At 67.8% G+C, this 57,523-nt stretch carries 50 protein-coding genes and 1 pseudogene; 16 read left to right on the forward strand and 35 right to left on the reverse strand.

What is annotated here, in order from left to right; genetic code table 11:
- The first annotated feature begins 115 nt into the window (after window positions 1-115).
- Window positions 116-586, forward strand: a complete 471-nt coding sequence (locus EV643_RS39790) for a hypothetical protein (protein ID WP_133805413.1) — start codon at window positions 116-118, stop codon at window positions 584-586.
- A gap of 379 nt (window positions 587-965) precedes the next feature.
- Here the strand turns inward: EV643_RS39790 and EV643_RS39795 are convergent, their stop codons facing one another.
- The 4 genes from EV643_RS39795 to EV643_RS39810 all read right to left on the reverse strand — a co-directional run bounded on the left by EV643_RS39795 (window position 966) and on the right by EV643_RS39810 (window position 5,946).
- Entirely contained in the window at window positions 966-3,473 is a 2,508-nt protein-coding gene (locus tag EV643_RS39795) for a GmrSD restriction endonuclease domain-containing protein (protein WP_133805414.1), read from the reverse strand.
- A 204-nt stretch (window positions 3,474-3,677) separates the two neighbouring features.
- Complete coding sequence (locus tag EV643_RS39800) at window positions 3,678-3,902, reverse strand: hypothetical protein (protein WP_133805415.1); 225 nt, start codon at window positions 3,900-3,902, stop codon at window positions 3,678-3,680.
- Between the two features lie 321 nt (window positions 3,903-4,223).
- Complete coding sequence (locus EV643_RS39805) at window positions 4,224-4,610, reverse strand: hypothetical protein (RefSeq protein WP_133805416.1); 387 nt, start codon at window positions 4,608-4,610, stop codon at window positions 4,224-4,226.
- 49 nt (window positions 4,611-4,659) lie between these two features.
- Complete coding sequence (locus EV643_RS39810) at window positions 4,660-5,946, reverse strand: hypothetical protein (RefSeq protein ID WP_133805417.1); 1,287 nt, start codon at window positions 5,944-5,946, stop codon at window positions 4,660-4,662.
- A 113-nt stretch (window positions 5,947-6,059) separates the two neighbouring features.
- On the opposite strand from EV643_RS39810, the gene EV643_RS39815 reads away from it, so the two are divergent.
- Window positions 6,060-6,269, forward strand: coding sequence for a hypothetical protein (locus EV643_RS39815; protein ID WP_133805418.1), 210 nt, complete (start codon window positions 6,060-6,062; stop codon window positions 6,267-6,269).
- 115 nt (window positions 6,270-6,384) lie between these two features.
- Here the strand turns inward: EV643_RS39815 and EV643_RS39820 are convergent, their stop codons facing one another.
- The gene (locus EV643_RS39820) at window positions 6,385-7,059 is read right to left on the reverse strand and encodes a TetR/AcrR family transcriptional regulator (RefSeq protein WP_133805419.1); all 675 of its coding nucleotides are present in this window, start codon (window positions 7,057-7,059) and stop codon (window positions 6,385-6,387) included.
- Window positions 7,060-7,160: 101 nt separating this feature from the next.
- On the opposite strand from EV643_RS39820, the gene EV643_RS39825 reads away from it, so the two are divergent.
- Entirely contained in the window at window positions 7,161-7,892 is a 732-nt protein-coding gene (locus EV643_RS39825; RefSeq protein ID WP_133805420.1) for an NAD(P)-dependent oxidoreductase, read from the forward strand.
- Here EV643_RS39825 and EV643_RS39830 read toward each other — a convergent pair.
- Both EV643_RS39830 and EV643_RS39835 read right to left on the reverse strand, forming a co-directional pair.
- Window positions 7,861-8,223, reverse strand: coding sequence for a hypothetical protein (locus tag EV643_RS39830; RefSeq protein WP_133805421.1), 363 nt, complete (start codon window positions 8,221-8,223; stop codon window positions 7,861-7,863). The genes EV643_RS39825 and EV643_RS39830 overlap by 32 nt on opposite strands.
- Window position 8,224: 1 nt before the next feature.
- Window positions 8,225-8,875 (reverse strand): TetR/AcrR family transcriptional regulator, encoded by a 651-nt coding sequence (locus EV643_RS39835; RefSeq protein ID WP_133805422.1) that lies wholly within the window; start codon window positions 8,873-8,875, stop codon window positions 8,225-8,227.
- An 82-nt stretch (window positions 8,876-8,957) separates the two neighbouring features.
- Here EV643_RS39835 and EV643_RS39840 point away from each other — a divergent pair, with 82 nt between their 5' ends.
- Complete coding sequence (locus tag EV643_RS39840) at window positions 8,958-9,617, forward strand: hemerythrin domain-containing protein (protein WP_133805423.1); 660 nt, start codon at window positions 8,958-8,960, stop codon at window positions 9,615-9,617.
- Between the two features lie 135 nt (window positions 9,618-9,752).
- Here the strand turns inward: EV643_RS39840 and EV643_RS39845 are convergent, their stop codons facing one another.
- The 4 genes from EV643_RS39845 to EV643_RS39860 form a co-directional block, all read right to left on the reverse strand.
- Window positions 9,753-10,547 carry a hypothetical protein gene (locus EV643_RS39845; protein ID WP_133805424.1) on the reverse strand — a complete coding sequence of 265 codons (795 nt, stop codon included), beginning with the start codon at window positions 10,545-10,547 and terminating at the stop codon, window positions 9,753-9,755.
- A 19-nt stretch (window positions 10,548-10,566) separates the two neighbouring features.
- Window positions 10,567-11,340 carry a hypothetical protein gene (locus EV643_RS39850; protein ID WP_133805425.1) on the reverse strand — a complete coding sequence of 258 codons (774 nt, stop codon included), beginning with the start codon at window positions 11,338-11,340 and terminating at the stop codon, window positions 10,567-10,569.
- 18 nt (window positions 11,341-11,358) lie between these two features.
- Window positions 11,359-12,147: a DUF6345 domain-containing protein gene (locus EV643_RS39855; protein WP_133805426.1), complete on the reverse strand. Its 789-nt coding sequence runs from the start codon at window positions 12,145-12,147 to the stop codon at window positions 11,359-11,361.
- Between the two features lie 200 nt (window positions 12,148-12,347).
- Window positions 12,348-12,827 (reverse strand): VOC family protein, encoded by a 480-nt coding sequence (locus EV643_RS39860; protein WP_238166130.1) that lies wholly within the window; start codon window positions 12,825-12,827, stop codon window positions 12,348-12,350.
- Between the two features lie 182 nt (window positions 12,828-13,009).
- Here EV643_RS39860 and EV643_RS39865 point away from each other — a divergent pair, with 182 nt between their 5' ends.
- Window positions 13,010-13,969, forward strand: coding sequence for an MBL fold metallo-hydrolase (locus EV643_RS39865; protein ID WP_133805428.1), 960 nt, complete (start codon window positions 13,010-13,012; stop codon window positions 13,967-13,969).
- Between the two features lie 3 nt (window positions 13,970-13,972).
- Window positions 13,973-15,571, forward strand: coding sequence for an FAD-dependent monooxygenase (locus tag EV643_RS39870; protein WP_133805429.1), 1,599 nt, complete (start codon window positions 13,973-13,975; stop codon window positions 15,569-15,571).
- Between the two features lie 345 nt (window positions 15,572-15,916).
- Here EV643_RS39870 and EV643_RS39875 read toward each other — a convergent pair whose 3' ends face one another.
- Complete coding sequence (locus EV643_RS39875; protein ID WP_133805430.1) at window positions 15,917-16,207, reverse strand: hypothetical protein; 291 nt, start codon at window positions 16,205-16,207, stop codon at window positions 15,917-15,919.
- A 173-nt stretch (window positions 16,208-16,380) separates the two neighbouring features.
- Between EV643_RS39875 and EV643_RS39880 the strand changes: the two genes are divergently transcribed.
- Entirely contained in the window at window positions 16,381-20,640 is a 4,260-nt protein-coding gene (locus tag EV643_RS39880) for an nSTAND1 domain-containing NTPase (RefSeq protein WP_166665752.1), read from the forward strand.
- 92 nt (window positions 20,641-20,732) lie between these two features.
- Here the strand turns inward: EV643_RS39880 and EV643_RS39885 are convergent, their stop codons facing one another.
- The 3 genes from EV643_RS39885 to EV643_RS39895 are packed head-to-tail and all read right to left on the reverse strand — an operon-like array spanning window position 20,733 to window position 23,652.
- Window positions 20,733-21,920 (reverse strand): ZIP family metal transporter, encoded by a 1,188-nt coding sequence (locus EV643_RS39885; protein ID WP_202869974.1) that lies wholly within the window; start codon window positions 21,918-21,920, stop codon window positions 20,733-20,735.
- Entirely contained in the window at window positions 21,917-22,960 is a 1,044-nt protein-coding gene (locus tag EV643_RS39890; RefSeq protein ID WP_133805432.1) for a multicopper oxidase domain-containing protein, read from the reverse strand. The genes EV643_RS39885 and EV643_RS39890 overlap by 4 nt, the downstream gene beginning before the upstream one ends.
- A complete protein-coding gene (locus EV643_RS39895; RefSeq protein WP_238166131.1) occupies window positions 22,960-23,652 on the reverse strand; it encodes a metal-dependent transcriptional regulator in 693 nt (230 codons plus the stop codon). Before EV643_RS39895 ends, EV643_RS39890 begins: the two co-directional genes overlap by 1 nt.
- Before the next feature lie 99 nt (window positions 23,653-23,751).
- On the opposite strand from EV643_RS39895, the gene EV643_RS47225 reads away from it, so the two are divergent.
- Window positions 23,752-23,916, forward strand: a complete 165-nt coding sequence (locus EV643_RS47225) for a DUF8730 family Cys-rich protein (RefSeq protein WP_502255088.1) — start codon at window positions 23,752-23,754, stop codon at window positions 23,914-23,916.
- A gap of 54 nt (window positions 23,917-23,970) precedes the next feature.
- Window positions 23,971-24,219: a metal-sensitive transcriptional regulator gene (locus tag EV643_RS39900; RefSeq protein WP_202869975.1), complete on the forward strand. Its 249-nt coding sequence runs from the start codon at window positions 23,971-23,973 to the stop codon at window positions 24,217-24,219.
- A 130-nt stretch (window positions 24,220-24,349) separates the two neighbouring features.
- Here the strand turns inward: EV643_RS39900 and EV643_RS39905 are convergent, their stop codons facing one another.
- Both EV643_RS39905 and EV643_RS39910 read right to left on the reverse strand, forming a co-directional pair.
- Window positions 24,350-26,617 carry a zinc metalloprotease gene (locus tag EV643_RS39905; RefSeq protein ID WP_133805434.1) on the reverse strand — a complete coding sequence of 756 codons (2,268 nt, stop codon included), beginning with the start codon at window positions 26,615-26,617 and terminating at the stop codon, window positions 24,350-24,352.
- Between the two features lie 70 nt (window positions 26,618-26,687).
- The gene (locus tag EV643_RS39910; protein ID WP_133805435.1) at window positions 26,688-26,984 is read right to left on the reverse strand and encodes a hypothetical protein; all 297 of its coding nucleotides are present in this window, start codon (window positions 26,982-26,984) and stop codon (window positions 26,688-26,690) included.
- Window positions 26,985-27,180: 196 nt separating this feature from the next.
- Here EV643_RS39910 and EV643_RS39915 point away from each other — a divergent pair, with 196 nt between their 5' ends.
- Window positions 27,181-28,146 (forward strand): hypothetical protein, encoded by a 966-nt coding sequence (locus tag EV643_RS39915; RefSeq protein ID WP_133805436.1) that lies wholly within the window; start codon window positions 27,181-27,183, stop codon window positions 28,144-28,146.
- Window positions 28,147-28,204: 58 nt separating this feature from the next.
- Here the strand turns inward: EV643_RS39915 and EV643_RS39920 are convergent, their stop codons facing one another.
- The 7 genes and pseudogenes from EV643_RS39920 to EV643_RS39945 form a co-directional block, all read right to left on the reverse strand.
- Window positions 28,205-28,861, reverse strand: coding sequence for a DUF998 domain-containing protein (locus EV643_RS39920; RefSeq protein WP_133805437.1), 657 nt, complete (start codon window positions 28,859-28,861; stop codon window positions 28,205-28,207).
- Between the two features lie 115 nt (window positions 28,862-28,976).
- A complete protein-coding gene (locus EV643_RS39925) occupies window positions 28,977-29,507 on the reverse strand; it encodes a gamma carbonic anhydrase family protein (RefSeq protein ID WP_133805438.1) in 531 nt (176 codons plus the stop codon).
- 51 nt (window positions 29,508-29,558) lie between these two features.
- Complete coding sequence (gene ptsP, locus EV643_RS39930; RefSeq protein ID WP_370452429.1) at window positions 29,559-31,631, reverse strand: phosphoenolpyruvate--protein phosphotransferase; 2,073 nt, start codon at window positions 31,629-31,631, stop codon at window positions 29,559-29,561.
- A gap of 9 nt (window positions 31,632-31,640) precedes the next feature.
- Window positions 31,641-32,027 (reverse strand): annotated as a pseudogene (gene dhaM, locus EV643_RS47105) (dihydroxyacetone kinase phosphoryl donor subunit DhaM); the annotation flags it as partial.
- Window positions 32,024-32,698 (reverse strand): dihydroxyacetone kinase subunit DhaL, encoded by a 675-nt coding sequence (gene dhaL, locus EV643_RS39935; protein ID WP_370452427.1) that lies wholly within the window; start codon window positions 32,696-32,698, stop codon window positions 32,024-32,026. The gene dhaL and the pseudogene dhaM, both read right to left, overlap by 4 nt.
- Complete coding sequence (dhaK, locus tag EV643_RS39940; RefSeq protein ID WP_133805440.1) at window positions 32,695-33,693, reverse strand: dihydroxyacetone kinase subunit DhaK; 999 nt, start codon at window positions 33,691-33,693, stop codon at window positions 32,695-32,697. The genes dhaL and dhaK overlap by 4 nt, the downstream gene beginning before the upstream one ends.
- A 46-nt stretch (window positions 33,694-33,739) precedes the next feature.
- A complete protein-coding gene (locus tag EV643_RS39945) occupies window positions 33,740-34,516 on the reverse strand; it encodes an MIP/aquaporin family protein (protein ID WP_133805441.1) in 777 nt (258 codons plus the stop codon).
- A 189-nt stretch (window positions 34,517-34,705) separates the two neighbouring features.
- Here EV643_RS39945 and EV643_RS39950 point away from each other — a divergent pair, with 189 nt between their 5' ends.
- Window positions 34,706-35,476, forward strand: a complete 771-nt coding sequence (locus EV643_RS39950; RefSeq protein ID WP_238166137.1) for an IclR family transcriptional regulator — start codon at window positions 34,706-34,708, stop codon at window positions 35,474-35,476.
- 20 nt (window positions 35,477-35,496) lie between these two features.
- On the opposite strand, the gene EV643_RS39955 is transcribed toward EV643_RS39950, so the two are convergent.
- The 4 genes from EV643_RS39955 to EV643_RS39970 are packed head-to-tail and all read right to left on the reverse strand — an operon-like array spanning window position 35,497 to window position 41,937.
- Window positions 35,497-36,726: an MFS transporter gene (locus EV643_RS39955; protein ID WP_238166132.1), complete on the reverse strand. Its 1,230-nt coding sequence runs from the start codon at window positions 36,724-36,726 to the stop codon at window positions 35,497-35,499.
- An 11-nt stretch (window positions 36,727-36,737) separates the two neighbouring features.
- On the reverse strand, window positions 36,738-38,102 hold the full coding sequence (locus EV643_RS39960) for a GH1 family beta-glucosidase (RefSeq protein WP_133805444.1): 1,365 nt from the start codon (window positions 38,100-38,102) through the stop codon (window positions 36,738-36,740).
- Window positions 38,092-38,715 (reverse strand): YbjQ family protein, encoded by a 624-nt coding sequence (locus EV643_RS39965; protein ID WP_133805445.1) that lies wholly within the window; start codon window positions 38,713-38,715, stop codon window positions 38,092-38,094. Before EV643_RS39965 ends, EV643_RS39960 begins: the two co-directional genes overlap by 11 nt.
- 27 nt (window positions 38,716-38,742) lie before the next feature.
- Window positions 38,743-41,937 (reverse strand): penicillin acylase family protein, encoded by a 3,195-nt coding sequence (locus EV643_RS39970; protein WP_133805446.1) that lies wholly within the window; start codon window positions 41,935-41,937, stop codon window positions 38,743-38,745.
- Window positions 41,938-42,092: 155 nt separating this feature from the next.
- Here EV643_RS39970 and EV643_RS39975 point away from each other — a divergent pair, with 155 nt between their 5' ends.
- Window positions 42,093-42,683 (forward strand): TetR/AcrR family transcriptional regulator, encoded by a 591-nt coding sequence (locus EV643_RS39975; protein WP_133805447.1) that lies wholly within the window; start codon window positions 42,093-42,095, stop codon window positions 42,681-42,683.
- A gap of 109 nt (window positions 42,684-42,792) precedes the next feature.
- Window positions 42,793-43,884 (forward strand): aminotransferase class V-fold PLP-dependent enzyme, encoded by a 1,092-nt coding sequence (locus EV643_RS39980; protein WP_133805448.1) that lies wholly within the window; start codon window positions 42,793-42,795, stop codon window positions 43,882-43,884.
- 23 nt (window positions 43,885-43,907) lie between these two features.
- On the opposite strand, the gene EV643_RS39985 is transcribed toward EV643_RS39980, so the two are convergent.
- The 6 genes from EV643_RS39985 to EV643_RS40010 form a co-directional block, all read right to left on the reverse strand.
- Entirely contained in the window at window positions 43,908-45,155 is a 1,248-nt protein-coding gene (locus EV643_RS39985) for an ROK family transcriptional regulator (protein ID WP_133805449.1), read from the reverse strand.
- A 9-nt stretch (window positions 45,156-45,164) separates the two neighbouring features.
- Entirely contained in the window at window positions 45,165-47,705 is a 2,541-nt protein-coding gene (locus EV643_RS39990; protein ID WP_202869976.1) for a beta-galactosidase, read from the reverse strand.
- Window positions 47,702-48,637 (reverse strand): carbohydrate ABC transporter permease, encoded by a 936-nt coding sequence (locus tag EV643_RS45210; RefSeq protein WP_133805451.1) that lies wholly within the window; start codon window positions 48,635-48,637, stop codon window positions 47,702-47,704. The genes EV643_RS39990 and EV643_RS45210 overlap by 4 nt, the downstream gene beginning before the upstream one ends.
- Entirely contained in the window at window positions 48,638-49,531 is an 894-nt protein-coding gene (locus tag EV643_RS40000) for a carbohydrate ABC transporter permease (RefSeq protein WP_133805452.1), read from the reverse strand.
- Between the two features lie 3 nt (window positions 49,532-49,534).
- Window positions 49,535-50,836 (reverse strand): ABC transporter substrate-binding protein, encoded by a 1,302-nt coding sequence (locus EV643_RS40005; RefSeq protein ID WP_238166133.1) that lies wholly within the window; start codon window positions 50,834-50,836, stop codon window positions 49,535-49,537.
- Between the two features lie 281 nt (window positions 50,837-51,117).
- Window positions 51,118-53,343 carry a DEAD/DEAH box helicase gene (locus tag EV643_RS40010; protein ID WP_133805454.1) on the reverse strand — a complete coding sequence of 742 codons (2,226 nt, stop codon included), beginning with the start codon at window positions 53,341-53,343 and terminating at the stop codon, window positions 51,118-51,120.
- 372 nt (window positions 53,344-53,715) lie between these two features.
- On the opposite strand from EV643_RS40010, the gene soxR reads away from it, so the two are divergent.
- On the forward strand, window positions 53,716-54,192 hold the full coding sequence (gene soxR, locus EV643_RS40015) for a redox-sensitive transcriptional activator SoxR (RefSeq protein ID WP_133805455.1): 477 nt from the start codon (window positions 53,716-53,718) through the stop codon (window positions 54,190-54,192).
- 152 nt (window positions 54,193-54,344) lie between these two features.
- The gene (gene snpA / locus EV643_RS40020) at window positions 54,345-54,998 is read left to right on the forward strand and encodes a snapalysin (protein ID WP_133805456.1); all 654 of its coding nucleotides are present in this window, start codon (window positions 54,345-54,347) and stop codon (window positions 54,996-54,998) included.
- Window positions 54,999-55,122: 124 nt separating this feature from the next.
- Here snpA and EV643_RS40025 read toward each other — a convergent pair whose 3' ends face one another.
- Window positions 55,123-56,151: a LacI family DNA-binding transcriptional regulator gene (locus EV643_RS40025; protein WP_133805457.1), complete on the reverse strand. Its 1,029-nt coding sequence runs from the start codon at window positions 56,149-56,151 to the stop codon at window positions 55,123-55,125.
- 224 nt (window positions 56,152-56,375) lie between these two features.
- Between EV643_RS40025 and EV643_RS40030 the strand changes: the two genes are divergently transcribed.
- On the forward strand, window positions 56,376-57,455 hold the full coding sequence (locus EV643_RS40030) for an ABC transporter ATP-binding protein (RefSeq protein ID WP_133805458.1): 1,080 nt from the start codon (window positions 56,376-56,378) through the stop codon (window positions 57,453-57,455).
- Window positions 57,456-57,523: the final 68 nt, after the last annotated feature.

Genomic DNA, 57,523 nt, shown 5'->3' on the forward strand with positions numbered 1-57,523 from the left:
GAGACCACCACAGACACCGACATCCCGGCGCTCAGCGCCTAACCAACCAGAGGATCACGCGACACAACCGCTACACCACACGGATGGACTTGACCATCACCGCAGGCTGACCCGCATGAGTGTGTGGAGTGACCAGAACCTTGACGACAAGGTGGTCGAGGCACTAGCTACCGTTCCAGTGGGATCCGAGACTGAGCATCATTTCGGGCGTCCGTGGATCACGACCTACCAGCTTGCGATCAAGATCGACGCACAGCATCCGGAGATCGCAACCGCTCTGGGTGTTGACGTCGGTGGGCTTGGCACCGGCCGCCAGGTCAGCCTTGCCCAGTACCTCGCAAAACAGCTGTCCGCGCGAATCAAGCAGGGCGGCGAGCACTACCCGATTGAGGGCGCGTTTCTGTCAGGTACGTCGCTGACCGAGCTCTCGTTCGTATCGCAAGACGGGCATGAGATCAAGAGCAGCATGACTAACAGCGGGTTTGACCTGTCGCTGTTTCCGCCTTCGCTGACGATGGCGCCAAACCAGGGCTATCTGCTATCTCCATGCCCGGGCTCAGCATTGCTACACCACAGCCCCGCATAGCAGCCCGGAGGAAGGTGCGCTGTTCCAGGCGCTGCTCCCAGGATCCGGAGCAACCAGGGATGACCATCGAATTGCGAGGACATTCCTACTGAGGTGGTGCCAGCTCGGTCTCACCTCGCAGGAGGTTCGGCGATGGATGAGAGGCGGCCTCCTCCCCGACGATTACGGCCTGCCGCATACCTCTCCGCAGACGGAATCGAGCCAGAGCAGTTGCAGGAATGCTTTCGCCATCTGCGCCTCCGCGAGGACACGACGATCCTCGACATCGCGCATACCCTCATGCTCAATCGCTATCGCTCGCTCGGCGACGCCTTGGATGATGCCGGCGTTGAAGCTGATGTATCGCCAGGATTGCGCGGGAGGTCGCTCGTACGTCCGATTAGCCGATAGCGGCGTTGAATACCGAGGCGGTGACCACGTCCATCCAGTAGTTCGCTCCCTGACCGACTGCCCCTTCGTCGTAATGCACCGGCAATGGACGACGGACGTCGGCCGAGTATCGAGCCGGCCAGGTCAGTACACCGGCGACGCCGAGGATCCCGCCGCGGATCTGATGCGCCTCCGCCAGTTCCAGGGCGACTACCCGCTCCGGCGCGGCGTCCATGAGAGTCCGCATGACTGCTCTGGCGGCGTCGCTCAGATGTGCCCAGATGTACTTGGCAGCCTCGACGTCGTCATCCGTGTAGCTCCACCCGCCAGAGCCCAACTCGTCGATCGGCTCCGCACCTTCAGAGGTGTCGCGTTGAAGGACAACTCGCTGCTCATTTAGACCGACCGTTACCGCACGCCAGCCGGCATCTCGGATGGCGCGACCGAGCGCCGTACCGGAATAGCCCTTCCAATGCGTTTGGTAGTCCCGAGCAGACGGCGGTAATGGCAGACCAAGGATCTGCTCGACCTCGTCGAATGTCAGCCTGACCTCGTCAGCTGAGTTGTCATCGAGCCAACGCCAGAGCGCCTGGTACTTGCCGGCGTGACCGGGGCGAGCCTCTTCTGCATACGCCGTCGACCTCTCCTTCGAGGACGGCGGCCGGGCGGGCTGGGCGACTGTTGCCGGGCACGGCCAGATGCTTGTCAGCACAGTGCTCAACGCCCTCGTGCGGTCGATGATGGCGTGCTCCGTCCACGCTGACGGATTCGCTGTCACCAGGCTCGCGTTCAGCTTGAGCTGGCTGTGCCCGAGGAGATAGTCACGCTTGCCCTGTTTGCCGAGCCCGCATTGCTCGGCCTGTTCCGCGGTCCAAGGTCGGTTTGACATCGAGGGATTCAGCTTGTCGTTGACGAGGGTCAGGTTGCCCAGGGTCTGGACCGTCCGGTCGCGTCGCAAGGCGCCGATCTCATCACCGACCAGGTCCCCGCCCCAATAGTCCTTCCAGGATTGAGGCATCACGTGTTCCACAGTCAGGTTCCGGGGACATGCCTGGCCCTCGCCCAGGGGACCACGTGTAGCGTCCTCGAGCGCCTCCAGGATCATTCGGAGGCGCGGGCGGGTTAGCAACTTGTACACCGGTTCCTCGGCCAGGCTCTGCTGCACCAACGCGTCATCCGGCCAGAACCGGGATTGGGCGGTCTGCCGCGCAAGAACGGCTTCCACTGTGTTGCCGGCGATTGCAGGACCGGCGTAGTTGAGTTCTTGAAGAAGCTCCAGCACGAGTTTGTTCGTGTCCTTGGAGGTGAGCCTGCACAGCGCGCGCCGTACCAGCCAGCTCTCCAGAGCGTTGAGCGCCTTATGCCGCTGCGTTTCTGGGAGATCCTCCTCCGTCCAGCGCAGCAGCCACATGAGTAATGGGCCCACTACTGCTGTATCCATCGCCTTGATGACGCGGTATTGGAATCGACCCTCGACGCTTGCGGGCGGTAGGAGATCCATCTTCCGGTAGACGTCAGCGTCCGATGCAAGCTCGGCGAGGAGCGAGCCAAGGTCCGGTTGTTGTGTGACGATCAGGCCGTCACGGAACTCGGTGAAGATCCGGTCCGTGGGCACCTCGCGCATCAGCTTCATGGTCAGCCAGTGGTTGAGGAAGACGTCGATGCGCGGACGGAAGAGCCGCCCCTGGGCGACCTGCTGCCGCCAGTAATCGCCATCCAGCTCACGCCAATACTGCGTGTAGAGCGTCTCCATGGGAAGTCCGTTTGACTGAGCGATCTGGAACACCAGATTCTTCACCAGATCGGCAGCCAGGAGCGGGGTGCCGCGATGGTTGAGGGTTTCGAAGATGACCTGTGCATTGTCTCCCGGTTCCAGGTCGATGACCACCAATCGCAAATGGGTCCGTAAAGCCGTCACCAGAGCGCTGAGCCGGGCCTTGACCTTGTCCTCGTCGCTGGCGACTTCCGCCCAGTCGCTGATGGCGTCGATGAAGAACGCGTGCGCCTGCGCAATCCGGGAGCCGCTCAGTTCGGCTGGCACGACGGTGTCGTTGTCCATTGCGGCCCGGAACGCAGCTTGGTCGCGGTCAGTAGGCCAGACCTTGAACATTTGATCGGGATGTTGGGCGATCTCAGGGTTGTTCTGCACCAGAACCCGTAGACCGTGGGAATCGGCGGCGTTCCCGTAGTGTTCGACGACCCACTGGGCGGCATCAAGCAGCAACTGCAGAGTTGTCAGGCGTTGCTGGCCGTCAATAATATGCCGAACTGCGATGAACCCGGTCGGGTTGGGTTGCTGGTCCACGACGATCGCTCCAAGGAAGTGCGGCGGCACCGGGGGCACTCCGTACCCGCCGGGCGGCGCCTCGAGGATCCGCTCAGCCAGCGCGCTGACGTCGTCCCAGAGTGGCTGCCACTGGTCCTTTTGGTTCCATACGTACGGCCGTTGGAACAACGGGACGACATAGCGGACGTGGGTCCCGAAAATGTCCGCAGGCGCGTACGGCTTCGCATCCATAAGTCCACCTTGAGTCGGTTCTCCATGCAGACCACAACCACCCGCCCGATACTCGCACGACGCCGCACCATCCGCGTCCCGTGGACCTTCGGAATTGGAGCCGCTTGACCGAGCGCCCACGCCGAATCTGCCGCAAGCCAGTCATGGCTGCAAGGATCAGCCGTGACGCGACGTTGGCGCCAGGATCCGTTGGTGACAACTTCCCTACGTCTTCGCGCCGGACCTACGCACACGCAGCACCCGAACCCGATCTAGAGCACCGTCAAGCTGTGCTCCCAGGCGATCCGCTCCGCGATCACCGCGGACGATGGCGTTGCTCTCCGCCTTCGCGGTGGAGTAATCCGCTTCGTCGATCAACTCGCTGGTGTTGTGCCAGCGGGCGTGGCTCGCAGAGTCGTCCGCTGCCTTGCCGTTCCATTCGTCGGTCATCTCCGGCGCTGCGCAGGGTGAGCCGGAGGCGAGCGGGCCGAGTCGGCGCTTGATGCCGGTCGTACCGGATCTCGAGACTGCAGATCACTGGCCGTTTTACTGACCGCTTTGAACGGCAAACACTAGCCAACGACGCGAGCCAACGCGAAATGAAAATCTGCGTTTCCGCAGGTCACGGGCATCTTCGACAAGCGTTGCGATGTGTCGAAATAGCAGGATTGATGAAGCGGTGGTTAGGGGTTCGAGTCCCCTCGCCGGCTCTCTAACCAGTGCATATGCCCAGCCGGGCATGATCCTCGAGCCCTAAGGGGTGGGTCGATGTCAGCCGGCGTGGAGTGGGGTTGAGGACCGCGTGCCGGAGTAAGGGGGGTGTGGCGGGGAGGTACGGTCGGGGTGCGTTGGGAGCCAGGTGGCGAGCAGGTGGCGGCGGGAGGGGAGCAGGTGGACGCGCCGTACGTCGATCCGGCGCACTGCGTCGCGGCGTAGGCCGAGCATCGGCAGGGCCAGACGTGCCTGCTGGATCGCCATTCCGGTCGGCAGGCCGCGGGTTCGCAGCACCACCTCGCAATCACCGTTCACGAAGTAGAGGACGGACCGAAGCCGCAGTGGCCGCGGCAGGTGGCGCCCAGCGCAGCGCATCGCGTACAGGTCGGACCCCGAAGGGGGCCAACCGGTCCTCACCCGTACGGTCACGTCTGACCGGGCCATAGGTCGATGATGCGTCACGTCACCTTGCGAAGTCCATCGGGGCTGGCGGCTAGGCGAGCTCTGGTGCAGCCGACGGGTCGAGGGAGCGGCCGGCGGTGACGGCTTCGTTGTAGGCGTCGTCGCCGAGGGCGGTACGTGCTGCCTGCTGAGCGGTGTCGCGGAGGCTCACGTCCGGGAGGTAGTACGCGTAGACGTCGGCGCCGACCGTCTCGCGCAGGCCGGTCGCGGCGCCGAGCAGGGTCGCGACGCGGACGTGGTTGTCTTCCTTGGACTCGATGACCGCCAGAGTCTCGACGAAGTAGGCGAGATTGGCCAGATCGCGGGTCTCTCGGGAGAGGACGATGCCTTCCTCGACGCGCTGGCGGGCGAGCTGGTAGTCGGCGAGCGCGAGCGCGGCCTGGGAGAGGTTGTAGAGCGCAACGTATGTCGCCAACCTGTCGCCTCGGCTGCGGGCCAGGCGGAGACCGCGTTCGATCTCAGGTATGGCGGCGGCCGGTTCGCCGCGGAGTAGATGCACAGTGCCGAGCCAAACGTGCACGAGGGAGGCCATCCAAGGCGAGCCGCGGTCCTGGAGGGCGAAGTCGAGGGCGGCACGGAAGCGGCCCTCGGCGGTGTCGAGGTCGCCGTCGGCGAGAGCGGCGAGTCCGGTGCCGGCGCGGGCTTTGCTGCGGACCTCGGGATCGTCCTGGCCCTCGGCGACGAGGTCCGCCTCCGCCCAGTACGCCGCCGCGGCGGCGTGGTCGCCGGCGGCGTACGTCATGGTGGCGCCGGCCAGGTTGACCCGGCTGCGCTCCCAGGGCGGAAGCTCGGTCGCGAGGCACTGTTCGGCGAGGCGGCGGCCGATCGTGAACTGGCCGCGCATCCACCAGTAGAGCCACATGAACCAGGTGATGCGTGCGGCGGTGGGGGCGTCGCCCGCGTCGAGGGAGCGTTCGACGGCAACGAGGATGTTCGCCTCCTCTTCCTCGATCCGCTCGAGCCATTCGACCTGGTCCGCGCGCTCGTAGCCGGCGGCTGCCTGTTCGGCGAGGCCGAGGTAGACGCGAGCGTGGGCGCGCCCGATGCGGGCAGCACGTTCGCCGACGAGGAGGCTTCGGGCGTACTGCGCAACGGGTTCGAGCAGGTCGAGACGGTCGCCGCGGACGCGTACGAGCGAGTGCTCGGCGAGCTCGTGGAGAATTCCGAGGACGTTGCCGGTGGCGATCTCGTCGCCGGCCTCCGCCACCGTCTCGACGGCCTCGAGAGTGGCGCCGCCGCGGAACGCTCCGAGCAGCGTGAAAAGGCGCTGCTGATCGGGATCGAGCAGGCTGTAGCTCCAGTCGAGGGTGGCCCGCATGGTCCGCTGCCGCTCCGGCAGGGTCGCGGGCTCCCGACGTCCTACCTGCGGACTCCAGCCGATCGAGCAGCGCAATGGGCGACAGCAGCCGCAGTTGGGTCGTGGCGAGTTCGATGGCCAGGGGCAGGCCCGCGAGGCGGTGGCAGAGCTCGGCGTACGCCGGGACGTCGTCCACGGATGGTCGTGCTCCGACCGACTCTGCTCGATCCAGCGCGAGCGCCCCGGCGGGGTGTGCGCGGACCTCGTCGACGGTCGTGGACGCGCGCCGGCAGGGCGAGGGGTTCGACGACGTACTCGCGCTCGCCCCTGACCCGCAGTGGTGAGCGACTCGAGATGAGCACTGTGAGCGCTGGACACAGGGCGGTGAGATGCCCGGCCTGGGCTCACGTGTCCAGACCGTGCTCGAAGGCGGAGCGTGCGGTACGAACGTCGAGCGGCCTAGAGCTCGTCGGGGTGTAGGGCGTCGAGGATCAGGGTGAGGCCGAATTCGAACTCGGCGGCGTAGTCGTAGCCCGGTTGCAGGGCGTGCTTGGTGATGAGTTCTGTGAGGTGTGGGTAGGCGTCGGTCGGTAGGTCGGCCAGGATGTCGCCTGCGACCTCGTCGAGTTCGGCAGGGCTCGCGAACGGCAGGCTCAGTTCCTGCAGGACGAATCCGTAGAGATAGCTGTCGATCAGCGAGAAGGCGTGTGCAGCCATCCCGACGGAGAAGCCGCCCGCTCGTAGAGCGCCGAGGACGGCGTCGTGGTGGCGCAAGGTCGCCGGGCCGGGCCGGCTGTTGGAGTCCATCAGGCCGACGGCCCAGGGATGGCGGCGAAGCGCCGTACGCGCGGAGGCGGCACGGTCGCGCATGGCTTCCCTCCAGTCCGTGGTGGACGACGGCAGGTCGATCTCGCCGAACACCGCGTCGACCAGGCCGCCGAGGATGTCCTCCCTGCCGGTCACGTGGTTGTACAGCGACATCGCCTCGACACCCAGCCCAGCGGCGATCGCCCGCATGGTGACCCCGGCTGCACCCTTCTCATCGGCCAGCGCCGTCGCGGCGGTGACTATCCGCTCGCGGCTGAGCGGCGCCCGCTCCGATCTCGTACGCCGGCCGGTGCTGCGCTTGCTCATGGGGCCGCCTCCTCCGCTACCACTTGACTGACTTACGGTGTAAGTCTAGCCTGACTTACACCGTAAGTCTGACGGCAACACCAAGGGCAGGGGTTGGGGACATGAGCACGGACAGGATGCGGAAGATCTGCATCGTCGGCGCCTCCGGAAAGCTCGGGCAGTACATGGTTCAGCAGGCGCTGGACCGGGGCTACGAGGTCGTCGGAGTGTGTCGCGAACGCAGTGTCCCGAAGCTCGCCGCGTTCGCGGACCGGATCACGATCGTTCCCGGACCCACGAACGACCGAGAGGTGATCCGGAAGGCGGTCGCCGGATGCGACGGCGTACTGACCGTGCTGGTCCCGTGGGGCGTGCAGCAGTACTCGTCGGGCACGGCGCAGGCGGTGCTCGACTACGCCGAACCCGACGCGCGCCTGGTCTTCTCGTGCGGCTGGCACATCACCCGGGACGGCAAGGACAAGTACTCCTGGCGGTTCAGGGCGGCCATCCGGATCATGACCCCGTTGGCCCGCCTCGTTCGCGCCGTCGAGATCGACGACCAGGTGGAAGCGTGCCGGCGGATCTTCGCCAGCGACCGGCGGTGGACCGTCGTCCGTGGGAGCGACCTCGAGGAGGGCGAGAGCCAGGGCCTGCCCGTATGGAGCCGCCACGTCGGCGACCCAGTCCTCGCGAGCAACCTGACCCGGCGCGCGGACTTCGCCCTGTTCATGGTGGAAGCACTCACCGACGACACCCTCATCCACGAGGCACCAGCAATCGTCGGCCGCCTCTCCCCCAGCGCACTGGCCCACGCCGACGGCTCTACAGCAGAAGCACCAGGACGGTCCGCGTAAGCCCGAGCAGCGGGCCCAGTGGAAGGGCGAACCCGATCCAGAAGGCGAGTTCGAGCGGTAGCAGTACCAGGGCGACGACCTTTGCGCCCGGGGCGTCGGTCCAGATCATCACTCCTGCCGCCAGTTCGGCGAGGCACACGGCCAGGAAGCCGATCAGGAGTGGTGTGCTGGTCGGTACGCCGATCCGCTCGAAGGGTCCACCGCCATACGTCGGGAACCCCATGAAGTTCCACACCTCCCCGGTCCGGGCGAAGTGTCGGACGCCGAGGAAGCAGGGCAGCCCGAACCCGAGGCCAAGGAACGCCGAAATCGAGCCGGCAGCGATCCGCATCTCAGCGTTCCCTCCTCCGACCGGGCCGTTCGAGTAACTGCTTCGCCAACGTGTCGGCCAGCCACGCTGCGTACTTCTCGTCGCTCCAACCGTAGCGCCGCAGGGTCAGGTAGGTCCCCGATGAGGAGAGCATCAGCAGCAGGTCGGTGGCGTCCTCGACGGTGAGCCCGGCACGGAGGCTCCAGCGGTCGGCGATCAGTGCCACGATCTGGCTCAGCCCCTCACGGCGCAGCCGCTCGCTGTTCGCGACCACGGCAGCCGCGTCGGGCTCGTGCGGCGCCGATTCGGCGACCTCCTTGATCACTGCGGCGCGGGTCAGGATCGCCGTGTTGCCGTCGACGAACGCGGCCAGAGCCGCCCTGCCGGAGCGGGCGGCGACTAGGTCGGCGAAGAACGGCTGCTCCATCGGGGGGAGCCGCTCGGGTCCGAGGACGGCGTGGTCGAAGCACGCCTGCAGCAGCTCTGCCTTGGTGTGGAAGGTGAAGTAGACAGTCTGGACCGCGACGCCGGACCGCGTCGCGATGTCACCCATTCGCGCCCCCATGAACCCCGCCTCCGAGAAGACCTCGACGGCGGCGCGGATTATCCGCTCACGGGTAGCCGCCGCCTGCTCGCGACGCGTCCGCTTCGGGGGATTGACAGCCTCTGCCACGAGACACAAACTACCAGTAGTTATTCACTAGCGAAGCTCACTAGTGTCGCTCACTAATGAGTGAATCACCGGGGGGTCTTCAATGACCGCACAGAACAGTCCCGCCACGGCGTCGGATCCCTGGGAGATGGCCCTGATCCATCGCCTCATCCGGCGGGGATTCGAGCAGGCGAGTGCGCACGTCCTGGCCGTCGGTGCGGCGACTCGCGCCGGCGCCGTGGCGGCGTACATCGGCTTCCACCTCGACGGGTTGCACGCCCATCACTCGAGCGAGGACGAGCTGATCTGGCCCGCCCTGCGCGAACGAGCCCAACTGTCCACTGCCCTGATCAGCCGCATGGAGGAGCAGCATGCGGGCGTACACGACGCAATCGAAACGACCCGGCGCGAGCTTTCAGTGTGGACAGCCAACCCGACCACTGAAGCATCTAGGTCGCTCGCTGCGGACCTTGCCACCATAGTCGACAGGCTGGCAGAGCACCTCGCGGAGGAAGAGCGCGAGGTAGTACCGCTGATCGCGGCCCACATCAGCCAGGCGGAGTGGGACCATCTCGGGGAAGTTGCCTTCAGCAAGTTCACCCCACAGCAGCGGTTCACCGCCATGGGCGAGCTGCTCGAGGCCGCCCGTCCCGACGAGGCCGCCCGGATGCTGGCCGGCCTGCCGGCTCCGGTGCGAGTGATCTGGCGACTGGTCGGCCGCCGGCAGTACCAGAGATTTATGAACTCGGTCCGCGGCGCCTAGCGGCCCACGCCGGCAGGCGCCTATCAGACGCCTGCCGGCCTCCCCCCGGTTGTCGGCGATACATGCCCGCCTCGATCTACGGTCGGGTGCCGCCCGGGACCGAGTCAACGACGGTAGGGGGTGAACTCAGAGCCCCTACGAGTGGTCGCGTTGGTGGTTGGCGGCCGCGGCGTCGAACGCTTGCGCAACAGATTCCCCGGTGCCGTCGGCATCGACCACACCCAGGATGAAGGCCACCACTGTCTCTGCGAACAGGCTGGCATCTTGGCGGAACTGCTCCATTTCGTCGTACTGCAAGCGAGAACGGAGCAGGAATCCGTCGAGCATCGCCTGCAATGCCAGGCCGAGACGTTCGACGGTCCAGCCTTGTCGGAGGCTGAGTCCGAACGCTTGCATGAGGCCCGCATATCCCTCGTACCACGGTTGCCTGGTCAGGCCGATGTCAGTGAGGACGGCGGCCTTCAGTTCGGGGTACTGGTCGAGCAACGCGCCGATGTGGTGCAGCAGATAGGAACGTGGCCGGGCCTGCAGCAGGTCGAGCAACCCGTCGCACAGTCCGGTGATGGCTTCCGACGGACTGGCCGCGGCGGCGACGCCGGCGAGATGCTCGACCTGCAACGCCGGGTTCGCGGCGGGCGAGTCGCGGTACAGCATGGTGTGGATGATCGCGGCTTTGACGAAGCTGTTCTTGTCCGCCCACCGGTTGCGGAAGGCCTTCTGGCTGGCCCCCTCGCCATGCCGGGCACGCGCCATCTCGACCACGTCCTCGACCCGTAGCCACTCCAGCGCCGCCGGGAAGTGCACTCTGCGCAGCCGGCGAGGGCGTTCGTTCAGCGAGGTCGAGAACATGGCGTCGATCAGTTCCGCGGCGGCGTCGAGAAAGTACCCGGCGCTCTCGTCGTCGGTCGTCGGCGCCGGCCGTGGCGTCACTGCGCTGCCACTCGAAGTATTACCGGGTGGCGGGCAGTCGAAGGAGTTGCTTTGGTGCGTCTCCCTCGGTGTCGGTGTCGGTGTGTTCGACCTCCACGAACCAGCTCGGTTCCAGGAGGTCTGCGCCGCCGGCGTACGGGGCTGCCCAGAAGGCGAGGTCCGCGGACCTGACCTCCAGGCCGTCGGTTCGGCCGTTCCGGTGTTTGGCCGCCGACAGGAGTTCGGACAGAATCTCGTCCTTCTCGATCAGCTCGCGTTCGCCGTACCGCTCGAGGCTCGCCCAGCTCATGACCATCATCCTCAGCGGTACGTCGCTGTCGGCAAAGGTCAGTGAGGCTCCGGCGCGCGGGCCGCTCACTGGTAGCTCGTCGAGGAAGACGCGCGCTCGTACGTCGGTCTTCACCGGGTGCCGGCGTCGTTCCTTGCCGTCGAAAGTCACGGCTTCGGTGGTTTGCGCGTCGATCCGCCAGTCCAGTTGGAACTCGGATCGGAGGCCGGCGGCACCCAGGCCGTGGCGTTCGAGGAGTTCGGTGGTCATCGAAGCGGCGGCGTCGGCCTTCAGCGGCTCGCCCTCGCTGGTCGCGATGCCGCGGGTCAGGTCGACCGCGGTGGTGACTCCGCCCATCCGGTTGGTCGGCTGGCCGTGTACGACGGCCCCTGATCTGCCGTTGATGGCGATCGCGTTCTCCGCCTCGACCTGTTCGCCGTCCAGGTGGAACTGTTCGGCCAACGAGCGAAGCCGGTCGAAGTCGAGTTTGGCCGGTCGTACCAGAGCAATAGCTATGCGTGTCATGACAGTTTCCCTTCTTGGTCAGCAGGCGTGGGGGATCCAGGTCCAGGAGAACAACCCCTGGCCGCGAACCGGGTCGGGGCTGACGAAGCCGTGGCCGTGCAGGAAGTCGGCTCCGGTGTTGGTACCAGGGCTGTTGGCGTAGAGCACGGCCGCCTCGACACCGGTGGGCTGGCAGTGCTCGGCCATGAAGAACCACGCGTCGATAACGCGCATCGGGCCGCCCTGAACAAGCCACTCAGGAATGCCATAGACGACGCTGAGCCACCGGCCGTCCATGGCGGAGGCGAAGACCCTTCCCGGATCTGGGAGGTCGAGGCTGACGTTAGTGAAGCTCAGGATCGCGTGCGCGCCCTCGAACGCGTCTGCCCAGCGATCGAATACGTCGCGGTTCGTCCCGTTCAAGGTGGCGTCCATCTGCAGTGTGTTGCAGACCTCCAGCGCGAGCCACTCGAGATCGCCGTGTCCCATTCGCAGGTCGCCGTCGTTGCCGTTGCCGTTCGACGTGAAGTCCCCCCGGACCTGCGAGTCGTCCGGCACGTCGCTGCGGAAGTAGAACCCGGTCGTGCTGCCATGGCCGGTGAAGTAGACGATGTCGGCTCGCTCGAGCCATTGGTCGGCGTGACCACCCCGGGCGTTGGCCTTGAAGTCGTCCTCCCAGGCATTCGAGTTGCCCCAGTTGAACAGCCCGGTTGCCCCGTCATGATTGCGCAGCTCGTCGTAGAACCCGCCGGCATCCTCATGTTCGTGATGGAGCTGGTTGAGGTTGTTGTAGTCGTTGATCCATTCCACTCCGATGCCGTACGACATCGCCCCTCCCCCTGTGCCGAATGTCCGCGCACGACAAGGAGACCGACCACATGGTCGGATACCCCCATCCTCGTCGAGTCGCACCTTTGGTTGAACGGAGCGCCGTGACGAAGCCCTTGATACAACACATTTCCCAACCCTGGCTCGGCCGCTCATCGTGCCGTATGGCTGGCGAACCGTGTGGTGCGGGACGGAGCACGTCAGTGTTCGGTGAGCTTCGGGGTGTCGTAGAAGGTGACCTGGCCGTTCTCGTCGTACGCGACACCGCTGAACTTCGCCCGGCCGATGGGGTTGTCGCAGAGGAACCGCAGCACGGTGCCGTCCGGGTCGGGCAAGTCCACGCCGATTCCGTAGTGTCCGCCGTCCCATACCTCGGTGTGCTCGAGTCCGAGCTCGTCCCAGCGGGCAACTATCCGATGGAAGGAGTCCCGATCAGCGATCTCGAAGGCGACCACATCGAAGCCGGACAGATTTGGCCGGTTCGCGCAAAACTCCCGGTCTCGCAACGCGATCACGAAGCCGCCGTCGTGATCGGCCAGCACAGCGCCGCGCAGCTCACCCTGCTCGGCGAACTCGGCCGCCAGCTCGAGGTCGAGGGCGCGCCGATACCAGCGGACACTGCCGGCCAGATCGGCAACCGGGATCTTGACCTGACGAATCCTCGCCAACCCGATACCCATTGCTTGCTCCATTGATCGCCTGCGTTCCCATGGTGACGCCAGCGTACGCTGCGGCTCGCCTCACCGGCCTGATCTTCGTCAGCGTGGCAGTCCGGCTCCCAACCGCCGGTGCTTCACCAATGAGTTGAGGCGGTGGGACAGTGGCGGTAGCGCAGGTCGTACGTCGTCTCTGGAGGTCTGGGATGAGTAAGCCGTTTGCGTCGTCGGCGGATTTGGGGGACAAGGCCGAGACGTTGGAGGTGCTGGTGGATGGGGTGTATGCGCTCACCGCGGAAGGGGATCCGAACGTTGGTGCGATCGAGGGTGAGGACTTTGTCGTCGCGTTCGAGGCCCTCGCGACACCGGTGGCCGCGCGGGACTGGTTGGACCGGTTGCGGGAGTACACCGACAAGCCGGTGAAGTACCTGGTGCTCAGCCACTACCACGCCGTACGGGTGCTTGGCGCGAGCGCGTTCGATGCCGAGGTCGTGGTCGCGCATGAGCAGACGCGCCGCCTGATCGCCGAGCGGGGCAAGGAGGACTGGGAGTCGGAGTATGGGCGGATGCCGCGGCTGTTCAGGGAGCCGGCCTCGATCCCGGGGCTGACCTGGCCCGACGTGACGTTCTCCGACCGACTGACGATCGACCTGGGCGGTGATCGCGGCGAACTCGTCCTGCAGTACTGCGGACGCGGGCACACCGCCGGCGACATCGTGGCCTGGTTGCCGCGGCACCGGATCCTCTTCGCGGGTGATCTGGTGGAGGCGCAGGCGGCCCTCTACACCGGCGACGCCTTCCACTTCGACTGGTCGACGGGGACGCTCGACCGGGTGAAGGAGTTCGGTGCGGACACCTTGATCGGTGGGCGCGGCGCGATCCCGCGCGGACGGGACGCGGTCGACGCGGCGATCGAGCAGACCCGCGACTTCCTGATCGTGATGCGCGACCGGGTCGGCGCCGTACATGCCGGTGGTGGCACGCTGCGTGAGGCGTTCGAGGCGACGCACGAGGCACTCGCGCCGAAGTTCGGGCACTGGCCGATCTTCGAGCACTGCCTGCCGTTCGACGTGTCCCGGTTGTGGGACGAGTTCGACGGTATCGACTGGCCGCGGGTGTGGACCGCCGAGCGGGACCGCGACGTCTGGAACCAGCTGCAGGACTGACCGATGCGCACCCCGTCCCGATACCGCGGCTCACCGGTCGTTGTCATCGGCAACGGACCGGTCGGCCAGACAGCTGCGTTGCTGCTGGCGCGCTGGGGCATCCCCGTCGTGCTGCTCGACCAGCGGCCGGCTCGAGATGCGGTGGGGTCGAAGGCCATCTGCCAGCAGCGCGACGTTCTCGACGTGTGGGCCGCGGCCGGTGCTCCGGAGATCGCGGCCGAAGGGCTGACCTGGACCACCGCCCGGACGTTCTACCGCGATCGGGAGCTGTTCGCCTGGTCCTTCGTGGATCCTGGCAGCTCGCCGTTGCCCGCGTTCGTCAACATCTCGCAGTCCAGGACCGAGCAACTGCTCGACGAACGCATCGCCGCGCAACCCTTGATCGACGTCCGCTGGGACCACGAGGTCACCAGCATCGATCAGGACGGCGACGGGGTGACTCTGACCTGCGCGAACCAGGTGCGGGTGCAAGCGTCGTACGCCGTCGCCGCGACCGGCGCGCGGTGTGTACTGCGGGACCTGCTGGGCGTGAGCTTCGACGGCAGCTCCTTCGACGACCTGTTCCTGATCTGCGACATCCGTGCCGACCTGCCCGGCTGGGAGAGCGAACGGCGGTTCTACTTCGACCCTTCGTGGAACCCGGGCCGGCAGGTTCTGATCCACCCCTGCCCCGGTTCGACGTACCGGATCGACTGGCAGGTCCCGGCCGGGTACGACCTCGCCGAAGAGGAACGCAGCGGTGCTCTGGATGCCCGGATCCGCAAGATCATCGGCGACCGCCCGTACGAGATCGTGTGGAAGACCGTCTACCGCTTCCACGCTCGGCTGGTGGATCGGATGCGGGCCGGCCGGGTGCTGCTGGCCGGTGACTGCGCCCATCTGGTCGCACCGTTCGGCGCGCGCGGGCTGAACTCCGGCGTACTGGACGCGGAGAACGCGGCCTGGAAGCTGGCCTTCGTACTGCGCGGCTGGGCACCGGAGTCCCTGCTCGACACTTATCACGACGAACGACACGCCGCCGCGCTGGAGAACCTCGACGTCACCAGCGCCACGATGCGGTTCCTCGTGCCGCCCGACGACGCGGCGAGACGGGCGCGACACGAACTCCTCCAGGCCGCGGCCACGAACGCCGACGCCCGATCGAAGGTGAACTCCGGTCGATTGGCAGAACCCTTCTGGTACGTCGATTCGCCGCTAACCACCGCCGATCCGTCCCGGCCGTTTATGGGTCGCCCGGAACGCGGGAAGTCCCCAGCCACGTGCCCCGGCGTACTGATTCCCGACGTACCGATCCACGACCCGGACCGCCCGGAAGTGACGCGCCTACGCGAGATCGTGCGCGACGGGGTGCTCGCACTGACGACAGACGGCGTGAGTACGACGGAGGTGACGCTGGCCTTGAAGAATGCCATCGACGCCCCGAGCCGGGTGCTGAGCATCGAGGCGATCGACTCCAGCGGAACCCTGACGACCGCACTAGGAGCGCGCCCCGGCGAGGTCTGGCTGATCCGCCCCGACGGTCACGTGGCCGCCACAATCCCCGACCCGACCGCTGCCACGATTACAGCCGCCGCCCGCCGATCACTAGGAAGTCAGAGGTAACCTGCCGTCGTCGTGCCGATCGGGGGGGGTGGCTGGCGAGCAGTGTGCAGAGGTCCTCGGACACAAGGAGGTCGGCCTTGAGCTGATCGGGTATTTCGGCCTCCGACAGCACCGAGTGCAACGCGGCCTTGCGAGCTGACCAGGTGGCTGCCTGAACCGCTCGCGCGTGCGCGACAGGTGAGGTGCACGAGCTGGGTTAGCTGGCGCCGCGGGTGTGGATCGTTGAACGCCTCGCGTGCCATGCCCGCACGTGCTGCACGCAGTCACGCAATGCTGCGTCCGCCGCAGTGCCGTCGGGGCGGCCAGCTTCGGCGGACGCATGCTCAGTTGGTACCACGTACGGCATCAGGTCGAATGCAGTGCCGAGTGGTCGCGGCGGCGTTGCACCCCGAGGGTGATGCCCAGTCCTGCGCCGGCGAAGGCGATCCCGCCCAGCGCCCCCAGTGCCACCGACGACGTGTCCAGTCCATTCCTCTCCTCGACAATGGGGACCTCGCCCGCCGGGATGTATTGCGAGGGTCCACCGTCCGGTTTGACGTCTGCCGACGCCGGTGCGGCGATCGACAGCAGCCCGACGCAGGCCGCGGCACTCGCGGCAAATCCGGTCAGGATCTTCGTGCTTGATGCGTGAAACATGACTTCTCCTGTGCCCTCGCGTCCGGCGGGACTCGCCTCTGTCGGTGGATCCAGGTGCGCCTGACGGTTGGTGATCCGGTTGTCGCACTGTGCGGTATCGCGCCGGGAAGGCCCGGTATCACGCCGGTATCGCGGCCATTGACGGCCGGCACGTGGAGGTCGAGAGTCGAGAGGTGGGTATCGCCGTTCTCGGCCCGCTCACGATCGAGGGGGAACACAAGGTTCTCGGACGACGTGATCGCGTCGTGCTCGCAGCTCTCGCCGTACACCCCGGAGAGGTGGTCAGCGCGGAGGCACTGGCCGACGTGCTGTGGGGAGAGCAGGTACCGCCGTCCTGGGCGAAGATCGTCCAAGGATGCGTGGTCCGGCTCCGCAAGCTGCTCGGCAGCCGTGCGATCGAGACCTCGCCGCTGGGTTACCGGCTGACCCTTCCGGTCGACGACGTCGATGCGCAGCGCTTCGAGCGGGCGGTCGGCCGTGCTCGCGGACTGCTCGCGGCCGGGGACGCCGAGCGGGCGGCTCTGGTGCTGGCCGATGCGCTGACGCTGTGGCGGGGCCGGCCGTTGACCGAGCTGGACGGGTGGGACCCGGCCCGGATCGAGGCGGCCCGGCTCGTCGAGCTGCGGCACTCGGCGGAGGAGCTGTATGTCGAGTCTGCGCTGCGGGCCGGCCAGCACGACAAGGTCCTCGATAAGGCGCAGGCGTTCGTGGGCGAGGCCCCGCTGCGCGAACGCCGCTGGATCCTGCTCGCCACGGCGCAGTACCAGGCCGGCCGTCAGGGCGAGGCGCTCAAGACCATCCGGCAGCTCCGCGCGGTGCTGAATCGTGAGCTCGGTTTGGATCCCAGCCCGGAACTGGATGCGCTGGAGCAGGCGATACTACGTCAGGACCCGTCGCTGGTGGTCGAGAGCGCACTGCCGGAGCCGAGCGCGGCATGCCCGTACCCGGGCCTGAAGTCGTACGACGTCGACGACGCGGAGGTGTTCTTCGGCCGGGATGCCGACGTCGCCGCGTGCTTGCGACGACTGTCCGACAGCTCGGTCCTGGCAGTCGTGGGGCCATCGGGCTGCGGCAAGTCCTCGCTGGTCCGGGCAGGCGTCGCCGCCGCCCTGCGCCGCGACGGGGTTCGGGTGGTGGTGATGACTCCGGGGGTGCACCCGGTCGCCGCGCTGGCCGCGGTGATGCCGGGCACGGGCCCGCCGCCGGCGCTGCTGGTCGACCAGTGCGAGGAGGCGTTCTCGCTGTGTCAGGATGCCGCTGAGCGGGCCACCTTCCTCACCACCCTGGCCGCTCACCTGACTGTGGCACCGCTGATCTTGTCGTTCCGGGCCGATCGGCTCGCCGACATTTCGTCCCACCCGGCGTTCGCGCGCGTGGTGGAGCGCGGCCTGTACCTGCTCGCCGCAATGGCAGAGACGGATCTGCGGGCCGCGATCGAGGAACCGGCCCGGCTGGCGTCACTGGTAGTGGAGCCAGGTCTGGTTGACTTGCTGGTCGGTGAGGTGGCCGATCAGCCCGGCGCGCTGCCGCTGATGTCGCACGCGCTGGCCGAGACCTGGCAGCGCCGCGAAGGGCGCACTCTGACAGTGGCCGGCTACCGCGCCACCGGCGGCATCCGCGGCGCGGTTGCCCAGTCGGCCGAGCAGGTCTACGCACAGGTCTCCCTGGAGCAGCGCACGGTGCTGCGGGGCTTGCTGCTGCGTCTAGTCACGCCGGGCCCGGAGGGAGAACCGGTCCGCAGCCGGTTGCCGCGTCGCCTGGTGGTCACCGGCCCCGAGAACGACGCGATGGTCGACCTGTTGATCGGTGCGAGGCTGGTGACCAGCGACGACGGCGTCGTGGAGCTCGCGCACGAGGCGCTGGCCCGGGCCTGGCCCCGGTTGCGTGGCTGGCTCGACGACGACCTGGAAGGGCAACGGATCCTCCATCACCTGGCGACCGTGGCCGACTCGTGGGACACGCTCGGGCGTCCCGACAGCGAGCTCTACCGCGGCGCACGGCTCGCCAACGCCCTGGACTGGCAGGAAGGCAGCAAACCAACGCTCACCGAGACCGAGCAGGCGTTCCTGGCCGCGAGCAAGCGCCTGTCCGAGGCTGAACTGCGCGCTGCCGAGGACACCGCCCGGTACCAGATCCGCGTGAACCGGCGTCTCCGCACCGCGTTGGGCACCGCCGCCCTGCTGCTGGTCGGGGCGCTGGTCGCCGGCTTGGTCGCAGTCGGCCAGGCCGACCGCGCCGACCAGGAGGCAGCAGCCGCCGAGCGGGCGGCGCTGGTCGCGGATGCCGGCCGGGCCGGCGCCAAGGCGGTTGTGAAGGACGACGTCGACGAGTCGTTGCTGCTGGCCGTGGCCGGTATCCGGCTGCACGAGACTCCCGAGTCGCGGGCCAACCTGCTCGCCGTGCTCGCCAAGCAGCCCCGGCTGATCCGCTCGGTCGAGACGGAGCGGCTGGACACCTACGCCGTCGACGTGAGCCCGGACGGCGCTCGGGTCGCGCTGTACGACCCGAATGGCACGACCTTGCTGTACGACCCGACGACCGGCGAGCTGAAGGGCGCGCACCGCCCCAAGACCATGCCGGAGGGGTCGGTGCGCCGCGAAGGGTGGGCAGCGGCCGCATTCGGCCCGGACAGCAGGCACGTGGCCGCCGGGATGCCCTCGCCGACCACCCATCCGGTGCGGCTGCTCGATCCGAGGACGCTCGAACCGGCACCCGAATCGCAGCAGCTGCCGCATTTCACAGTGCCGGCGCGGGCAACACACCTCGACTACAGCCACGACGGGAACTCACTCGTGGCCGTCATCAAGTTCTACGCGAACGGGACGCTGAACGACTACACAACCGGGTCCGTGCTTGTCTGGAACGTCCGACAGGGCACACAACCGTCGGTGCGGAGAACGCTGCCTCTGTCTGCCGACGCGGTCAGGGCCCGGGTGCAAATCAGCCCAACCGGCGATCGGGTCTACACGACCAGACCGCTGACGGGGTACGACGTCGGGACCGGGAAGGAGCTCTTCTCACGGACCGACCTGTCTTCCAACGGCATCGACGTCACGCGAGACGGCAAACTACTTGCACTTGCCGGCGAGATGCCGCCAGGTTCGGGCTCAGGCATCGGGGATGTGGTGCTGATCGACGCCGCGACAGGAGCAGTCAAGGGGCGCCTGCCCGGCGACGACGAGATTCTGACGGTGCGCTTCTCCCGCGACGGCACCCGGCTGGTGTCGACGACCGCGGCCCCGAAGACGATCGTGTGGGACGTGGCAGAGGGCCGGGTGGTCGAGGAACTCGAGATCCGCGACCAGGACCTCTGGGACGTCGGCTTCAGCCCGGACGACGAGACCCTGTACACGGCGGGGAACGGAGCGCTGCGCAGCTGGGATCTCAGCGGCAAGCGCAGGTACCTCACGCAGGTCAAGAAGCCGCCCGGCCTCGACCACGGCTGCGTGATACCGGCCCCTGGCGGCCGGACCATCTACCGCCAAGGCCGTTCCGGGATCGGGTTCATCGACGTCGAAACGGACCAGGCGACCAAGCCGACCGTTTTGAGTGGCGATTGGTTCGCCATCGACAGTGCGAGCTGCGGGACCTGGCACCCCGGCGGCGAACGGTTCGCGGCGGTGAAATCCGGCGTCCTCAGAGTGTGGAACACACGCGCCGGTCAGGTCATCGCGCAGCGCCGGCTGCCAGGGGGCCCCGTCCAGGATCTCGACTACAGCGGCCGCGACGGCAGCCGGATCGCGATCGGTCAGGCGTCCGGCATGGCCACATTGCTCGACTCGGACACCCTCAAGCCGGTGGGCAAACCGGTCCAGGTGGGCGTGCCGATCGCTTGGCTGTCCGCGAGTCCGGACAATCGCAGTGCCGTGGTACTCACCGGCGGCCGAAACTTCGGGCTCGACTTCGTCGTCCCGTCCACGGGATGGGCGCTGCTCGACCTCGAGGCGGGCACGGCAATCCGCACGGGCCCGCTGGCGATGCGCGACCCCGAAATAGCAACCTTCTCCCCGGACGGCCGTCATGTCGCCATTGGGAGTCACCACGGCGAGGTGATGGTGCTCGACACCGCGACCGGCACAGCGGTTCGTCCGCCGGCGAAGTTGCAGGAAGATCCGATCAACAGCCTCGCGTACTCGGCGGACGGCTCCCGCCTGGTGTCGTCCGGCGCCGACGGCACCGTGACCTTGATCGACGGCGACACCGCGGCTCTGTTCGGCTCCGTCGTCATCCCGCAACAGACCCTCGCCACAGCCGACTTCCGGCCCGACGGTCGCACAGTCGTGATCGCGTCGTATGACGACGGGATCTACCACTGGGACACCCGCCTCGAGCACGCCATCGAGCACGCCTGCCAGGCCGCCGGCCGCGACCTGACCAGCGAGGAGTGGCGGGAGAACTTCGGCGACCGGCCCTTCCACAAGACCTGTCCCTGAGCGGGACGCCGCCTCCTCGTGGTCAGTATCACGTCGATCAGCCTACTCATCGCGCACGCCCACCGGGCTTGGCCGCGCGCCCCGCGCCGTCGTCAGGCGGAGACGAGTAGGCCGGTGGCGTACATGATCAGGACGCCGGTTGAGATGCCTGCTGCGATGGGTGGGTCGAGGAGTTTGCCGGCCTGGTTGCGGAGGCTGGGGGCGATCTGGAGGACGACCTGCAGGATGGCGCCGACGCCTACGCCGAACAGGAGGGATGCCAGTGCGGTGTTGTTGACGGCCGCGCCGATCACCGCACCGAGGATCGCTGGGCCACCGGCGAGTAGGCCGAGGCCGAGCAGACGGAGTACGGAGGGCGGCTGTCGGGTCAGCGGCGCGACGACGGCCAGGCCCTCGGTGGTGTTGTGCAGGGCGAAACCGACGACCAAGGCAGCGCCGAGGGCCAGTTCGCCGACCGCGTAGGCCGAGCCGATCGCCAGGCCTTCGCCGAGGTTGTGCAGACCGATGCCGAGGGCGATCATCAGGGCCAGTCGACGACCGTCCGGGGTGACCCCGGTCTGCTCGGGCGTCCGGTTCTTGAGGAAGCGATCGACCGCGGTGAGGACCAGGAACGCCAGTCCGGCGCCGAGGAACACCAGCAGCGGGCCACCGAACGCGCCCCCGGATTCGTCGGCCAGTTCGAGTCCCTCGATCGCGGCATCGACGGCGAGGAAGGCTAGTAGTCCGACGGTCAACGCCAGCAGGACGCGGACCACCGACCGACCGGCACGGCGTAGTACGGGCAGGAAAACCATGCCGAGGGCAACGGGGAGGACGCCGACGTATGTCCCGAGCAGCACCATCAGCGCGAGCAGACCTCCACCGGTCGCGGGCGTCTCCACCGCGACGGGGACCTCGTGCTCGATCACGGCGCCGGTGGACGTCAGGATCGATACGCCGTACGGCTGCCCCTCCTGCCAGGGGTAGTCCAGGCGCAAGGTGTCCGTGGCCAGCCGGCCGAGCGGTTCAGTCGAACCGGTGAAGCCGACGTACACGTCGTTGACCGAGACCTGGGCGATCTGCACTGGATCTGGGCCGGTGTTCCGGACGGTGAGCTCGATGATGCCGGGCGACAGTACGGTGCGCTCGATCGCCAGTTCCTCCACCGGCGGACCAGTTCGCTCCGGCAGGCTGCGGCTGCCGAGCACAGCGAGGATGGTCAGGGCGACAGCGGCTGCTGCGACGGTGGCGATCACGAGCACCCAGGCCGGCAGCTGTCCGCGGAGTCTTGGCGTGGTCACTCGACCACCTCGAAGAAGCCCATCCAGCCGAGGTCGGCGAACTCGCTCTTGTGCGCGTGGAACATGTACTTGCCGAGATACGGGAACCGCAATTCGCAGATGCCCCGCTGCCCTTGGGCCTGTACGACGGTGTCGGTGAACTCGGTCGGTTCCAGCCGGGTGCCGGTCGGGTAGTAGTCGAAGAAGTTCCCGTGCAGGTGGAAGCTGTTGATCGGGTCGTACTCCAGGATGTTGACCAGGTAGATCCGGACCAGCTCGCCGCGCTTCACCCGGACCGGTTCGTGCATGTAGTGGAAGGGGATCCCGTTGACGGCGTACAGCTGGTTGCCCTCGGCATCAAAGGTGGTGTTGTAGCCGTTCATCACCATCACCATCTCGTCGGCCTTCGGGCGCGGCTGTGGTGGGTCGATGATGAAGGTGCCGTACATCCCGCGGGCGATGTGCTCGGCCAGCGGCCCGACATGGCAGTGATACAGGTGCAGCCCGAACGGTTCCGCGTCGAACTCGTAGACGAAGTCCTCGCCGGGCGAGATCACGCCACGGCCGACACCCGGTACGCCGTCCATCTCGGCCGGGTGGATGCCGTGGAAATGCATCGTGTGGGGGTGAGCCGACGCGTTGACGAACCGCACCCGCAACCGGTCGCCGGCCTGGCAACGCAGGGTCGGCCCCGGGATCCGGCCGTTGAACGTCCAGGCCGGGAAGCGGATGCCGGGCGCGACCTCGATCTCCTGGTCGGACGCGAAGATCTCCCACTCCCGCAGCACCCGGCCGTTCGGCAGCTTCGAGACCTTGCCGTAGTCGAAATCCCGAAGCACCTCGGTCGGGTTGAACCCGTTGGCCGCGTGATCAACAGTGCCACCGCGGAAGGTCGGACCGTTGATGCCGCCACCATGCATTACCGCGGCATCGTGACCCGCATGCGGCGACGGGACCGGGTCAGCGGCCGGCGGCCGGGCGGCCACAGGCTGCGCGGGGATCGCGCCGAGAGCGACACCCGCACCACCGAGCAGAAATCCCCGCCGGGACGCCCCGGACATCACGCGATCTCCCCGTGTACGACGTCGGCCAGGATCGGGCCGAGCGCGTGACGCCGCGCGCCGACCTTCACCCACACCGGTCCACCGAAGGGCTCGCGACTGACCACTTCGAGTACGGCGCCGGGCCGGATCCCGCGCTCGCCCAGATACCTCAAAGCATCGCTGTCGTCATCGGCGACCCGCTGCACCCGGAACCGGTTGCCCGCGGCAACACCGCCGAGCGGGACGGACCAGGCCTCGACATGACGGCCGCTCCGCGGGGGAATCGGGTCACCGTGCGGATCATGCGTCGGATGCCCGAGGACACTGTCGATCCGGTCTTCCAGCCGGTCGCTGATCGCGTGCTCCAACTTGTCGGCCTCTGTGTGCACCTCGTCCCAGGTCAGCCCCAGAACCTGCACCAGGAAGGTCTCCACCAACCGGTGCCGCCGCGTCACACCCATCGCATGCCGCTCACCGTGGGTCGTCAGGCTGATCTCATGCGCCGCTGAGCGCGCGACCAGGTTGCTCGCCTCCAGCCGCTTCAACATCGCGGACACAGTCGGCGGCGCGACACTGACCTGCTCGGCCACCGCCGACGTCGTGACCGGCAACCCGCGCCCGGCGAGCTTGAAGATAACCCGCAGGTAGTCCTCGACGGCCTCGGTATGCGCGATCTCGCAACAGTTGAGCGGACGCATTTGAGCACTCACATCCGAACATTAGCCTCATCTAACCCCATCTGGCCAGCGCTCGTCATACCCCCGGGGGTATTCTTCTGCGGAAGTACGCCGACGGAAGGGTTTCCTGGGATGTGTCGAGCAGTGAAGTGTCGCCAATGCGGTAAGACAACGTGGGCTGGTTGTGGTCAGCATGTCGCCCAGGTCAAGCAGTCGGTGCCGGCTCAGCAGTGGTGCTCGGGTCACGCCAAGAGCGAAGGCGGAGGCGGGTTCTTCGCTCGCCTGTTCGGCCGATGAACATGAGTCCCGGTGCGTGTGGAGGTGGCGGCAGTGCAGTTGGACACTGATTCGATGAAGGACCCGCTGACCCGGTTGAAGCGAGCGCAGGGCCAGCTGGCCGGCGTGATCGCGATGATCGAGAACGGCGACGACTGCGAGCGGGTGCTAACCCAGCTCGCCGCGGTATCGAGCGCCCTGGACCGGGCCGGCTTCAAGATCATCGCCACCGGCATGCGGCACTGCCAAACGCTACGAGACCGCGGCGAGGAGCCCCCGCTGACAGAGGCGCAACTCGAGAAGCTGTTCCTCGCATTGGCCTGACACGCCCCTCCGGTTCAGGCGGATCGGGCGCGCGGCAGCTTCGCAGGGATCAGCTCAGCGGCAGTGTGGGGCAGAGACGCGGCGGGACAGGGCGCCGCGTCTCTACCATTCCCAATTACCCAAGTGCGTTCTACTCCGACAGGGTGTGAGCGACTCCACGGACCTCAGCGACGACTCGCGGCAGGACGCCGCGGCCGTCAAGGACTTGGGCGAGGCTTCCGGTCATCTCGGCGCCGCGGCTTCGATTGCCTTCCTTTGCGAGTGCTTGCGCGGTCCGGGTGACCTCCTCGGTCAGCCTGATGTGTCCGAAGGTATCGGCAGCTGTGTCGAGGTCGCCGTACGCCGTATCGAGCAATGGTGCCGCTTCCTCTGGTCTCGCCGGTCTCGTGACGAGTTGCGGGGTTCCGTCTCCTTCCTCCAAGACCAGACCGCTGGTCGCGGCGACCCGACCGAGCGCGGCCGCGGCGTGTTTGGCGATGCGACTTTCGGGTGTCCGGTCGACGACCTCCCGAAGCGTTGCGCAGGCCCGCTCGAGCACCCGGCTGCCGTCGTACGCGAGGACCCTTCCGACTTCATCTTCGAAGATGTCGTCAGCCAGCGACTCCTGTTCCCGGGACTCGAAGCGTGCTACGTGGAGGTCCAGGGGTGCGGAGAGTACGTCGCCGGCGGCTGTCCGCAGTGCGGCGTAGACGCGGTAGCGGCCGGGATCGGCCAGGTCGAAGCCGTTCAACCCCGCGGAGAGGTAGAGGGGCGCGTACATCGACTCGGCAGGTTGCAAGATCTGCGGCTCCGCCAGTGTGCAGTAGCGCTGGTAGGGGATCCACTGCCGCGGCCCTTTGCCCTTTCCTTCGATCACGACCAGAAGCTGGTCGCTTATCAGAGCGTTCTTGTCGACCACGATCGCGACCGGGCTGGTGTTCGTCAGCTTGATCTCGGCGACGATGGGTTCCAGCGCCTCGAACCGGCTGGCCGCCCGGTTGAAGCGCACAGTCAGCGTGAGTGCGGCCGAGCCGTCCATCCGGGCCTGCTCGAAGCCGTGCTGATCGAACCAGGGGGCGTTGCCCTGCTGGACGAAACGGGCCGGGGCGTGCCGGAGGAACAGGAGTTCGTCCTCGCTGAAGCGATAGTGGAAGTCCGCGAAGAAGGCATTCGGCCCACCGGCCACCCGGAACGGGTAGTTCATGAAGCTTCGCTCTTCCGGCGCTGGTACCAGCGGGATCCACGGTGTGCCGAGATCCTTCTGCCACGAGTGGGCCAGATTGAACGTGTGCCCGATCTCGTGCACCGCGGTCCAGAAGCGCATCCGCTGGACGTACGCCGCCGCTGCCGGATCGCCGGCCGGTGCCGGGTTGGAGATGAACGAGTCCATGAAGATGGCACAGCCCTGACGCTGGGCGGTGCCGATATCGTCGAACATGATCCCACCCAGCCCGAAGCCCATCTCGTGTCGCCCGGCGAACAGCGTCCAGAGTTGCCACTGCGGGACGTCGGCGAACTTCGACCAGTGCTGCTGCATGGCATCGTGCATCTCTAGATCGGACCACAGCTGGTTGCCCATCGCCTCGTCGATCGGAATGACGTCCTCGCCGCTGGTCTTGGTCATCCGCAGGCCCTGCCGGGTGAAGACGTCCTCGATCGTCAGGGTCGTCGCCGGCAGGTCGGCCGGGCGGTTCGGGTGCGCCTGGAGGTTGTAGGAGGTGACCGAGTTGGTGCCCTCCACGGTGTCGTACTCAATGCCGACCGTCCGGAAGTTGGACTGGACGAACCGGTAGACCCGGACGCGTTGCTGCAGTCCGCCGCCGGTGAAGGTGACCCGCGCATGCCGGCCAGGCTGGATCCACGGCGACCCGGTCAGCCTGCAGCGCACATCGGTGTGCTGCAGCAACTGCGCCGCTCCGTTGCGATAGCTGATCGGACCGACATACTCGCCGGTCTGTGGATCTTCTGTGACGCGAGCGATCCAGGTCAGCCAGCCACCGAACAGGCGGAAGATCGTCCCGCTGATCGTCATCGTCGGGAAGGTCCCGTCGACGTCTACCCGCAGCTCCTCGCTGACCCAGACAGGCCGAGGGCCAAGGTGCCCCTCGATTGCTTCCTCGATTTCCAGCGTGGCGCCGTCCGCTCCGTCGAGTGCGGTATCCGGTGCGAGCGGCCCGTTGGGTGTCGGTAGCGGCGTGGTGATCCGGGTATACACGCCACTCCGCCGCATTGGCGGCCAGGGAAATGGCCCTTGGGCCTCCTCCAGACTGGGCAACTCGGCGGCGACATGCTGCACCAAGGCAGCGAAGTCGGCGTCGTGCCCCGTCGGCGCCAGACTCTCCGGGTTTGAGGTCGGCGACGTCTGCGGTGCTTGCCTCTTGGAGCGCGCTGCACTCTTCGCGCCCTTATCAGTAGCCATGGTGAACCTCCCCATGGGGGCCTTTGAACGGCAGCGACCAGGGCCCTTGGCCAGCCGCTGTCGGCCGCGATCAAGCGTAGTAAAGGGGCGCACTCCCGGCGTCGAACACCACATCGCCAGCTGTGATGGAGATCCGCAGGTTCGGCTTGCGGGTGACATCGAGCGTGGTCTCGTCAGCCAGCCCACGGGTCGGCACCTGGACCGCGGCTCGTACCTCGTCCGCAGTCACCGGTACATCGAACATCTGGGCGACACTGTGATAGCGAGAGCTGACGTGCTCCTCGTCGAAGACGACGCGATCATTGATTCGTACGACGACATGGTCATCGTCGAAGCCGTCCTCAAGCGCGATAGCCAGAGTTGTCATGCCGCGCCCCCATTCCAACCGCGACCCTCCCTGCCTACACCTCTGGCAGTGACGCCGCAACCCTAGAAGGCCTGCGAAGGGGAACGGAATTGGGTCAGTCCGCTGATTCAAACAGGGCGGCTGCTGAACCGATCCTCCGAAGTGGACGTGTCCCGGGGCAAGACAGACGCGGACACAGACCATACGGAGGATTCCGATGAAGAAGTCTCTTGCTGCGACGATTACTGCTCTTGCTGCTGTTCTGACCTTGTCGGCGTGTGGTTCGTCGCTGTTGGGCAGCTCTGGTTCCGAGGGCGGGCAGGCTGCTGGCGGTGCGCCGGCTCCCGCGGCTCAGGAGGTTCAGGGGCAGGCGGGTGGTGCGCAGACGGGTGGTGCGCAGGCGCAGGGTGGGCAGAAGGTTCTCAAGGTGCAGCAGGTTCCCGGACTGACGCCGATCGTGACCAGTGCCAGCGGCCGGACCGTGTACCGGTTCGACAACGACTCCGCGAATCCTTCTCAGTCGACCTGCTTCGACGCGTGCGCGAAGACCTGGGAACCGGTACTGGCCGGGTCCGGCGTTGTCGTGGAAGGGGGCGGCATCGACGAGAGCAAGCTCGGCACCATCGATCGTCCCGAGGGCAAGCAGGTCACGTTGAAGGGCTGGCCGCTCTACTACTTCAAGGATGATCTCAAGCTCGGTCAGCTCGCGGGTCAGGGCCAGGGCCAGGGCGGAGTCTGGTTCGCCGTCAACCCCCAAGGTGGCAAGGCCAAATCCACCCAACAGGCGAAGGCGGCGGCACCGGCGCAGAAGGATGTGCAGACGCTGACGGTCAACGTGGTCGACGGCTTCATGCCCTTCGTGACCAACCAGGCGGGCCGCACCATCTACCGGTTCGACAACGACTCCGCCAAGCCTTCGCGCACCACCTGCTTCGGCGAATGCACGAAGAAGTGGGAGCCCGTACTGGCCGGCAAGAACGGCGTCCGCATCCTCAGCAACAAGATCAGCCCGGTCTCCGTCGGCCTGATCGATCGCCCGGAAGGCAAGCAGGTCACCCTGAACGGCTGGCCGCTCTACTACTTCCACAAGGACAAGGAACTCGGCCAGACCGCCGGCTACGGCGTCGGCAACCTCTGGTTCGCCATCGCCCCCAACGGCAAGAAGGCAGCCCGCTGCCCCTGATCCCGCAACCTGTGGCCGGACGCCCCTACAGCGTCCGGCCGCTCGTCGTGCAACGCAGTCAGGTCGTCCGTCGCAACTTCAGTGCGTGGATGGTGGTCCAGGTGAAGGCGACGACGCCGGTGAAGGCGATCTGCAAGCTCGCATGGTTCGGCGACATCGGCAGCAACAGGAACACGCCGACCAGACCGTTCCCGATCGCGGCGGCTACCTCGCGGCACCGGATCGCACGGACAACCAGTACGACGCACGCCGCCGCCATAGCGGTGAAGGCGACTGCCGCGGCTGCCGCGTGGACGATGCTGTGCCACGACATCGCTGGCACCGGCCCGTCGGGCGTGCCGACCGGGAAGCCGTTCTGCGGATCCATGACGAACAGGCCCGACACGATCAGCCCCACGCCGAAGATCGCGACGAAGATCGGCACCAGTCGCCGCCCGACCCCGACTCGGACCAGGCGGTGGTGAGCGACCGCGAAAGCGATCACGCCGAGGCCGGTCAGCACAAAGGTGGCGATCTGGATCCAGCCGAGGTCGCCAGTCGACAACTGGCTGATCGGATGCACCCGCAGGTCGAAGCCGTCACGGGTGAGCATCTGCGCACTCGCCGAAGCAAAGAATCCCGGCCCGGCGAGCGCGGCGAAGGTCAGCAGCGTCCGGTTGGACAGTCGCCCGGCCGGCACGCTGCGGTCGTTGGTCAGGGCAGTGATTCCACTCATCGTTCACTCCTTGGTCGAGGTAGCTCCGTCGCTGCTACCTCGACCCCCGACCGCGGATTTCAACTCCTATCGTCTGTGACCTGGGTCACAGCACGACGTCCGTCGGGAAGGCTGCTCAGGCGGGGTCGATGAGTTCTATCGAGTCGGCGTGGCGGCGGGCGAGGGCGTGGTAGACGGCGGCGTTGTGGTCTACGAAGAGCTTGGCGGTGCCTTCCAGCGGGATGACCTTCTTGGCGGGGCTGCCGAGGGCGACCGACTCGGGTGGGATCTCGGTGCCGGGGGTGACGGTGGCGCCGGCGGCGATCAGGGTGCGGCGCCCGATCACCGCGCCGTCGAGGACGATGGCGCCGTTGCCGATCAGGGCGGACTCGCCGACGATGCAGTCGTGGACCAGGCACTGGTGGCCGACGGTCGCGTCCTTGCCGACCTCGCAGACACCGGTGCCGCCGACATGCAGGACGGAGTTGTCCTGGATGTTCGCGCCCTCGCGGATGATGATCCGGCCGAGGTCAGCGCGGATCACCACGCCGTACCAGATCGAGGCACCCTTCTCGACCACCACATCGCCGACCAGGGTGGCGGTGGGCGCGATCCAGGCTTCCGGGTGCACGGAGGGACTCTTGCCCTCGAAGGAATAGAGCGGCATGGCGGTCAGACTAAGCGACTAGATGGTGGCCGCCGCCCACCGTGTGGCGGATCAGCCGAGGATTGCGCGGACGTCTCGGGGTCCGGCCGCGGTCAGGGCACGGCGTACCAGGTCGGCGTCTGCGGCACGGTCGATCTGGCGAACGGCCTGCTTCACGGCAGCGACGGAGGACGGTGCCACGCTGAGTTCGCGGACGCCGAGTGCCACCAGTAGTGGAGTCGCCGCTTCGTCGGCTGCCAGCTCACCGCAGACGGCGACCAGGCAGCGGCCTTCGGCGGCCCGGCAGACGGCCCGGATCAGGTGCAGCACGCCAGGGTCGAGCGGGTCGCCCAGCGAGGCGACCGACGGGTTTCCCCGCTCGGCGGCCACCGTGTACTGGGTGAGGTCGTTGGTGCCGACGCTGAAGAAGTCGACGTGCGGCGCGAAGGCAGCTGCTTTGAGGGCGGCGGCCGGGACCTCGACCATGATCCCGACTTGCAGTCCCGCCGGGCGGCCGCGGCCGGCGAGCTGGATCGCACGGTCGAGGCGATGCCGCGCGTCCGCGAGCTCATCGACGGTGCTCACCATCGGGAACATCACGCTGACAGGCGTCTCGTAGGCTACCGCGACGATTGCCCGGAGCTGGTCGTCGAGGAGGTCGCGCTGGGCCAGCGTCAGCCGGATGCCCCGCATACCCAGGAACGGGTTGGCCTCGGGCGGCTGGGGTACGTACGGAAGCGGCTTGTCGCCTCCGACGTCGAGGGTCCGCAGGGTCAGGCGTTCTCCGCCGAGTGCCTCGGCCAGCGATCGGTAGACCTCGATCTGTTCCTCGGTCGTGGGTGGTTGGTGTCGGCCGAGGTACAGGAACTCGGTGCGGACCAGACCGGCGAGCTCGGCACCGTTGTCAGCGGCAGCGCGGGCGTCCGGGACGGATCCGAGGTTGGCGCCGACGAGGACCTCGACCCCGTCGCGCGTGACGGCCGGCGAGAAGGCTCCCGCCCTCGCCAGCGCGGTCTTCGCCCGTGCCTGCTGGTCGGCGGCTTCGAGCTCACGCAGCGTCTCCTCGCCGGGGTCGACGAAGACCCGTCCCGTCGTGCCGTCAAGGGCAACGGTCGTACCGGGTGGTACGTCCAGCACAGCTGGTCCGGCAGCGACCACGGTGGGGATGGCGCGGGACCGGGCCAGGATCGCGCTGTGGCTTGTCGGGCTCCCCGCGGCCATGACGATGCCCGTCACGCACGAGGCGTCCAGGTCGGCCACCTGGGCCGGGGTCAGGTCATCCGCGATCAGGACGCCCTCGCCCTCGACGTGCAGGGCCGGCGCGCCGGTCAGGACACGCGCGACCTGTTGTCCGACCGCGTGGACGTCGGCGGCCCTGGTCCGCAGATACTCGTCCGGGAGGCGGGCGAACTCCGCCTCGACGGAGGCGATCGCGTCGGTCCAGGCGCGGGGTGCTGCCTTGCCTGCCGCGATGCGGGCGCGAACGTCGTCGAGCAGGTCGGTGTCGTCGATCAGCATGAGGTGGGCGTCGAAGATGGCTGCCTCCCCTTCGCCGCCCTCGCGCGCGGCCGCGACCCGGATCCGCTGTATCTCGCGGCGGACCTCGGCGATCGCGGCCCGGACGCGTCGCCACTCGGCCGCAGCGTCGCCGGGCACCTCGTCCGGGATCTCGACGTCGGATGCGCGCATCGATACAGCCGGACCGACGGCGATACCGGGCGAGGCCGGCATCGGTGTCCCGTCCGTACGATGTACGGCTGACCGTTGAGGTCCGGCTGCGCTGGACGGCTCTTGCTCGTCGAAACGACGATCGGCCAGGGCGACGATGTGAGCTACGGCCTCGCGCGCTTGGCTGCCCGTCGCGGCCAGCTCCACCCGGTGTCCGCAGAGCGCGCCGAGGGTGGCGACCCGGGACAGGCTGGTTGCGGGAACGGGGCCCGCTCCGGTGTCGAGGTTGCGCAGCGCGATCCGGGCGTCGAACAGACGGGATTCCTGGGCCAGCCGGGCGGCCGGTCGCGCGTGCAGGCCGTGCGGATTGGCGATCTTTACCACCGCGGTGTAGGTCGGACCCTGGTCACCTGTGTCCGCGAGGTCCTCGGTGCCGACGGTGGGCTCGGCCGATGCGTCCGGCGCGGGCGCGCCCACATGTGCCTGCTTGGCGGCCAGCGACCCGACCGCCTCGGCCGCGACCTCCGCGGGGGCCGCGCCGCCCGCCGCCGCGACGGCAGCCACGACGAGACCCTCCACCAGCGGGGCCGGGCAGAGCACCGCCCGCTGCCGGACCGCGGGGTCGACCATGTCCAGCGCCATCTCGGCGGACAGGACCGCACTGCCGAGGTCCATCAGCACCACGACGCCCGCACCGTCGTCGGCCGCCTCGATCGCCTTGACGATCGCGGTCGCGTCGGTCCCGAACGTCGTCGCGTCCAGCCCGGCGGCCACCGCGATCCGGACCTCCGAGCCGTGCAGCATCTCTGCCGCGAGCGACACCGCCGCATCGGCCAGGACCCGGCTGTGGGAGACGACCACCAGGCCCGTCACGCCGACACCTGCCCGGACAGCGCCTGTGCCGCGGCGGCGACCAGCAGCGCGGCCGACGTCGCGCCCGGGTCCTGGTGTCCCACGCTGCGCTCGCCGAGGTACGACGCGCGTCCCTTCCGCGCCAGCATCGGAATCGTGGCGTCGCGCCCGGCGTCCGCCGCGGCGGTCGCCAGCGACAACGCGTCGCCGATGTCCCTCCCGGCCGCGAGGGCGTCGTCCAGCGCGTCGCAGGCGGGTGAGAGTGCGTCGTACATCGTCTTGTCCCCGGCCTGTGCGCGTCCGCGGGCCACGACACCGTCCAGGCCGGCGCGCAGAGCCGCGGCGAACGCGGGAGCGTCGAGCCGTTCGGCGTCGCCCGCACAACCCGCCATCCGGAGGAACAGCGTGCCGTACAACGGTCCGCTGGCACCTCCGACCGTGCCCACGAGCGTCATCCCCATCGTCTTCAGCACGCTTCCCGGCGACGAGTGGTCAGCTGTGCCGAAGGCGGACACCGCAGCCGATGTCCCTCGGTCGAGGTTGGCGCCGTGGTCGGCGTCACCGATCGCGGAGTCGAGCTGGGTGAGGAGGTCCCGGTTGCGGGCGACCTCCGTCGCGAACAGGCTCAGCCAGGATCGGATCGCCTCGCCGTCGACCACCGCGCGCACCTCTGGTACCGGCGGCGCGCTCACAGGCCCCACCGCAGGGCCGGAGTCCGCACCGGGGCGTCCCACAGCCGCAGCATCTCGTCGTCGAGCTTGAGAAGTGTGACCGAGCAACCGGCCATGTCCAGGCTGGTGATGTAGTTCCCGACGAGCGACCGGGCCACCGAAACTCCTGCCTTCGCCAGCAGCCGGTCGACCTCGTGGTACATCAGGTAGAGCTCGATCAGCGGCGTGCCGCCCATGCCGTTGACGAAGGCAAGGACCCCGTCGCCGGCGAAATCGAGGTCGTCCAGGATCGGATCGACGAGCATCCGGGCCAGCTCGGCCGCGGGCGCGAGCGGCACGCGGGTCCGGCCGGGCTCCCCATGGATCCCGATGCCGACCTCGATCTGGTCGGCCGGCAGATCGAAGGTGGGTTTCCCTGCCGCGGGCACCGTGCAGGACGTCAGAGCCAGGCCCATGCTCCGGCCCTCGGCGTTCACCCGCCGGGCAACGGCAGCGACGTCGGACAGGCTCCGCCCCGCCTCTGCGGCCGCCCCGGCGATCTTCTCGACCAGGACGGTTACGCCGACGCCGCGGCGACCCACGGTGTACAGGCTGTCCTGTACCGCGACATCGTCATCGGTCACCACGGCCACGACCTCGGCACCACCGGTCGCGCCGGCCATCTCGGCGGCCATCTCGAAGTTCATCACGTCGCCGGTGTAGTTCTTCACGATGTGCAGCACGCCGGCTCCACCGTCGACACCGTTCGTGGCGGCCGTGATCTGGTCGGGGACCGGCGAGGTGAAGACCTCGCCGCAGGCGGCCGCGTCGAGCATCCCGTGACCGACGAAGCCTCCGTGCAGGGGCTCGTGCCCGGAACCACCTCCGGAGACAAGGCCGACCTTTCCCGGCCGCGGCGCATCGGCACGGAAGATCACCTTGTGCTCGTGGTCGACCCGCAACTCCGGATGGGCGGCGGCGACACCGAGCAGTGACTCGGACAGGACGTTGGCTGGGTCATTGATGAGTTTCTTCACCGGACTGGCTCCTCGTGCTGGTCGAGCTTCGGATGGAGGTGGGAGGTCAGGCGCGACTGGCGGGCTCGGCCAGCCGGGGCGCCGGTACCGGGCTGTCGGGAGACTCGACGACCTCGCCGACACCCTTGACGAGGGCTTGGTAGGACAGTGCCGCCAGCGTTCCGGCTAGGAGTTCGGCGACGATGTAGACCGGCAGTTGCTCCCACTTCACCGTGCCTCCCGCCAATTGCAGGACGAACATCGGGCCGAAGGTGCGAGCCGGGTTGATGGAGGCGCCCGTGGCCGGGGCGACCGGGATGATGGCCGCGAAGACCACCAGGCCGATGGCCAGGCCAGCGAACCCGGCCGGCGCCTTTCGATGGATCACGCCGAGCACGGTGAACACGAGGATGAACGTCCCGACGAACTCCGCGGCGAACGCCTGCGGCACACCGACCGTGTCGGCGTACGACGCGACGCCGAGACCCACGTCGCTCGCTTTGTCGCCGAGTACGGCGATGATGGCCGCGGCTCCGATCGTCGCGCCGACGACCTGCGCGGCGAGGTAGCCGGGCACCTGCCTCCATGGGAACTTCCTCGTCACGGCGAGGCCCAGCGTGACGGCGGGGTTGATGTGGTTGCCGCTGACGTGACCCAACGCGTAGACGGTCGCCACGACGATGGTCCCGAACGCGAGCGAGATCATCCCGAGGTCGGCCATGGTGAACGGGGCGTCGCCGTTGACGATCAGGGTCGCGGGAACCGACCCGACGCCGATGAAGACGAGGAACGCGGTTCCGATGACCTCGGAGGCGATCTTCTGGGGAGTGGATGGTTCGCTCATGGCATCTCCTCCACCGAGCACCACAGCTGGCCTCGGCATCGCTTGGAATACCATTCGATAATGTCGAATGATGGTCGAAGGTACGCTTCTGCTTCACACCGCGCAATACCTTGCGCCGACCCGATCTCAGCTGGCTTGGAGAGTGACGAGTTGATCCAGTCCGTCGACCGCGCGCTGCGCATCCTCACCGTGCTCCAGGGCGGTCACCGGCTCAGCCTCGGCGAGATCGCTCAGCGCCTCGACCTGCCACCGTCCACCGTCCACGGCATCGTGCGCACGCTTCTCGTCCACCGCATGATCGTGCAGGAGCACGACTCGGGTCAGTACCGCCTCGGCCCGGCCGTGCTCACCCTGGGCAACGTCTACCTCGATACCCTCGAGCTGCGGTCCCGCGTCGCGCCCTGGGCCGAGGATCTCGCCCGCCGCACTGGTTTCGCCGTGCGCACCGCCGTAGCCATGGCCGAGGACGTCGTGGTGGTGCACCACGAGCCCCGGCCTGACGGTTCGCGCCAGATGCCTGAGGTCGGCATCGTGATTCCTGCCCATGCGTCCGCGCTGGGCAAGGCGATCCTCGCCTTCGACGAGGAGGCCGCGGAAGGGCTCCTCGACGGAGGAATCCTCCGCAGCATGACCGGCGAGACGGTGACCGATGCCCGCGCGCTCGGCAAGCAGCTCGACCAGGTTCGCCTGACCGGCATCGCCGAGGAGGTCGAGGAGGCCGTGCTCGGGGAGTGCGGCCTCGCGGCCGTGCTCAGCGACAGGCTCGGGGGCGCGGTGGGTGCGATGGGCCTGGTCGCCCCGACCAGCGACTGGCCAGTCGCGGCCGGCGTCGTCGCCAGCCTGCGGACTGCCGCACGGTCGGTCTCGCGGGAGCTCGGTGCCACGTCCTGGCCGCCGGTCGGCCACGCGCCCCGGGCCTCGGAGATGGGTACCCGCCGCCGGCGTCCGCGGCCGGCCTGACGCGCCCCGGTCCGCGTGGGCTAAGCGACCGAGCGGATCTGACGGACCAGTACTGCGCCGAGGACGGTGATGGCGGAGGCCAGCAGATAGAGGACCGGGTAGCCGCCGAAGTATTTGACGACCGGGGCGGCGATGCCGGGAGCGACCACCTGCGGCAGGGAGTTGGCGATGTTGATGACGCCGAGGTCCTTCCCGCGATCGCGGGCGGTCGGCAGGACTTCGGTGAGCAAGGCGAAGTCGACCGACAGGTAGACCCCGAAGCCGGCGCCGAGGATCACCGCGCCGATCAGCGCACCCGTCCAGGTCGGGTACAGCGCGAGGACCACGCCGGCGACGGCCATCACGATTCCGGAGCCGGTGACGAAGATCTTCCGCCGGGCCAACCGGTCGGACCAACTGCCCGCGGTGATGGCGGTGACGATCGTGCAGACGGCGTAGATCGCGGTCAGGATCAGTACGCCGGTGTCGGGATCGCCGTACCCGACCTCATCCTGCAAGTAGTAGAACAAGTACAACGTGCCGATCGCGTTGCCCAGGTTCAATAGGAAACGCGTCAGCCAGGCCCAACCGAAGTCCGGGTAGCGCCGCGGGCTCACCCAGAAGCCACGTAGGAACCTCCCCCAGTCGAAAGCGGGCCGCTCGACCAGCACCACGTCATCGCTGCCGATCAGATACGGCACCACCGAGAGCAGCAGGAACACCGCACAGGCGGCATACCCGGCGCCGATCCCTCCAACCGCGGTGGCCAAACCTGTCCCGACGAGCGCGCCGATCGTCTGCGCCAGCGCGACCCAGCCGCCGACGACACCTCGTTGCCGTCGCGGCACCCGATCCGGCACCGTCGCGGTGATTGCCGCCAGCAACGTGTTGCCGAACAGTTGCATCAGGCACCAGCCGAGCAACATCAAGCCGACCGCGCCGGCGCCGGAGAGCACCAGCAACCCGACGACCCCGCCAACCGCACCGGCCAGCACCCAAGGCACCCGGCGCCCGAACCGCGACACCGTCCGATCGGACACCGCCCCGAACAACGGGTTCGCGACCACCGACACCGCCGCGCCGACCCCGGTCACCAGACCGAGCACGAACTCCTTGTTCCCCGGCGACACCGCCTCGGACTGCTTCGCCAGCAACACTTGGATCGGCCCGAGCCAGGCGGCGAAAACCCCCACGTTCGCCAGCACCACCGCGGCCGTCCACCGCACCCGGACAGGCTGGACCGGCTCGTCGAGGGCGCCAGCAACAGGCACCGGCCGCGCGGTCATCCCCGGCCCTGAACCGCGCGTTGCTTGGCGATGAGGTCCCGGAACCACCCGTACGACGCCTTCGGTGTGCGCACGAGCGTCTCGAAGTCCACGTGCACCAGGCCGAACCGCTGCGAGTACCCCGCGGCCCACTCGAAGTTGTCCAGCAGCGACCACTGGAAGTAGCCCCGTACGTCGATGCCGGAGGAGATCGCCTCCTGCAGCGCTCGCAGATATCCGTCCAGATACTCGATCCGGCGCTGATCATCGACAGAGTCGAACGAGCAGCCGTTCTCGGTGATGTAGATCGGCGGCAACCGGTCGCCATACCGGTCCGCGAAGGTGCGCAGGATCTCGGTGAACGCCGCCGGCGCGATCGGCCAGCCGAAGTCGGTCTTGGCGTACCCCTCGAGGGTGCGCGGCTCGAACGGCAGGCCGGGCGGGAGCGGAATCCCATCAGTGGCCGCGACGTCCGCGTTGCCGGTCGGCGCACCCACGCTCACCGGCGCGTAGTGGTTGATCCCGAAGAAGTCCATCGGCGTCGAGATCACCGCCAGATCCTCGGCCACCGGCCCCGGCATCGCGGCGGCAAGATCATCGTTCGGGTACCGCCCGAGCAGCAGCGGATCCGCGAAGAGCCAGTTGATCAAAGTGTCATATAGAGCGGCCGCCTCGAGATCCTCGGCACTCTCGCTGGCCGGCCAGGTCGGCGCGTGGTTGCTGGCGATCCCGATCGACGTGGCACCGGCCGCCCGCAGTGCCTGTACTGCGCGGCCGTGCGCGAGCAGTTGGTGATGCGCGACCGGCAACGCCCCGAACCCGAGCTCCCGGCCGGGCGCGTGGGCACCGACCGCGTACCCCATCAACGTGATGACCATCGGCTCGTTGAGCGTGATCCAATGCGGCACCCGATCGGCGTACCGCTCCCCCAACAGGGCCGCGTAGTCCGCGAACCGCTCGGTGATGTCGCGCTCCAGCCAGCCGCCCGCGTCCTCCAGCTCCTGCGGGGTGTCCCAGTGGAACAGCGTCGGCACCGGCTGGATCCCGGCCGTCAGCAACTCGTCGATCAGCCGGTCGTAGAACGCGAGCCCCTCCGGATTCGCCGGTCCACGTCCGCCCGGCTGGACCCGCGGCCAGGCGAACGAGAACCGGTAGCTGTCGATCCCGAGCTCCCGCATCAGCGCGACGTCCTCGGCGTACCGATGATAGTGGTCGCAGGCCACGGCCCCGGTCTCGCCGTTGAGCACCCGCCCCGGCTGACCGGTGAACACATCCCACGTCGACGGGCCGCGACCGCCCTCGGTCACGGCCCCCTCGATCTGGTACGCCGACGTCGAAACACCCCACCGAAAACCAGCGGGGAACTGTGCCTCAGCTGTCATTCGCATCATCCTCATCGGGTTCCGGGACGGTGTCTTGGTCGCGCGGCGGCTCCACCTTGCGGACGATCACCGCGGTGCCGTACGCCGCCACCTCGCTCATCGTGTTGGCGATCTCGTTGCAGTCGAACCGCATCGCCAGGATCGCGTTCGCGCCCATCTGCTGGGCCATCTGGCACATCCGCATCACCGCGACGTGCCGGGACTCGGCCAGCATCTGGGTGTACTCCGGCACCTCGCCGCCACCCAGCGAGCGGAAGCTGGCGGTGAAGTTCGAGCCGAAGTCGCGGCTGCGCACGGTCAGCCCGAACACCTCGCCGAACACCTTCTCCGCCTCGTAGCCGGGCAGGTCGTTCATGGTCGAGACGAGCACCGGGTACGGCGAGCCGGCCGGCGCCACGTGCGGCACATTCGACTGCTGGGCCGGCTGGTAGTTGCCGGGCGCCTGCCCGTACCCCGGCGGCGGGCCCTGCGGCGGACCCTGCTGGTAGCCCGGCGGCGGCCCGGGCTGCTGGTAACCGGGCGGCGGGCCGTACCCCGGCGGCGGTCCCTGCTGATATCCCGGCTGCGGCGGGTACGGAGGCTGGTTCGGGTTCGGGGGGAAATTCTGGTTCATGCCCCAATCCTCGCAGGCAACCGGGCGTCACTGCCGGAAGACCTGGAACTCGTACAGCGAATACCCGTACGACGTCGCCCGCTGCGTCCCGGTGATCCGGACATACCGCGCCTGGACCGCCCCGAACCGAGCCACGTCCTCCCCGCCGTTCCCGTTGCTCCGGGCAAACACCTGCTGCCAGTTCACGTTGTCCCGGGACACCTCGACCCGGTACGCCGACGCGTAGGCCGCCTCCCATCGGAGCACCACCCGGCCGATCGTCTGCTCGGACCCCAGGTCCACCTTCAACCATTGCGGGTCCGACCAGTCGCTCGCCCAGCGGGTGCCCAGATCACCGTCGACGGCGTTGGCCGGCGGCGAGTTGTACCACCCGGTCTCGTGGCTGCTCGCGGTCACCGTCTTCCGCAGAGCCAGGTTGCTCACGTCGTCCCCACGCCGCGCCGGGAACTCGACAACCTGCTGGTATGTCGGCCGGTTGACCCACGCGATCCGGTCCTGCGTGATCCCACCCATCGGTTGATGCACGATCTGGTCCGCGCAGAACTGGTCTCCCGCGGCACAGTCGGCGGTCGCCGGATAAGTTGTTGCCGCCGGCACCTGGAGGGCCGCCGTGAGAGAGTCGGTCAGTACGCCGCGGCAGGCCGTCAGCGCTCCCGCACCGCAGAACGTCACGGGCTGCGCCGTCTGTACTGGATCGCCGAGTACCTTGCGGAGATCACGATGGACGAATCCCCACCAGCCGCTCTGGAAGGCCGATCCCTGAGCACTCGGCCGCTCGTCGATCTTCTGGGTGCGCACGAGAGCGTCGTACAGCTCGGTGCCGAGACCGGGACGGAACTGCGCCGGGACGAGTAGCGGCCACCAGGCGTCGAGGATCCGGATCGCCTCGGCATGGTCGTAGGTCTTCGAGGACTCGTTCGGCGTCTTGCGGTGGCCTCCGGCCTGTTGCCAGGCGGTGAGCTTGGCAACAGCGTCCGCGATCGCGGGGTCGCTGATCGGGGCGCTCTTGAGCACCCGCAGCAGGTAGGGCAGCACCTTGTCCGCCCGGAGGTCGACCGTGGCCGCGTCCTCCATCGCCTCGACCAGCTTGCCTCGGGTGAACTTCTGGTTGCCGTTGAGGACGGCCTTGATCCGGTCGTCCAGCGGCTGGCTGCGGTAGACGGAGTTGTAGCCGAAGTTGCCGTCGGATCCGGAGAAGCCCGGGGCTTGCTTGTTGTTCCAGCTGGTCAGGAAGTCCTGGTTGATCACCTGCGGATGCTGGCTCGCGGGGGTGTAGGTGGCCCGGTTCGTGTCCGGGTTCCAGCCCTGCCACTCGTAGCTGCTCCAGGTCGGCAGGTTCGGGTCGGCGTCCGCGGCACGAACGGGGTTGTCGCCGGAGTTGAAGTACGCGATCTCGGTCTTGTCGGTGTAGAACCAGTTGAACGTGTAGCCGATGTTGGCCGCCGCGTTCTGGAAGTCGCGCGCGGAGTGGATCGCGTCGGGGTCGTTGAAGCGCATGAACCCGAGTGCGGAGCCCGCCTCGTTGCCGTACGTCGAGCGGTTCTTCGTGAACACCACCGGCCGGCCGCCGACCGTACCGCGATGCGTGACGATCCCGTACTTCGTCCGCTGGGCCACCAACGTGTAGGAGCCGGCGGGTTCCGACGAGCCGAGACTCGAGTACCACTCGTTGTGCCGTTCCAGCTTCTCGATCGGCGTGCACTGGTTGCGGAAGAGGTAGTGGGTGGACGCCTTCGTCGGGGTACCACCACCGGGCTCGCACAGCGGGACGGCGTACGTGTCGGTGATGTCCTGGCCGGCCGACGTGGCGCTCCAGGAGTAGTCGGCGCCACGGCCGATCAGCGTGTAGAAGTTCAGCCCGGCGAACGCGACGCCACGGGAGCTCACTCCCGGTCCTTGGAGCTCCTGTCGAAGGAGGAGCTGCGGGGCGAAGTACCCGGTCTGCGGGCCGTAGACGGCGATCGGGTTGCCGCTCTCGGTGTGGGCGCCGGACACGAGCAGGGCGTTCGACATGCCCTTTTCACCGAAGCCCTGGGGGAAGAGGCCGCCGTCGAAGATGCCGCGTAGTGATTCCTTGCCTTGGGCCCGCATCGGCGGCTGCACGGTGCTCTTGGGCCTGGCGGCCAGCTTGGTTGTTGCCGACGCCGTCTCATCTACTACTACTGGCTCAGGCGTGACGGATCCGCGATCGGGGAGGGCGCGGCCGGCGGGGTTGGGGCCCGTGGTGCCGTAGGGGAAGGTCGCGCCGTTGTGGATGGTGGCGTTGGCTTCCGAGTCGTTCTGCGACCGGAAGGACTCCCAGACTTTGGTGCCCTGGGCAACGCCGTACTTCGCCTGCGCCTCCAGTAGGGCGAGCGCGGACGCCATCTCGCCGCCGCCACCGGTCCCGAAGATGCCGGCCACCACCGCGGCCGTGGCGACCACGTCGGTCACCTTCCACGGTTGCGGGGTCGGCAGGCCGAGCGCGACGTACTCACCGGGATAAGCGATGCCGACCGTGTTGATGTAGTGGTTCACCCCGGCGACCCAGGCCTGGATGTCCTTCTGCATCTTCAGGCCGTCGGCGCCGTACCGCTCGTCGGCGTCGTCGAACTGCTTCTGCAGGTCCGCCTCGGTGTACGGCGCGGTTCGCCAGAACTCCTGCTCGAACGCGCGGTTGCCCGGTGCGCCACCCGCGAACGGGGTCAGCTGGCCGCGACCGAGATGCCGGAAGACGTCCATGACGAACAGCCGGTCCTGCGCCCCGGCGTACCCGGCACCGAACATCGTCCCCTCGCGGGTGGTCCCGGTGATGTGCGGGATCCCGCGGGACGAGTCACGGACGATCGTGACGTCAGCCCGCGGTTGGACGGTGCTCGCGACGTCGCCAGGTTTCACCCCGAACGACGCGTCGTCGTAGTACTGGCCGAGGCCTTCGTCGGTGATGCCCTGCGAGTTCCAGACCAGCCGCTCGTACGGCTTGAGGGTGTCGCTGAAGTGCGGTGGACGGGTGCCGAAACCCTTGAAAAGAAGGAGATCCGTGAAGGTCGCGTTGCCGTTCTGACCGGGCGGCACGATGTCGGCGCACTGACCGACGCAGTAGTCGACCGGCGGTGGCGCGGCCGCTGCCTGTGGTCTTGCCTGGGTCGGCGTGGACAGCGTTGCGGCCAGTACTGCGCCGACGGCGAGCAAGGCGGCCGTCGTACGGAAGGTTGGGCGGAAGGCTGGGCGGGGGGTCGGCACGGGGTCCTCCCTCAAGACTCGGGGGCGAGCGATGACGGCAGGGGATCTTGCTCCGACTGACGATGACTCACCAGTAGCTTCGGGTCAAGAGTCCAGGTCAAAGGACTTGGACAGATGACCTGGAACGCTTACGGTGGGAACGGAGAGGAGGCCGGATGCCACGGGTACCTGCGAACGAGCGGCGCGCCGAGCTGGTGCAGGCCGCGATCCAGGTCGCCACCAGGGAGGGGTTGGCCGCGACCACGACCCGGCGGATCGCGCAGGAGCTGGGCATCTCGGTCGGCATCGTGCACTACTGCTTCCGGTCCAAGGAGGAGTTGCTGCACGAGGTGATCCGGGTGATCGCGGACGCGCAGGTCCAGGCCGCGCGGAAGGCGATCGCGCCGGGTGCGGATCTCGCGACGAGCGTGCGGAACGCGTTCCTCGGCTTCTGGCAGCTGGTGGAGAAGACACCCGACGCGCAGTTGCTCACCTACGAGCTGACCAGCTGGGCATTGCGGAACGCCGAGACCGAACCACTCGCGCGCGAACAACGCGAGAGCCAGCTGGCCGGGATCGAGGAGATCCTGTCGGTCATCTCGTCGGCCTGCGAGGTCGAGTGGAAGGTGCCGGCCGATCGGCTGGCCCGGATGACGCTGGCGGTCACTGACGGGGTGACGCTCGGCTGGCTGGTCGACCGCGACACGGCAGCCGCAGTACAAGCGCTCGAAACATTCGCGGATCAGCTTGTAGCACTCGCTTCCTGACACAAGCAAGTGAAGTGATGGCCTTTCGGTTCTGCTTCGGGCCGCTGGCAACGAGTACTGCGTGATGTGTGGCCATTGACTGTCCGTCACCACTAATGTGATCAGGACCATGAGCATCCATGAGCGGCACAGGTTGAGTGTGGTGATCAACGCCAGGGGGACGTACACGCCGTTGGGGGTGTCACGGAGCTCCGCGGGGGTGGCCGGGGCGGTGGCCGAGGCCCTGCCCGAGTTCTTCGTGATGGCCGAGCTGGGCGATCGGGCGAGTGAGGCGATCGCGCAGGTGACCGGCGCGCAGGCGGGGGCCGTCGTGCACTGCACCGCGGCCGCGATCACGCTGGCGGTCGCGGCCTCGATGGCCGGTAACGACCCGCGCCGGATCGCGATGCTGCCCGACGCCAAGGACATGCACAACCGGGTCGTGATGCCCGCGAGTCACGTGGTGGACTACGGCCAGTCGAACCTGCAGGCTGTTCGGCTCGCCGGGGCTCAGGTGGCCCTGGCAGGAGACGAAACCCGTTGCAGCATTGACGATCTGGACGAGGAGCTCGACGGACCGGACGTCACCTGCCTGCTGCTGGTGTCGTCCCGGCTGGTCAAGGGCGAGCTGATCGATCTGGTCCAGGCGGTGCGGGCCGCGCATCGACGCGGAGTGCCCGCGATCATCGACGGCGCGGCGCAGTTCCCGAGGACCGCGGACCTGTTGGCGACCGGCGCGGACCTGGTGCTGATCAGCGGCCAGAAGTACCTCGCTTCGCCGACGGCCGGGCTGGTGGCCGGCACGCGGACGCTGGTGCGCGCCGTCCGGTCCCAGGAAGAGGGCATCGGCCGGGGGATGAAGCCGACCAAGGAGGCTGTGATCGGCGTCCTGGCGGCACTCGAGGAGTGGCAGGCGAAGGACCGCGCCAAGTGGGAGGCGGATCAGGCGGCGAAGGTGAATTCCTTTGTCCGTAAGGCGAACGAGCTTCCCGGCGTGGTCGCCGAGTCGGTGCCGGATCCAGCTGGGTTGCCGTTGGCAAGGGTTTTGCTGAAGGTGGTCGGCGCGGCCCGGGTGGCGACCGAGCTGGAGGCCGGCGTGCCGCCGATCTACGTGCTGACCGACCAGCAGGACAACGACGAGTTGCTGCTCGAACTGGTCCCACTGGACGACGACGAGCTGACCATCATCCTGACCCGGCTGGCGATGATCCTGGACCGCTGAATCCCTTGCTGTACAAGGGAACCTCAGGCTGGTGAGCGGAGGCGGCGCCGGGCGTTCGGAGTACTGGCGGGACTGGCCAGGCCGAGTCGGCCGAGGAACTGTTCCAGGGTGAACGCCGCCATCCCGAGTGCGACAGCGTTGCCCGGGACGTAGGTCACCTCGACGGTCAGACCGGGCAGTGAACCGGGCAGCACGTGGTCGGGCAGTTCGTCGCGCACCGCGGGGATGAGCCATTCGGCCAAGGCTGCGGAGGTCCAGCCGGTCAGCGTCACCGTCGGAATGTTGAGCAGGTTGACGAGGTCGCCAAGTGCCGCGGCGAGGTAGTGCGCAGTCCGCCGCGCGAGCTCCGTCAGCGCCGGATCACCGGCGGCGAGACCATCCGCCACGGCGTCCACAAACCCACGCTGCAAGGGCTGCCGGAGCGCCGGGTGCTTCGGGTCGATCTCCGCGAGCGACATCTCCAGGCCATGGACCCCGAGGTACGCCTCGACGCAACCGAGCCGCCCGCAACGGCATTGCCTGCCGTCCAGTTGCAGCAGCGTGTGACCCCACTCGCCCGCGTTGTTGGCAGCCCCGCGGAGCAGGGAACCCTCGACCGCGATCCCCGCGCCGACGCCGGTCCCGAGGTTGACCACGACCATGCTGTCGGTCGTCCGGCCGACCCCGAACCACATCTCCGACAACGCGACGGCCTTGAGCGGGTTGTCGACGTACACGGCGATGCCGAGGCGTTCCTCGAGCAGCTCCTCGATCCGCACGTCGTGCCAGTCCCAGTTCGGCGCGAAGACCGAAACCCCCGCGTCCGGCCGGACCTGGCCCGGCATGCTGACCCCGACACCGAGGATGCTGTCGCGCCCGGTCTTGCTGGCCTCGACGGCCGACTCGATCGCACGCACGATGCCGTCGACGACGTACGCCTGGCTGTTCTCGTGCTCGTCGAGGGCGACCTCACCGTGGCCGAGCGGGCCGAGGGCGACGTCGAACACGGTCGCGTCGACGTACGTCTCGGCCACGTCGACCCCGACGATCCGGCCGCGGTCGGGGTCGATGTCGAGCCGCTCATAGGGGCGACCGACCGTACTGCGCTCCACCGTGGCGATCCGCAGTACGCCCTCGGACAGGAACTCGGCGACCAGGGTCGCCACCGTCGCCGTACTGAGGCCGGTGTGTTTGGCGAGCTCTTGACGGGTGGACGGCCCGAGTTCGAAGAGCGCGTGGAGAACCTCGAAGCGGCTCTCGTTGCGAAGATCACGGGACGTCTGCCGCGGCACTGCTTCCCCCTAGTTGTTCGGTGATTCTAGTCGTAGCCTACGTAGCTCTGGTCGGGCCGGGCCATCGACGCCCCTGATCAGCAGCGTTACGCCTGACCAGCCCGGGGGGACCCAGAGCGCGTCGGGGTCGCCGCCGGAGAAGTCCGGCCGATCGCCGACCCAGACCCGGCCCAGGCACTCGCCGGATGCCCAGCCGGTCGCGCGCAGCTGGGATCCGTCCAGCCGAAGCAGGAACCCTCCCTCGGTGGCCGGCAGTTCGACGTCGAGCCAGGCCTCCTCCCCCGGCTTCAGGACCAGCGGAAGCTCGACATCAGTGCTGGACCCGCCGTCGTGCCCGGCATACGCGGTCAGCAGCTCGTCGTCCTGCGCCGCGCAAGCCCAGTCCGTCACCGGCTCGAGGCTGAGCAGTTCCGCGTGAAGTCCTCCGCCGCTCGGGTGGTGCGGCACCGTGACCGACACCTGACCGGTCCCGGCGGGCAGCATCACCCAAGGATTCTCGGCGGGCACGATGATCGGTTCGCCGCCGTCCACCACCACGGTGACCGGCTCGACCACGCCCTGCAGGCACAGCGCGGACGTGGTCGGCGTCTCGACGCTGCGCGTATAGGTGAACGGTATGCCGACGCGGGTGCTGCTCCAGCCGCCCAGGTTCCGCAAGGGTTTCGGCGTACCCGCCCAATGGCCCTCGACCGTCCACAACGCCGACAGGTCCTGCACGCTGCGGACCGTCCACAGACCGCCAAGTCCGCGCAGCGCGCCGAGTTTGAGGGCCGGCAGACGCGCATCGTCGAAGTTCGCGTGGCCCCAGATCTCAACGGTCGCGTGGATCTCGGCGCGTCCCGTCACCTCGCCGACCTCGATCCGGCGGGTCGCGCCGAATCCGGCGATCGTCGGCCGCACTCGTCCCGCGATCGACAAGTCCACGATGTCGGCCGCGCCGACCAGCAGCAACACGTCGATCCCGGTCAGCTCCGCGGTCGCCGTGTAGGTCCCACGACCTCGGTAGACGCCGAGAGACTCCAAGGTCGGCGGTAGCTCATGCGTACCAGCAGGCTTCGTTGGGGCTGCACCCGACCGCCGGCGTACCGCCCGCAGTTCCTGTACCTCTGCCGTCTGGCCGGTTGGGGCGAGGCGCACAACGTCGGCGGGTGCCAGCACGACAACGTCCACGCCGTCGACGGTCATATGTTCAGGAGCGCCACTCGTCGGTGCCGGAATCTCCACCCGGGTGCCGCCCAGCACAACGGTCACCGGTACAGCGGACGAAAACCTCAGCACGCCGTCCTCTGCATCGATCAGATCCGCCGACGCCAGCGTCAATGTCGTGTCGAAACCCCAATCCCGCAAGGGCAAATCGACCAGCATCAGCGGACACGAATCCGCCGCGACCGCCACCGAAACACCACCCACAACCGCACGTCCGGCGGTCTCACCGAGATTCGGTACGGCGACGAGCTGGCCGCCTCCGTACAGATCCAGGGCCGATGGCGACGAACTGGTCGGGAAGGCGGACACCACTTCCACCCGAGGCACACTCGACGTGGCCAGCGCCAATCGCGACCCCAACGCGTCGACCACGCGAGCGAGCACCTGCGCCTCGGCGTACTCCGGCCGCTCCGCACCCGTCGACGACACGTAACCGCCGAAGTCGTAGCCGTGGCTCATGAAGTTGCCCGGCCGGCCCCAGTTCCCGCTGGACGGGGTGTAGCCGAAGTTCCACCCGGATGACTGCAGATACGGCGCGATCAACGACGCCCCGCTGGCCAGCAACCGACGCAGGGTCCGATGCCGCCGATTCGTCTCGGTGATGAGCAACGGCAGTCCACGATCCGCCAGCAGCCGCGCGTACCGGCGTACCTCGGCTTCGATGTGGGGCGAATCGTCGTTCGGGTAGAAGTTGCAAGCCGGTACTACGCCGGGCACGTCTCCCGTGGCACCCGCGATGTCGCCCTGCCCGGCGCACGCGATCAGCGGCACGGTGATTCCGTGGTCGACCACCTGGTCCCGCAGGGCGGTGAGGTAGCCGGTCCGGTCTTCGCAGTCGAAGAAATCCAGTTCGTTCTCCAGCTGGACCATGATGACCGCGCCCCCGGCGCCATACTGACGGCTGACCAGCATCGGCAGCACCTGATCGAACCACGCCGCCACGTGGGCGAGGAAGCGTGGCTCGTTCTGCCGGACCCGGAGCTCGGGATCGAGTCCCAGCCAGGCCGGCAACGCACCGCCATCCCACTCGGAGCAGATGTACGGACCGGGTCGCGCGATGACGTACAAGCCGGCCTCATGCGCGAGATCCAGGAAGGCCGCCACGTCCCGCCTGCCGTCGAACGACCACTGACCGGGTGCGGTCTCGTGGAAGTTCCACGGCAGGTAGACATCGACGCAGGTGTATCCGGACGCGCGAACCTGCTCGAGCCTCGCCTGCCACTGCTCACGTGGCAGGCGGAAGTAGAACAGGGACGCACAGAGCACGAGCTGCGGCCGGCCGTCGATCCGCAGCCCCAGGGCGTCGAGCTCGACACCGGTGCTCATGATGGTTGACGAACTCACTTGACCCCCGCACTGCCGCCGCTGATGTCCATCTCGTACAGGTACCGCTGACCGAGGTAGTAGACCAGGATCATCGGCAGCGTGAGCAGGATCGAACCGACCATCACCAGGTTCCAGGGTGGTGCCTGGAGCGCCTGCGAGGTACTGGTGATGTACTGAACGCCCAACGCGAGCGGCATCTTCGACTCGTCGTTGAGGTAGATCAGCGGACCCATGAAGTCACCCCAGGTGGCGGTCAGGGTGAAGATGCCGATGGCAATCAATACGGGTGCGAGCATCGGCAACATGATCCGCCGGTAGATGCCGAAGAAGCCGAGCCCGTCCACCATCGCGGCCTCGTCGATCTCGCTCGGCAGCCGGGACACGAACTGCCTTACCAGGAAGACGTTGAACGCGTTCGAGAAGAAGTTCGGCACGATCAGCGGCAGGAACGTGTTCACCCAGCCGAGCTCCTTGAACAGGATGAACTGCGGGATCATGGTGATCTGCGCCGGGATCATCATGGTCGCGATGACGATGATGAACAGCGCGTTCTTGCCCGGCGCCCGGAGTCGTGCGAACGCGTACCCCACCAGCCCGCTGGACAGCACCTGCCCGACGACCGCGCCGAGCGAGATGATGACCGAGTTCATCAGGAACCGGTGCATCGGCAGGTCGGTGCCGAACACCCGGGTGAAGTTGTCCCAGTGGAACTCGCGCGGAATGATCGTGAAGGTGTTCGCGTTCACCGTCTGGTCACTGGCCAGCGCGATCGACACCACGAACACCAGCGGCACGCACAGCACCGCCGAGACGATGATGAGAGTGGCGTAGGTGAACGGGGTCGCGCGGAACACGCCGATGACCCGGTCCTTGCTGCGCTCCCGCTCCCGCTCCGGCCCCGGCTCGTGCTTCTGCTCCGGTGGCGCGACGGTGGACATGACGGTGGCCATTCACTTCACCTCGGTCTCGTAGAACACCCAGCGCCGGGCGGTACGGAAGGCCATCAGCGTGAACACCAGGATCACGGCGAACAGCAGCCACGAGATCGCCGACGCGTAACCCATGTGGTAGAAGGAGAACGCCTCGTTGAACAACAGCGGCACCATCATCTGGCTCGCGTTGTCCGGCCCACCCACGGGCTTGGTCAGGATGTACACCTGGGAGAACACCTGGAACGCGCCGATCAGGCCCATGATCAGGTTGAAGAAGATGATCGGGGTCAACTGCGGGACGGTGATGCTCCAGAACTGCCGGATCGGACTGGCGCCGTCCACCTCGGCCGCCTCGTACAGCTCCCGCGGAATGCCCTTCATTGCTGCGAGCAACAGTACGGTCGCGGCCCCGGCACCCCACACCGACAGCAGGATCAGCGCGGGCTTCACCCACATCGCCTCCAGCAGCCACGACGGCCCGGGGATACCGACCACGCCGAGCACGTCGTTCAGCGGACCCGACGGAGCGAGCACCATCTTGAAGATCATCGCCGTCGCGACCAGCGGCACCAGCGTCGGGAGATAGATCAGCGTCCGGAACACCTTGCGGACGCGAACCTGCTTGTTCAGCAGGTTCGCGAGCCACAGGCCGATCACGAGACCGAGCGGGACCGAGATCGCGGCGTAGTAGAAGGTGTTCCACAACGCCTTCCAGAACACCGGATCATCGGTGAGCAGCCGCTTGTAGTTCTCCAGGCCGACCCACTCCGGCGCCGTGAACGAGTCCCAGTCGGTCAAGGATATGTAGATCGACGCGATCATCGGTCCCAGCAGGAACACGACGAACCCGATGATCCACGGCGAGGCGAAGAGGTAGAACCACATCGCCTCGCGACGGCGAAGCTTCGACATCATCTACCCCGCGGGCTTGACGATGGACTCGAGCCGCTGCTGGATCGCGGTCAGCGCTGCGCGCGCGTCCTGCTTGCCCAGCCAGAAGTCGGCCAGCCCGTCGTCGAACGCCTTCTGCATCTCGTTCCAGGCCGGGACGAACGGCGCCCGGTAGACGAAGTCGCTCGACTCGGCGAAGACGTTCATGTTCACCGGCTTGGTCATCCAGGCCGGCTTGAGGAACGCGTCGCTCTTCTGCACCTCGAGGCTGGCCGGGACGTCCTGGCCGGTGCCGATGATCTGCTGCTGCGCCTCCGGTGCGGTGAGGAAGTCGATCGCCTTGAAGGCCGCTTCGGGGTTCTTCGCCGTCCGGGAGATGGCCAGGCCGCTGCCGAACGCGGTCACCGCCTGCTCCTTGCCCTTCCACAGCGGCGCGATGTCCCACTCGATCTTGCTCTTGGTCAGCCCGCTGATGCCCCAGAAGCCGGTGGTGTTGACCGCGACCTTCCCGTTCGCGAAGGCCCCGTCGCCGCCGACGTCCGCGCCCATGTCGGCGTACTGCTTCTTGGTCGGTACGACGCCGTGCTTGAAGATCAGGTCACCGGTCCACTGCAACGCCTCGATCACCTCGTCGGAGGCGACCGCGGGCTTGCCGCTGTCGTCGATGATCTTGCCGCCGTTCTGATACACGAAGCTCCACCACTGCGCCCACCAGCCGCCGCCGGCGTAACCCCACTGCTTGCCGGGGACGGTGACCTCCTTGAACGCCGACAGCGCGTCGTCCCAGGTCCAGTCCGCGGTCGGCGCCTTGATGCCCTTGGCATCGAACAGCGTCTTGTTGTAGTACACGATCATCGCGCCGGAGCGGTCCGGGATCGCGTACACCTTGTCCTCGTAGGAGTAGATCTTCGCGATCGAGCCGAACCGCTTCTCCAGGTCCAGCCCGGCCTTGCCGGCCAGCTCGTCCAGCGCCAGGATCTGGTTCTTGCTGGAGTAGACGTTGACGTTCTCCGCCACCTGCATGATGTCCGGGCCCTTGCCGCCCGCGATCATCGTCTGCACCTTCTGCGCGTACCCGTCGCCCGGGATGAGCTGCAGTGTCACCTTCATCTCGGGGTACTTCTTCACCAGCAGGTCGATCCGCTTCTGGTACGTCGTCTTGTCGTTCTCGCCGCCCCACACCGTCATCACCAGGTTGGCGGCGCTGCTGTTGCCCGAGCCCGAGCCTTGACTGTCGCTGTCCGAGCCGCATGCGGTGAGCGTGATGACGCCCGCGGCCACTCCCATCCCGAGAAAACTCCGACGCGAAACCTGCGTCCTGTTCATCGTCATCGCCCTGTCCGTCCTTGCCTTGGTGGGTCAGCCTCCGGGCGGCTCGACGAGCCGCATGGGTTCAAGTGGCGGTTAAACTAACCATCGGAATAACCCTTTGACAATAGGCCGGGAGGCAGAATTCCCAGTCGTTACCGAGATCGTCCGGAATCCGGTCCGGACGCGACCGCCGGCCGACGGCAGATGTCAGCGGACAGACGAAGGCCCCGGTTTCCCTTGTGGTGAAGGGAAACCGGGGCCTTCTCGCTTGCTCAGCGCTGGGGCCTACCTGCTACTCAGTGCTGGTAGGACTTGCTCCCGCCCCGTCGGGGGCCGTTGCTGTGGCTGTTGTTGCGGCCCTCGTAGCCGCGACCACCCGGGCGGCCGCTGCCGAACCGCTTGCCACCCTTGCCGAACCGCTTGGGCTTCGGCTCCGGCAACTTAACCGGGTAACCCGACGGCTTGGTGCCACCGGTCAGCTCGGTCACCAGTTCGTCGCCCGGACGCGCGCGCACCGGCTCGGTGTTGACGCCGGCCGACTCGGCCATCCGCATCATGCCGCGACGCTGGTGCGGCAACACCAGGGTGACGACGGCACCCTTGCCACCGGCCCGCGCAGTACGGCCGGCGCGGTGCAGGTAGTCCTTGTGCTCGGCCGGCGGGTCAGCCTGGACGACCAGGCCGACGTCGTCGACGTGGATACCGCGGGCCGCGACATCCGTTGCCACCAGCACCGGTACCGAACCGTCCTTGAACTGGTCCAGCGTCCGGTTCCGGGCGCCCTGGGTCAGACCGCCGTGCAGCGCGGCCGCCATCACGCCACGGTCGCGCAGCTGGGTGGCGACGCGATCGGCGCCCAGCTTGGTCCGGACGAACACGATGGTACGGCCGTCGCGGCTGGCCAGCTCGGCCGTCAGCGACTGCTTGTGCCCCGGCTCGATCACCAGCAGGTGGTGCTCCATCGTGGTGACCGTGGCCTGGCCGGACTCGGTCGAGTGCGTGACCGGGTCCTTCAGGTACGTCTTCACGATCGTGTCGACGTCGTTGTCCAGCGTCGCCGAGAACAGCAGCCGCTGGCCGGTCGCCGGGGTCATGTCGAGCAGCGTGGTGACGGCCGGCATGAAGCCCATGTCGCACATGTGGTCGGCCTCGTCGAGCACCGCGACCTCAACCGCGCCGAGGTCGGCCGCGCCCTGCTCACACAGGTCGATCAACCGGCCGGGCGTCGCGATCAGCAGGTCGACGCCACGACGGAGCGCCTCGATCTGCTTCGGGTACGGCAGCCCGCCCGCGATCAGCTTGACCGAAACGTTCATCACGTGCGCCAGCGGCTCCAGCGCGTCGTGCACCTGCATCGCCAGCTCGCGGGTCGGAACCAGCACCAGGCCGCGCGGGCGGCGCGACTCGGTGTGCCCACCGGCCAGCCGCATCAGCGTCGGCAGGCCGAACCCGAGAGTCTTGCCGGAGCCGGTCTGACCGCGACCGAGAACGTCCTTGCCGGCCAGCGCGTCCGGGATGGTGGCCGCCTGGATCGGGAACGGGGAGGTGATCCCGTCCCGCGCCAGCCGCTGCACCAACCGGGGGGCGAGGCCGAGCTCGGCGAATCCATTGCCCTCAGCAACAGTGCCGAGGTCCTCCGGCTGCTCCACCGGCTTCCGCTCGGCCCGCTCGTACTGCGTGCGCTCGGTCCGCTCGTACTGCGGCCGGTCGGCGCGCTCGTACTGCGGCCGATCCTGACGCTGGTACGACGGACGGTCCTCACGCTGGTACGACGGACGCTCGGTGCGCTGGTAATCACGCGAGGAGTCGGTCCGGTCGTTGCGCTGGTACGACGGGCGGTCACCGCGGGAGTCGGTGCGGTCGTCGCGCGAGTACTCGGTACGGTCGCCGCGCGAGTAGCTCGGGCGATCGTTGCGGTCGTTGCGCGGGGACTCCGTGCGGTCGCCGCGCGAGTAGCCCGAGCGATCGCCGCGCTGGTCCGAGCGGTCGTTGCGGGAGTAGTTGGAACGGTCGCCGCGCGAGGAGTCCGTGCGGTCGTTGCGCTGGTAGGACCGCTCACCGCGCTGGTCCCCGGTACGCTCGCCGCGCGAGTCCGTGCGGTCGGGGCGCTGGTTGTCGTTGCCGCGCGAGTCGGTGCGGTCGGTGCGCTGGTACGACGGACGTCCGTCGCGGGACTGGTTCGGACGCTCCGAGCGGTAACCCTTCACCGGACGGTTGCCGTCGCGGCGCTCATAGCTGTTGCCATCCCGACGGGGGTAGCTGTTGCCGTCACGGGAACCACGATCGGAGTACCCGCTCGTGCTGTCGCGGGAACCACGATCGGAGTACCCGCTCGGGCCGCCACGACGCTCACGGGTGGTGTCGTCACGGACCTCACCCTGCGACTCGGACCGGACGACGTCGCCGCCCATCCGCTCGCCATATGACTGGTTCTGGAACTTCTTGTGTCGGGGCTTCTTCACCCGGTCGCCGGCATCGGTGCCGTCGGCAGGGCGGAACTGCTCCTGGTGGTGCTGGGACACGCAATCTCTCTCTCAACGTCACGGCCCGATGCCGGATTTGCCCCACACACAAGCGGCCGGCCATGACACATGGCCGGATCGATCGTGCAAGGCAGGAGATTGGCATCGACCTGCGGGTGCTATCGCGTTGCACCCATGTCGCCGGGTGGACATCAGCGGGTTGCCGAAACCGACGGGTCGGAGCGCCTGGGAAAAACTCTGGTGACGCGACTCGCGCACCGACCCGAAAAGTATACCCGACCCAGCCGCCCCCTCCGACCACCCCCACAGCCGCCCCCGCTGACCGCCCGACCCGCACCAGCCTGGGGGTGGGACGGGCGTTTGACCTTCAAGGGGGGTTCAAGTGTTGTGTGGCGGTTCTAGGGTGGCGGTATGGCGGAGGAGAACGTTCCGAGCAAGGATCACTGGTTGCCGATCGGTGAGATCGCCGGCCGGTCCGGGGTGGCCGCGTCGGCCTTGCGGTTCTATGAGGATCAGGGGCTGATCAGCTCCCGGCGTACCTCGGGCAACCAGCGGCAGTACCAGCGAAGCACCTTGCGGCGGATCGCCTTCGTGCAGGCGGCGCAACGGGTCGGCCTGGCGCTGTCGGAGATCAAGCAGGCTCTGGATTCGTTGCCTGATGACCGTACGCCGACGCGGGCGGACTGGAGCCGGCTGTCGAAGACCTGGCGCAATCGGCTGGACCAGCGGATCGCGGAGCTCGAGCGGCTGCGCGACGACCTGGACGGGTGTATCGGCTGCGGCTGCCTCAGCCTGCAACGCTGCAATCTGTACAACAAGTCCGACCGCCTGGCCGAGCGTGGACCGGGCGCCCGGATCCTGAACGTCGGCATACCCGGCGAGCTATGAAGGTCATAGAACCGGGCCGGAAGGACGAGGGTTAACCCCCGAGTTTTCCGCGGCGTACTGCGGTTTCCGCCCGGGCTTGGCACGATCCGGAGATGTAGCGCCCAGTAGTTCGCTGGTCGCTTTCCGCCACTGATCCGGAGTGAGGCCCTCCCATGTCGCATCGCCGTATCCTGAGCACCCTGGCCGGCCTGGCCGCAGCGGCCCTGGCAGTCCCCGCCTACGCCGCAACCCCTGCCGACGCGCCCAGCGCCACCCAGAGCTCTACGTCTTCCTCGATCGCCGCGTACACCGGTTCGCCGCAGGACAAGGCCGCCACCAAGGCCTTCTACGACGCGGTGATCAAATCTGCCCGCGCCAAGCAGGCGCAGCAGGCCAAGGCCGGCAAGAAGCCCTCCGCCGCGGTCACCGTCACGTACGCCGTCGACGCTCCGAGCTTCCAGTCCGAGATCAACTCCAGTACGTCGATCTGGAACTCCTCGGTCGGCAACGTGACCCTGGTCGAGGGCAGCAACTACGACTTCTACTACACCGAGGGCAACGACCCGCGTGGTTCGTACGCGTCCACCGACGGGCACGGCCGGGGATACATCTTCCTCGACTACGCCCAGTCCCAGCAGTACGACCCGACCCGGATCACCGCGCACGAGACCGGTCACGTGCTCGGCCTGCCGGACCACTACTCGGGCCCGTGCAGCGAACTGATGTCCGGCGGCGGCCCTGGCCCGTCCTGCACCAACCCGTACCCGGACGCGACGGAGCGGGCCCGCGTCGACCAGCTCTGGGCCAACGGGTTCACCGCCCGCTGATCTGCCCTGATCACTGGCCGAGCCGGCGCTGGTCGCCGCCCCAGACCAGCGCCGGCTCCCGCACCTGATCCCACGAAGCCCTCCGGCTCGGAACCACCTGGCAGGGGACGGTTCCGGGCCGGAGTCACGTCCCCGTTCTGACCGGTCCGGTGGAGCCTCGTACTACGAGTTCGGGGCGGAAGAGGAATTCGGTGTGCGGGGTCGCGTGGCCCCGCACCTCCTCCAGCAGCGACTGAACAGCGGCCAGGCCCATCGCGTGGACGGGCTGACGGACCGTCGTCATCGGCGGGTCGGTGAACTCCATCATCGGGGCGTCGTCGTAGCCGACCACGCTCACGTCACCCGGGACCGACAACCCGCGCTGCCGGGCGGCCCGGATCACGCCGAGCGCCATCATGTCGGAGCCGCAGACGACCGCGCTGACCCCGACATCGAGCAACCGCTGGGCCGCTGCCGCACCACCTTCCACGCCGAACATGCTCAGCTCGACCAGCCCGTCGACCTCCCCGTCGGACAACCCGAGCTGCGCCTTCATCGCAGTACGGAAGCCGGCGAGTTTGCGCTCGACGACGATGAACCGCTCCGGTCCGGAGGCGAACCCGATCCGGCGATGCCCGAGCGCGACCAGGTGGGACACGGCCAGCTCGGTCGCGGCGGCCTCGTCGGACGAGATGAACGGCGCCTCCACCCCCGGCAGCCAGCCGTTGACGAAGACGACCGGCAGGTTGCGGTCGACCAGGGCCTGGTAGCGAGCGTGGTCCGCGCCCGTGTCGGCGTGCAGACCAGAGACGAAGATGATGCCGGACACGCCGCGCTCGAGGAGCATCTCGACGTACTCCTCCTCGGAGGCGCCGGACGGCGACTGGGTGCACAGCACCGGGGTGAACCCACGCTGCGACAGCGCCGACTCGATCACCTGGGCGAACGACGGGAAGATCGGGTTGATCAGCTCCGGCATCACCAGCCCGATCAGCCCCGCGGACCGGCGCCGCAACCTGGTCGGCCGCTCGAACCCGAGCACGTCCAGCGCGGTCAGCACCGACTGCTTCGTGTCCTCGGCCACCCCGGGTTTGCCGTTCAGCACCCGCGAGACCGTCGCCTCACTGACCCCCGCCTTGGCCGCGATGTCCGCCAGCCTCGCTCTGCTGCTCACGGGGTGCCACCCTACCCACCGTCGCTGATCTTGCAGCAAGAAGCTGCAAGATCTTGCAGACTGAAACTGCGCAGAGCTGTCCACAGAATGAACAGACCGCACATTTCACACGCCGCACACCTTGTCAGGACGAGCCGGGCAAGTCAGGATGGGCGCACCCCCGCCCGGGGGCCTTTACTACGGATCGTCCGGCACGTTCCTGCCGGTGAAGGGATTGAATCGTCATGGCCACTGTGTCTTTCAAGGCAGCCACCCGGATCTACCCCGGTGGTGACACCCCCGCCGTCGACAAGCTCAACCTCGAGATCGAGGACGGCGAGTTCATGGTTCTCGTCGGCCCGTCGGGTTGTGGTAAGTCCACCTCGCTCCGGATGCTCGCCGGCCTCGAAGAGGTCAACGAGGGCTCCATCTACATCGGCGACCGCGACGTCACGCACCGTCCGCCGAAGGAGCGGGATATCGCGATGGTGTTCCAGAACTACGCGCTCTACCCGCACATGTCGGTCGCCGACAACATGGGCTTCGCCCTGAAGATGCAGGGTGTCTCCAAGGAGGACCGGGCCAAGCGGGTGATGGAAGCCGCCAAGCTGCTGGGCCTGGAGGACTACCTCGAGCGCAAGCCGAAGGCCCTGTCCGGTGGTCAGCGTCAGCGTGTCGCGATGGGTCGCGCGATCGTGCGTAACCCGCAGGTGTTCCTGATGGACGAGCCGCTGTCGAACCTCGACGCCAAGCTCCGGGTCCAGACCCGTACCCAGATCGCCGAACTGCAGCAGCGTCTCGGTGTCACCACCGTGTACGTCACCCACGACCAGGTCGAGGCCATGACGATGGGCGACCGGGTCGCCGTGCTCAAGGACGGTCTGCTCCAGCAGGTCGACACCCCGCTGGCCCTGTACGACCACCCGAAGAACAAGTTCGTGGCCGGCTTCATCGGCTCCCCCGCGATGAACCTGCTCGATGCGGACATCACCGAGGGTGGCGCGAAGGTCGGCGACTACGTGATCCCGATCGAGCGCACCATCCTGTCCAAGGCCGGCAGCGACCGGACCATCACGGTCGGCGTACGCCCGGAGGCCTTCAAGGTCGCAGACAAGGGCCTCCCGGTCCACGTCGCCGTGGTCGAGGAGCTCGGCGCCGACGCGTTCCTCTACGGAACCGCCGAGCACAACAACGAGCACCAGCAGATCATCGCCCGGATCGACGCCCGGATGCCGGTCGAGAAGGGTTCGACCATCCACCTCGCCGCCGTGCCGGAGAAGCTGCACCTGTTCTCCACCTCCACCGAGGAGCGCCTGACGGCCTGACCCCCGGTACTACGTGACGCCGGCCCTCGAGTGGTTCGCCACTCGGGGGCCGGCGTTCGTTCGCTGGA

This window comes from Kribbella caucasensis (genome assembly GCF_004361855.1).
Taxonomy (GTDB): domain Bacteria; phylum Actinomycetota; class Actinomycetes; order Propionibacteriales; family Kribbellaceae; genus Kribbella; species Kribbella caucasensis.

What these genes read in the sequence shown, in the direction of transcription:
- EV643_RS39790 (WP_133805413.1), top strand. Translation starts at nt 116, where the DNA reads ATGAGTGTGTGGAGTGACCAGAACCTTGACGACAAGGTGGTCGAGGCA.
- EV643_RS39795 (WP_133805414.1), bottom strand. Translation starts at nt 3,473, where the DNA reads ATGGATGCGAAGCCGTACGCGCCTGCGGACATTTTCGGGACCCACGTC.
- EV643_RS39800 (WP_133805415.1), bottom strand. Translation starts at nt 3,902, where the DNA reads ATGACCGACGAATGGAACGGCAAGGCAGCGGACGACTCTGCGAGCCAC.
- EV643_RS39805 (WP_133805416.1), bottom strand. Translation starts at nt 4,610, where the DNA reads ATGGCCCGGTCAGACGTGACCGTACGGGTGAGGACCGGTTGGCCCCCT.
- EV643_RS39810 (WP_133805417.1), bottom strand. Translation starts at nt 5,946, where the DNA reads ATGCGGGCCACCCTCGACTGGAGCTACAGCCTGCTCGATCCCGATCAG.
- EV643_RS39815 (WP_133805418.1), top strand. Translation starts at nt 6,060, where the DNA reads ATGGCCAGGGGCAGGCCCGCGAGGCGGTGGCAGAGCTCGGCGTACGCC.
- EV643_RS39820 (WP_133805419.1), bottom strand. Translation starts at nt 7,059, where the DNA reads ATGAGCAAGCGCAGCACCGGCCGGCGTACGAGATCGGAGCGGGCGCCG.
- EV643_RS39825 (WP_133805420.1), top strand. Translation starts at nt 7,161, where the DNA reads ATGAGCACGGACAGGATGCGGAAGATCTGCATCGTCGGCGCCTCCGGA.
- EV643_RS39830 (WP_133805421.1), bottom strand. Translation starts at nt 8,223, where the DNA reads ATGCGGATCGCTGCCGGCTCGATTTCGGCGTTCCTTGGCCTCGGGTTC.
- EV643_RS39840 (WP_133805423.1), top strand. Translation starts at nt 8,958, where the DNA reads ATGACCGCACAGAACAGTCCCGCCACGGCGTCGGATCCCTGGGAGATG.
- EV643_RS39850 (WP_133805425.1), bottom strand. Translation starts at nt 11,340, where the DNA reads ATGACACGCATAGCTATTGCTCTGGTACGACCGGCCAAACTCGACTTC.
- EV643_RS39855 (WP_133805426.1), bottom strand. Translation starts at nt 12,147, where the DNA reads ATGTCGTACGGCATCGGAGTGGAATGGATCAACGACTACAACAACCTC.
- EV643_RS39860 (WP_238166130.1), bottom strand. Translation starts at nt 12,827, where the DNA reads ATGGGTATCGGGTTGGCGAGGATTCGTCAGGTCAAGATCCCGGTTGCC.
- EV643_RS39865 (WP_133805428.1), top strand. Translation starts at nt 13,010, where the DNA reads ATGAGTAAGCCGTTTGCGTCGTCGGCGGATTTGGGGGACAAGGCCGAG.
- EV643_RS39870 (WP_133805429.1), top strand. Translation starts at nt 13,973, where the DNA reads ATGCGCACCCCGTCCCGATACCGCGGCTCACCGGTCGTTGTCATCGGC.
- EV643_RS39875 (WP_133805430.1), bottom strand. Translation starts at nt 16,207, where the DNA reads ATGTTTCACGCATCAAGCACGAAGATCCTGACCGGATTTGCCGCGAGT.
- EV643_RS39890 (WP_133805432.1), bottom strand. Translation starts at nt 22,960, where the DNA reads ATGTCCGGGGCGTCCCGGCGGGGATTTCTGCTCGGTGGTGCGGGTGTC.
- EV643_RS47225 (WP_502255088.1), top strand. Translation starts at nt 23,752, where the DNA reads ATGTGTCGAGCAGTGAAGTGTCGCCAATGCGGTAAGACAACGTGGGCT.
- EV643_RS39900 (WP_202869975.1), top strand. Translation starts at nt 23,971, where the DNA reads ATGAAGGACCCGCTGACCCGGTTGAAGCGAGCGCAGGGCCAGCTGGCC.
- EV643_RS39905 (WP_133805434.1), bottom strand. Translation starts at nt 26,617, where the DNA reads ATGGCTACTGATAAGGGCGCGAAGAGTGCAGCGCGCTCCAAGAGGCAA.
- EV643_RS39910 (WP_133805435.1), bottom strand. Translation starts at nt 26,984, where the DNA reads ATGACAACTCTGGCTATCGCGCTTGAGGACGGCTTCGACGATGACCAT.
- EV643_RS39915 (WP_133805436.1), top strand. Translation starts at nt 27,181, where the DNA reads ATGAAGAAGTCTCTTGCTGCGACGATTACTGCTCTTGCTGCTGTTCTG.
- EV643_RS39920 (WP_133805437.1), bottom strand. Translation starts at nt 28,861, where the DNA reads ATGAGTGGAATCACTGCCCTGACCAACGACCGCAGCGTGCCGGCCGGG.
- EV643_RS39925 (WP_133805438.1), bottom strand. Translation starts at nt 29,507, where the DNA reads ATGCCGCTCTATTCCTTCGAGGGCAAGAGTCCCTCCGTGCACCCGGAA.
- EV643_RS39945 (WP_133805441.1), bottom strand. Translation starts at nt 34,516, where the DNA reads ATGAGCGAACCATCCACTCCCCAGAAGATCGCCTCCGAGGTCATCGGA.
- EV643_RS39960 (WP_133805444.1), bottom strand. Translation starts at nt 38,102, where the DNA reads ATGACAGCTGAGGCACAGTTCCCCGCTGGTTTTCGGTGGGGTGTTTCG.
- EV643_RS39965 (WP_133805445.1), bottom strand. Translation starts at nt 38,715, where the DNA reads ATGAACCAGAATTTCCCCCCGAACCCGAACCAGCCTCCGTACCCGCCG.
- EV643_RS39975 (WP_133805447.1), top strand. Translation starts at nt 42,093, where the DNA reads ATGCCACGGGTACCTGCGAACGAGCGGCGCGCCGAGCTGGTGCAGGCC.
- EV643_RS39980 (WP_133805448.1), top strand. Translation starts at nt 42,793, where the DNA reads ATGAGCATCCATGAGCGGCACAGGTTGAGTGTGGTGATCAACGCCAGG.
- EV643_RS45210 (WP_133805451.1), bottom strand. Translation starts at nt 48,637, where the DNA reads ATGGCCACCGTCATGTCCACCGTCGCGCCACCGGAGCAGAAGCACGAG.
- EV643_RS40000 (WP_133805452.1), bottom strand. Translation starts at nt 49,531, where the DNA reads ATGTCGAAGCTTCGCCGTCGCGAGGCGATGTGGTTCTACCTCTTCGCC.
- EV643_RS40005 (WP_238166133.1), bottom strand. Translation starts at nt 50,836, where the DNA reads ATGAACAGGACGCAGGTTTCGCGTCGGAGTTTTCTCGGGATGGGAGTG.
- soxR (WP_133805455.1), top strand. Translation starts at nt 53,716, where the DNA reads ATGGCGGAGGAGAACGTTCCGAGCAAGGATCACTGGTTGCCGATCGGT.
- snpA (WP_133805456.1), top strand. Translation starts at nt 54,345, where the DNA reads ATGTCGCATCGCCGTATCCTGAGCACCCTGGCCGGCCTGGCCGCAGCG.
- EV643_RS40030 (WP_133805458.1), top strand. Translation starts at nt 56,376, where the DNA reads ATGGCCACTGTGTCTTTCAAGGCAGCCACCCGGATCTACCCCGGTGGT.